This window comes from Luteimonas sp. S4-F44 (assembly GCF_022637415.1).
In the GTDB taxonomy this organism is placed as follows: domain Bacteria; phylum Pseudomonadota; class Gammaproteobacteria; order Xanthomonadales; family Xanthomonadaceae; genus Luteimonas.
Genome location: NZ_CP093340.1, coordinates 2,947,569 through 3,002,961 on the forward strand (window position 1 = coordinate 2,947,569; position 55,393 = coordinate 3,002,961).

Sequence of the window (55,393 nt, forward strand, 5' to 3'; positions counted from 1 at the left end):
ACAGGGAACCGAGACGCGCGCCGTAGCTCGTCGCCAACAGCGCCGCGGTCTCGCGGGTTCGGCGCATGGCCTCGGCCTTAAGCTCACCGCGCAGCGCGGCTTCACCGGAGAACGTCGGCTCGATACCGCCCAATTGCACGTCTTCACCGGCAGGCAGCTTCGCGAGAAACGCGCGCGTATCCTCGGCGTTTGGAAACGTCACCCGCAATACGCGTGTCGCGCGGATACCGCGATATACACGCCTTTGCGATTCGTAGTCGTGCTCGGGCTGCACCGAGAACGTGCTGGCGTCGATCGATTCGGCGATCGCCCCGCCCGATTTCAGCACGGTCAGCAGGGCGCCCAGATTCGCCTGCACACGCTCGCGCGCGACTTCGGGCTGCATGTCCAGTGCACTGAGCGTGATCGAGACCGTGAAACGGTCCGGCACCACGTCCCGGGTCGCATCCCCCTTGACCAGCAGGTGCGGCAGCGACGGCAGTGCGTTGACCTGCGCCGTCGCCAACGGCGCGCACAACGCCAACAGCAGAGCCGCACATCCGCTTCCCCAAGCCCTTGTCATGGTCGTCTCCTTAGATCCTCGTCGGAAACCCGCTAAGCGGGTCACAGCCCCTTCGCCGCCTGCGCCACCGCGCGGAACAACGCGCGGCCCTTGTTCATCGTCTCGGCCCATTCCATGTCAGGGTCGGAGTCGTACACGATGCCCGCCCCCGCCTGCACGTACAGACGACCGTCCTGGATCACCGCGGTACGGATCGCGATCGCGGTGTCGGCATCGCCGTGCCAGCCGATGTAGCCGACCGCGCCCGAGTAGACGTTGCGCTTGACCGGTTCGAGGCTGCGGACGATCTCCAGCGCGCGCACCTTCGGCGCGCCGCTGACCGTGCCGGCCGGAAACGTCGCGCGCAGCACGTCGGCGTAGCTCAGCCCGGCCTTCAGTCGACCGGTGACCTCGCTGACGATATGCATGACGTGGCTGTAGCGCTCGATGACGAAGCGCTCTCCGACCTCGACCGTGCCCGGTGCCGAGACGTGCCCGACGTCGTTGCGGCCCAGGTCGATCAGCATCAGGTGCTCGGCGCGCTCCTTGGGGTCGGCAAGCAGTTCGGCCTCCAGCGCCTGGTCCTGCGCCGGGGTCGCCCCGCGCGGGCGCGTCCCGGCGATCGGGCGCACGGTGACCGCATCGCCCTGCAGGCGCACCAGGATCTCCGGCGACGAGCCCACGACCTGGGTCCCGCCGACATCGAGGAAGTACATATACGGCGATGGGTTGAGCGCGCGCAGCGCTCGGTAGACGTCCACCGGGCGTGCCTGGAACGGCACCGACATGCGTTGCGACAGCACGACCTGGAAGGCGTCGCCGGCGGCGATGTAATCCTTGACCCGGGCCACCGCGTCGATGAAGCCCTCGCGGGTGAAGCCGGACACGAAGTCCGACTCGTCCAACGCCGCCGGCTGCAGGGTTTCTGGATACCCCGCCCCGCCCTGGCGCAGCCGGTGGCTGAGCGCGTCGAGCCGACGGTTGGCGCGCGCCCAGGCCTGGGGCTCGCGCGGGTCGGCATGCACGATCAGGTACAACCGGCCCTTGAGGTTGTCGAACACCGCGACCTCGGTGCTGAGCATCAGCAGGATGTCGGGCGTGCCCAGTTCGTCACGCACATCGGCGCGCGCCGCATCGCGCAGGCGCGGCTCGATGTACTCGATGCATTCGAAGCCGAACCAGCCGACCAGGCCGCCGGCGAAGCCCGGCAGGCCGTCGACCCGCGGGACCGAGTGCGCGGCGCGCAGACGCTCGACCTCGGCGAACGGATCGGCGACCTCCCGCGTCTCGATTGTCTCGCCGTGCTCGCGAACAGTCAGCGTATGGCCGTGGAAGGCGTATACCCGTTCGGCCGGTAGTCCGATGATCGAATGTCGACCGAAGCGCTCGCCGCCCTCGACCGATTCGAACAGGTAGGTGTGTGGACCGTCGGCCAGTTTGAGGTAGACCGACAGCGGCGTGTCGAGGTCGGACAGCACCTCGCGCACCACCGGAATGCGTGTGTGGCCGTCAGCGGCGTACTGCTGGAACTGGGACTGCGAGATCACGCGGCATTTCCTCGGGCAACGGGCGGGCGGACACGGCGGCAGAACGCCGCCATCGCCGGTCGATGCCGAGGATCCACAGGTGCGGGGCAGCGGGAACGCGCATCCCGCTACTCTAGCGAGTCGCTCCCGTCGACGCGACTGTCCCGGCGCCGCGCAACGGGCAGTCCTCGGGCAAGTGCATGCGGATCCGGCCGGCGACGCATTCGACCGCGAAGCGCCGCGAGGCATGCGGTTCGCCATCGAGGTTGAGCGTGAGCGGCGCGTCCGCTTCGACGACCAGCCGCGGCAGCCGGCGACGGACCGCCACCTGATCGAGCGCGGCGACCTTGCCCTCGACCAGCGCGGTGCGCAGCGTCGTGACGACTTCGCCCTCGAGTTCGGGCACGATCGTCAGATCGATCATGCCGTCGTCGATCCAGGCATCGGGACACAGCGCCTGCCCGCCGCCGGCCTGACGGCCGTTGCCGATGCCCAGCGCGACCAACCCGCCAGCCCAGACGAACTCGGGACCGTGCACGCGCACCTGGATCGGCTCGATCCGGCCCATCCGCGACAGCCCGGTCACGAAGTAGGCCAACCCGCCGAGCACGCGCTTGAGGGCGTCGCGCGTCTCCACCGTCACCTGGGTGCCGAAGCCCCCCGAGGCCAGATTCGCGCACCACAGCACGGCGTCGTCGGCAGCCACGCGCAGCACGTCGACCGGGTGCGGGGGCTGCTCGGCGACCAGGGCGAGGGCGTCGTGCGGGACGATGGGAAGTTGCGCCGCGGTCGCGAAGTCGTTGGCGGTGCCCAGCGGCAATACGCCCAGCGACGGCAGCGCATCGGCCGCTTCCGGGCGCGCGGCGAGCGCGGAAACCACCGCATTGACCGTGCCATCGCCGCCGCCGGCGATCAGCGTCTGGACGCCGTCGGCCAACGCTTCGTCGACGAAGCGCGCGGCGTCGCCCGCCTCCCAGGTCACCCGGACCGCCAGCGCGACGCCGCGACCGCGCATCGCCGCGACCGCCTCGCGCACCGCCTCCACCCCCGCCGATTTGCCGTTGAGGATCAGACACCAGGACGGAGCAGGCATGGGGTACGGGACGAGGGAGAGGGAGAGGGGGCGCAGCGTAGCGGAGTGCGCGGCGCGCGCTGTTAAACGCCCCTCACGCTGTCCGCTCGCGCGCCGTCATGACGCTGTCATTGAACGCCCGGAGCATGGGAGGCCATAGCAGGGACGACGGGCGGAGGCAGGATCAGCCTCCAATCTTCCGGAAGGCCGCATCGCGAGATGCGGCCTTCTTCTGTGGTGACGGCGATGAACCGCGCCTACAGCAGCGGCTGCGCGGCGACGATCACGCCATCGGCGTCCGCGGCGAGCCACTCACCCGCCAGAAGGGTCACGCCACCAAAGGTCACCGGCACATCGCGCAGGCCCTGATTCTGGCGGTCGGTCTTCAGCGGCACGGTCCCCAGCGCCTTGACGCCGAGGTCCATGCCGGCGATCACCGCGCTGTCGCGGATCGCGCCATGCACGATCACGCCGGCCCAGCCGTTGGCGACCGCCTGCGCGGCCAGCAGGTCGCCGAGCATCGAGCGGCGGGTCGAACCGCCGCCGTCGATCACCAACACGCGCCCCTCGCCCGGTTCGGCGACCGCCTCTTTCACCCGCGAGTTGTCTTCCAGCGCGCGCACCGTGCTGATGCGGCCTGCGAACGCGCGGCGCCCACCGAAATCCCGCAGCGGGAGATCGAGCACGCGCACCGCGTCGGGGTGCGCGTCACACAGGTCGCAGGTGGAGATCACGTCGCTCACGCGCGCACCGTAGTCGCGCGTGCGATCTGCGCGCGCATCGCCTCGACCACCGCGCGGTAGTCGGATTGGCCGAAGATCGCCGAGCCGGCGACGAAGGTGTCGGCACCGGCCGCAGCGATCTGGCCGATGTTGTCGGGCTTGACGCCGCCGTCGATCTCCAGCCGGATCGGCTTGCCGGTGGCATCGATGCGCTTGCGCACGCGGCGCAGCTTGTCGAGCGTCGAGGGGATGAACGCCTGGCCGCCGAAACCCGGATTGACCGACATCAGCAGCACCATGTCCAGGTCCTCAAGCACGTAGTCGAGCACCTCGACCGGCGTCGCCGGATTCAACACCAGGCCGGCCTGGCAGCCCTCGGCGCGGATCAGTTGGATCGTGCGGTGCACATGGCGGCTGGCCTCGGGATGGAAGCTGATCAGCGTCGCGCCGGCGCGGGCGAAGTCCGGCACGATGCGGTCGACCGGCTCGACCATCAGGTGTACGTCGATCGGCGCGGTCACGCCGTGCTTACGCAGCGCCTCGCACACCAGCGGCCCGATCGTCAGATTCGGCACGTAATGGTTGTCCATCACGTCAAAGTGCACCCAGTCGGCACCGGCAGCGAGCACGGCGTCGACCTCCTCGCCGAGTCGGGCGAAGTTGGCGGACAGGATCGAGGGCGCGATGACGGCGGGCTGCATGGATGGCTCCGGGGCGGCGGGAGGACGCGGCGGGGGCCGCAAGCCGCCATTCTACGCGGCGGCGCACGCCCGACTGCTCGCCGGGCACCGGCGTCCGGACTCGAGGGCCGCGCCTAAGGACGGCGCGGTCGCTGCGCTCACCGACGCTGCGCGTGCGCCGCGCGCCTCAGCGCCGGGGGCGCTTGCGACCGTCGCGGCCGCGGCGCAGCCGGTCGTAGGCGGCATTGAGCTCAGCGGCACGCGACTCGGCCTGGGCGCGCAACTCCGGCGCCGCGCCGGCCACGCGATCGGGATGGTACTGCGAGATCAGCCGGCGATAGGCCTGATCGATCTCAGTCTGGGTCGCGTCCGGGGACAGGCCGAACACCCCATAGTCCTTCTGCTGGCGCGGCGCCAGCCAGCCCGCATCGAACGCATGCCCGATCACCAGCCCGATCACGCCGCCCGCCGGGTGGCGCAGCAGCAGCCATCCGGCGATGAAGCCCAGCAGTTTTCCGTACCAGCGTTGCATGGCCGGCAGTGTAGCGGTTCGCCGCCGCGCGGGCGGTTGCGAGCCCCTCCTGCACCGCGACCGCGTTCGCACTACACTTGCCGACCGTTTTGCGACGCAACCCGGACCACCCTGTGTCGACGACCCTGCTCGAAGCGAACCTGCCCGGCCTCCACCTGCGCCACCGCGGCAAGGTCCGCGACGTGTTCGAGCTCGGCGAGGAGCGGCTGCTGATCGTCGCCACCGACCGCCTGAGCGCGTTCGACGTCGTGCTGCCCGACCCGATTCCCGGCAAGGGCGAGATGCTGTGCCAGATCAGCAATTTCTGGTTCGAGCAGACCGCCGCGCTGATGCCCAACCACCTGACCGGCGTGGACGTGGCCAGCGTGCTGCCCGCGGGGGTTGATCCGGCGCTCTATGCGCAGCGCGCGGTCGTGACGAAGAAGCTCAAGCCGGTGCCGGTCGAGGCGATCGCCCGCGGCTACCTGATCGGCAGCGGCTGGAAGGACTACCAGCGCACCGGTCGGGTCAGCGGCATCGCGTTGCCGGGGGACCTGCGCCAGGCTGAACAGCTGCCGCAGCCGATCTTCACCCCGTCGACGAAGGCCGCGGTCGGCGACCACGACGAGAACATCGACTTCGACACGATGGTGCGCCACATCGGTGCCGATCTCGCCGAACAGGTCCGCGACGCGACGCTGCGCCTGTACGCGCATGCCGCCACGCATGCGGCCGAGCGCGGCATCATCCTGGCCGACACCAAGTTCGAGTTCGGTACTGACGCCGACGGCCGCCTGTACGTGATGGACGAGATGCTCACCCCGGACTCGTCGCGCTACTGGCCGGCGGACGAGTACCAGGTCGGCACCAGCCCGCCGAGTTACGACAAGCAGATCGTGCGCGATTATCTGGAAACGCTGGACTGGAACAAGACCGCGCCGGGGCCGCGCCTGCCGGCCGAAGTCATCGCGCGCACCCGTGCACGCTACGCCGAGGCCCTGCATCGACTGGCGGGCATCGCCGTCGACTGACGGCGCGCTATGCTGGATGTTCCCAAAGGGGATCGGAGATCATGCGTACCGATGTCCTGGCGGCCGGCTGGCTGCTCTCGCTCTGTGCCTCAGCGGCAACGGCTGCTGGCCCGGTTACATCTTCGTCGCCACCACCCGATTCCAACTGCAGCCACGTCACCGACGCTGTCGCGCGGCTGGCGTGCTACGACCGAGCCTTCCCTCCGGCCTTCGGCGCCGTCCCGGCGGAGGCTATGCGCGTCGAGACGTTCGGTCTCCCGCCGCCACCTCGCGACGGTGACTCGACGTCGGAACGCATTGAGGCGCGCGTGGTGGCGGTGGACTACCTCGGGAACCGAAGAACGGTCGCCCTAGACAACGGTCAAGTCTGGGCATTGACCGAGGCGACCGCACGCGGCCCGCTGACACCGGGGGAAGCAGTGTCGATCCGAAAGGGCGCGATGGGCGGTTTCATGCTGTACACCCCAGCCGGCGTCTCGCTGCGCGCCCGCCGGTTGCGTTGACGTCGAAGGACAGAATCGCACCGCCGCTGAGCTCGGTGCAGGCAGCCCGGCCCAGGCTTTCTGCAGCGAAAGCCTTGGATCAGGCGCTCGCGCCGACCCCAACCGCCCCGACCGCGGGCACGAAGAAGTGCACCTGCGCCGAATTCTTACGTCGCGAGAATATCTAGCGATTGCTGGGCCAACGCGATCCGTATCCCAACGCCGCGCTGCAGCGCGGCCATCCGCTCCAAGGCCTAGCGCTGGCATCATCACCGCAGCGCATCGGGCGCTCCTTGCCCCGCACCGCCCGTGCTGCTTTCCATTCGATATCTGGCACCGGCGTCCGCCGATTTCCACCCACGCCCCGCACATGACCATAGGGCCGTTTTGCAGTCGACACCCCGCGCAGCAGGCAGGACCGAGGGTCGACGGCGGACACCCGCCCGCCGCCGACCCCGGCATTTAGAAGCGGAAGCTCAGGCTGGTGAAGAAGAAACGTCCCGCCTGGTCGTAGCCGCCCAGCGAATTGCCATTCAGCACCAAGGTACCGCCGACCAGCGGCGGCTCCTTGTCGAACACGTTGTTGACGCCCACCGTCCACGTCGCAACGTCCCACAGTTCCACCGACCCGCTCAGATCGATGTAATTGTAGCTACCCAGCCCATTGCCGCGATTGACCAGGATCTCATCGGTCGTTCCCGACGTGCCGTCGTTGTTGACATAGTCCAACCCACCCACATAGCGCCAGCGCAGCCCTACTCCGTAGCGATCGAACGCATACCTGGCGCTTGCCACATGGCGCCACTCGGGCGCATTGCAGGCCTCGTTGACGCGACCAGCACAGTCGTAGGCCGTGGACGCGTCCTCGGCGACCGGCTGCTTGGTCTGCTCCAGTAGGTAGGTACCGACCAGCGAGGTGGTCAGTCGTCCGGGGCCGATCGGCCAGGCGTAGGAAGCCGTGAGATCGATGCCGCTGAAGTCGAAGCTACCGAAATTGCCCAGAGTATCGACGACCAGTCCCGAGCTTTCGGGATCGCTACCCAACCACAGATCACCGGTCCTCGGATCGCGACGGACGAGCCCGCACATCTCGGCCTGACCGCGCGCGCACAGGTCCAAAATGACCGAAGGCCCAATGCTTGTGATGGCGTCTTTGAGCTCGATCCGATAGTAGTCGAGGCTCAAGTTCAAACCCTCGATAGGCGCTGCAGCAAACCCGATTGTCCACGTATCCGCGGTTTCCGGATCAAGATTGAGATTACCGCCTCCAAGAAGGTTGTACTGGCCTGCGGGATTGTCTGGCACGAAGCCATACTGACTCGGCGCCACTCCGGTCAACGCGCACTGCTCGGCGTTCCAGGTGGGCGCCGATCCCGCGCAGGGATCTGAACCGCCCCACAGACCGATACTCTGGTTCTCGTAGAGTTCGGTAATGCCGGCAGCCCGGATCGCCCGGTTCCAGCCCGTGCGCAACAGGAAGCGACCATCGGCAAACTTCGCGCCCAGGCCGGCCTTCCAAGTGTTCACGCCACCGGATGTGCTGTAGTCGGAGTAGCGATAGCCCAACTCCAGATCGAGACCGTCGAGCGAACCGGTATCCGATAGCAAAGGCACCGCGCTTTCTAGAAAGAACTCGTCGACAGTCAGATCGCCAGCCACCGCTGTGGTGGGCCCTCCGAGGCCGGTGAAATTATTGGTGGCCATATTGGAATCGGGGGTGCGTTCATAAGTCTCCTGCCGGCGCTCGTAGCCCAGCACCAAGCTGATCGGCTGGTTCGCCCACGGCAGGCCGACCCCGAGATCGCCGGACGCGTAGGCGTTGAACACCTTCATTGAGGTCACGTAGTTGACGATGCCAACGCCCTGAAGCGCTTTCGCCGCCTCTTCGGTCACCGCGTCCTGCCACACGTTGTAGAACGTGCAACCGCTGAACGATCCGGGTGGGCAGCCGAGCAAAGCGGACCGTACGCGATCGGTGACGAAGTCGTTGATGCTTTCGTCCTTCACCGAGCTTCGGTTGTAGGTAAACGATGCATCGTAGGTCCAGTCTTCGTTGATCGCGCCGCCCAGGCCAGCCGTGATGCGATAACTCGTCGTTTCCTGGTTGGTCGCGCGTGGACCACCTTCCACGTTGCGCTTGTTGACCAGCACAGTGATTGCATCGTCGGTGATGCCCAGATCACTGCACAACGTGCCGATGATCGCATTATCGCAAGCAACGTCGACATCTGTGTTGAACGTGCCGCTCGGCGCAATCTGGGTGGCGCTTCGACGGTTGACGAACATCGCTTCCAAGTATGGCTGTACGTGTTCGTTGACCTCGTACTTGATACGCGTACCGGCCGTATATCGTGTATCCGGACGCTGGTAGTAATTCACCGGCGCGTAGTTGTAGAGCGCCCCGAATCCGGGTTGCCAGGCACTACCCGGACCTAGGTGGGCCTGAATGTTGCCTCCAGGAAGCGATGGCGCGAGCACTGTAAAGTTCGCTGGATCGGCGCCGCTCGACCCGCCGCAGGCGGTACCGGAATCGTTCAGAGCGCAGGAGGAGTAATCTCGATCGCCCTGTAACAGTGCCTTGTTCTCACGCCACGTCGCCCAGGCGATCGCATGACCGCCTTCGCCGAAGCGCCCGCCGATCGACAGGTCGATGTTCTGCGAGATACCGTCGAAGCCGGAGCCTCCGGTTGGATAGTCGTACCCCACCTCATCCATGAGGCCACGCATGTAGTGGTTTTCGTTCTTGTGCTGGAACGCCGAGTACCCCACATTGACGTTGACCCCCTCGAAATCGTCGTCCAGCACGAAGTTGACCACGCCTGCAACTGCGTCCGATCCGTAAACTGCCGATGCACCTCCCGAAAGGACATCGACGCGACGCACAAGGGCCGAGGGAATGATGCTCAGATCCGGCGTCTCTCCCAGCCCTTTTGGAATACGGCGTCCGTTCACCAGCGACAGCGTGCGCTGGGCACCGAGATCGCGCAATGACGCGGTCGCGTACCCCTGAGATGGGTTGTTCTGGAAGTTATCGAAGCCGCTCGTAAACCCCAATTGCGGGTACTGATTGACGAGATCTTCGACTTTGGTCGCGCCGGTGTAGCGGAACTCCTCGCCCTGGATCTCGGCAACCGGGCTGGCGGCCGTCATCGTCTGACTACGGATGCGCGTACCGGTCACAATCACCGCGTCCAACGTGGCGGGCGAGGTGGCTGGCGCGGATGTGGTGTCTTGAGCGGCCGCTGATATGCTGGTTGCACAGCACACTGCAGTTGCGAGCGCTACCGAAAGACGGTGGCGCCGCGCGGAAATGGCGCGATTCGACATCTCGTTTTTCCCCATTCGAGTGATACGTGGTCGGACGATGGAGCCCCCCTCCCTGCGTCCCTTGACAGGCCCTTCGCGATTGGCGGCTGAACGCCACCGATGTCGAAACTACCATCAATTTTTCTCGAATAAGACAATCGCCTTGCGCAACCTGGCGAATTATGACGCATCGCACAATAATTGAACCGACCGCGCCCGGACGTGGTCAGAGCTCGTGACGAGAAGAGAGCCTGAAGTTCATTGCGATGCCGAGGCCCTTCAGCGGTTGGCGGGCATCGCCGTCGACTGAAGGTGCATCGGCGCGCGCTGCATGACTGGCGCGGCGCCCGATGAGGAACGCGATCAGGGGGCCGTGCCCGCCTCCAGCCTTGGCCGACGCACACCGTCATGCCATCGGGCCGACGCGACGCGACCGACCCGACGGGACCGACGCGCACGCCGGCCCCGCCTTTGGCTCAGAAGTCGGTGACGAAGGCCACCAGGCCGCTGATCACGGCGGTATAGCTGATCGCGAGCATCGCCACCAGCAGCAAGACGGCCCACAGCCGCGCCGGCCAACCGCGTCCACCGCGCCAGGTCTCGCGCAGGTTCCATGCCGACGTGGCGAGCCCGGCGGCGATCGCGATGGCCGACAGCGCGCTCAGCGCCAGGATCCAACCGTTCAGGCCGTCGTTGATCCGGAAGTAGTCGGCCATGAACCAGGCGATCAAGCCGATCCAGCCCGCCCAGCTCAGCAGCACCAGCCAGCTCGCGGCGCGGCTGGCCCGGTACGCGCGCACGGTGCGCGGCGGCCACGGCAGCGCGAGGCGATAGCGGCGCCGCACCAGGGCGCTCACCGGCCAGGCCAATGCACTGAGCAACAGCACCGCGAACGACACGCCCAGTACCGGCACCAGCCACGCGGCCGAGCGATAGCCCTCGACGCGCTGGAACAGCATGAACGGCGAGATCGCATCGACAGAGAATGCGGTGACCTCGCCCGCCTCGACCACCGCGGCCAGCCGCTGCTTGCCATCCAGCGTGCGCCAGACGAACGGTGCCAGCGGATAGAAGCGGTTCGGCTGACCGTCGGTGCCGGGGAACACCGGGAACCCGACCGAACCGTCGCCGTAGTCCACGAGCTGCACTTGTTGGAGCTGCATCAGACGCATGAAGCCCGATTCGCTGCGGCGCGAATTCAAGTAATGGCCCGCGGCGAGCAGACGGGCCTGCGCCTTCGCCGTCTCGATGTCGACCTGGGCCGTCTGCGGCGGCTGCGAGGGGAAGTAACGGTCGGCGAAGCCTTCGAGCAGTTCGCTGCGGATCGCGCCGGTCGCGCCGTCGGCACCGGTGCTGTTGACCGACACGAAGACACCGACGCCCTGATCGCGGAACAGATACAGATACGAATGGAAGAAGATCGTGTCGCCGCCGTGACCGATCACCCGCTGTCCATTGATGTCGATTTCGTAAAAGCCCAGCGCCATGGTCCGCAGCGGCGGGACGAAGCGGGTCTGCGGCGTGTACATCTGCGCCGCGGTCGCGGCCTTGAGCAGCGGGGAGTCGCGGCCGGCCGCGGTCTCCAGGTGCGCGATCATGAAGCGCGCCATGTCGCTGCCGGTGGCCGCCAGGGCGCCGGCCGGCGACGACGGCACGACTTCGTAACCGCCGGGCTCGTCCGAGGCCAACTTGTAGCCGCGCGACATCAGCCCGGCCAGCTCGGCAGGCAGTGGTTGGCGGAAGCTCGAGCGGGTCATCCGCAACGGCTGCAGGACATGCCGCTCGATGTAATCGTCGAACGACTCGCCACTGACCCGCGAGACGATGTAGCCCGCCAGGCTGGTCGCGTAGTTCGAGTACGCCGGCACCGTGCCGGGCTCGAAGATCTGCCCGGGCACCCAGGACTTGAGGTAGTCGTCGAGCTCGGTCTTGCCGGCGCGCGCCTGCGCCTCGGTGGTCATCAGATTCTTGACCCGCTCCTCCAGCCCGGAGGTGTGGGTCATCAGATGGCGCAGCGTGATCGGCATGCCGCGTGCCGGCACCCGGAAATCGAGGTAGTTGTTGATGTCGGCATCCAGATCCAGGCGCCCGGCCTCGACCTGTTGCATTACTGCCGTCCAGGTCAGCAATTTGGAGACCGAGCCCGGGCGGAACAGCGTGGCATCAGGATCCACGGGCTGGCGCTTGGCGACATCGGCGTAGCCGTAACCGCGCTTGGCGATGATCTCGCCATCCTTGACCACGGTGACCACACCCCCGGCGATGTTGCCGCGCGCCAGCGCATAGGGCATGAAGCCGTCGAGCCAGGCCGTCACGTCGGTTCCGGTCAGGACATGGGCCCCGTCGGCGGCCGGGGGTGTTTCGACAGTCGCCGGCAGCTCGGCGGCCGCCGGGGCCGCGGGCGCGGGCCCCGTCTGGGCGAACGTGGAGGTGCACAGCAGCAAACAGGCCAGCAACGATCGCACACGCAACGAACTGGGCATCGGAAGCACCTCGACGGGACGGACGCAGGGATCAACCCGATGACTGTCTCGCCCCGAATCGGACAAGTCAAGCCTGATCGGAGAATATTTTCGCTTCTGACGCACACACCCATTCACAAGAAAATGGCGTACGCAGCAGATCGACCCGGAGGACCGGCATCGGAGGCGCTGCAGTCTGCGAAGATGGGCACGCACCACAGCACCCGGGAGCCCGCATGGACACGACACACGACGGCGAGAGCGTGCGCCCGATCGAGCGCTGGTTCGCGCATTACTCGGCCGATCATCGCAACGCAGCCAACCAGCGGATCCATGTCGTCGCCGTCCCGGCGATCCTGTGGAGTGTGGTGGCCCTGCTGTGGTGCCTGCCGCCGGGCCCGTTCTTCCGGCACGGCGCCTGGGCCGCACTGGCGATGTTCGGCGCCTGGCTGTTCTACCAGCGCGCGTCGCGCCCACTGGGCCTGGGCATGCTCACCCTCTTCATCGCGATGGCCGCGGCCACAGCCTGGTTGCATCGCACACTCGGCACGCCAGGGCTGCTGGCGCTGGGCGCGGCCGTGTTCGTGGTGGCATGGATCGCCCAGTTCATCGGCCACAGCCGGTTGTTCGAAGCCCGCAAGCCGAGCTTCCTGACCGACCTGCGCTATCTGCTGATCGGGCCGGCGTGGGTGTTGGCCAAGTTGTATCGGCGACTCGGCTGGCGGTACTGAGGACTGCTCAGTCCGGGAACATCGACGCGTCAGGCAGGAACGGCCGCGGCGCGTAGCCAAACGCGGCCCGCGCCGGGGCGGGGTCGAACACCAGATCCTCGCGCATCCGCGCCACCGCCCCGACCGGCAATCCCTGCAACTGGCCGGCGCGATGTGCCAGCCGCAACGCCAGCCCGAACAACGGCGCAGGCAGCACGAGCAGCCGCGGCCGCGGCGTCAGCACCGCCAGCGTGCGCGCGACCATGTCGCGGTAGCGCAGCGTCTCGCCGCCGGGCAACGCGTAGGCCTGGCCGGCGGCAGCCGGCGCATCGACCGCGGCCAGCGCCGCGGCCGCGAGGTCGTCGGCGTGCACCGGCTGACGCAGGCCACGCGCATCGGTGGGCAGCACGAACAGGCCACGACGGCGCGCAAGCGCGACCACGCGCGCCAGGTTGTGCGCGCTGCCGGGCCCGTAGATCAGCGTCGGCCGCAACAACGTCGCCGCCGCGCCACGATCGCCGGTGGCCGCGAACAGACGCGCCCCCGCCTCGCGCAGACGTGCGGCCAGCGCGCGTTCGTCGGGGTCGGCCGCGGCCTGTTTGGTCGCGTCGCTGGTCGATCCGAATGCCACCACGCGCGGGCTCTCGGGCCCTGTGGCCGCGTACCAGATCGAGAAGTGGTCCAGCGGTCCGCAACTGAAGACAGCATCGAAGCGGCCGGTCAACGCCGGCATCGCCTGGAAGCCGCCCCGGTGCCAGCGCAGACCCGGCTGCGGCGGACGGGCCTCGCGTGAGACCGCGTCGATCGACCAGCCGGCGGCGAGCAGGCGCGCCACCAGCGCGCGGCCGATCGCGCCACTGCCGCCCAACACCAGTGCATGCCTGTTCATGTCCGCCCGCCCAGGACGGGCAGCCGGCACCAGGAAGACGCGAACGGCACGGAGCATGCTGACATCCTCACAGCATAGCCGGCAAAATCCACGAACTGTTCGCGCGCTTCGGTTAGACTGATCGGCCCTTGCGCGCTCGCCGGCTCTCTGGCCGACCGCCTCCACAAGGAGTCCGATGCTCGAACTGTTGTTGGCCCTGCCCTTCGTGCTGGCGCTCGTCGTCGCCCTCTCGGCGCACGCGTCGCGTCGCACTACCGCCTGGCTCGCCGGCCTTGTGCCGTTGCTGGGACTGGCGGTATTGGCGGCAGCGGCCGGCGACGTGTTCGACGGCACGATCCTTCGCACCGGCTACGAATGGATTCCCGAGGCCGGGCTCGATTTCAGCCTGCGCATGGATGGCCTGGCTTGGACCTTCGCATTGATGGTGCTGGGCATCGGCGGGCTGGTGGTGCTCTACGGCGCCTACTACCTGTCGCCGAAGGACAGCTCGCGCCGGTTCTTCACCTATTTGCTGCTGTTCATGGGCGCGATGCTGGGCATGGTCCTGGCCGGCAACCTGCTGCTGCTGGCGGTGTTCTGGGAACTGACCTCGATCAGCTCGTTCCTGCTCATCGGGTTCTGGTCGCATCGCCAGGACGCCCGCCAGGGCGCGCGCATGGCCCTGACGATCACCGGCATGGGCGGTCTTGCGCTGCTGGGCGGCGTGCTGCTGATCGGGCGTATCGTCGGCAGCTACGACCTCGATGCGGTGCTCGCGGCCGGCGACACGATCCGCGCCAGCCACCTCTACCCCGCGGCGCTGGCCCTGGTGCTGCTGGGCGTGTTCACCAAGAGTGCGCAGTTCCCATTCCATTTCTGGCTGCCGCAGGCGATGGCTGCGCCCACGCCGGTCTCGGCCTATCTGCACTCGGCGACGATGGTCAAAGCGGGCGTGTTCCTGCTCGCGCGGCTGCACCCGGCGCTGGCGGGCACCGACCTGTTCTTCTATGTCGTCACCGGTGTCGGTGCGACGACATTGCTGGTCGGCGCCTGGTTCGCGATCTTCCAGCACGATATTAAGGGGCTGCTGGCCTACTCGACGATCTCGCACCTGGGCCTGATCACGCTGCTGTTCGGCCTGTCGACCGACATGGCCGTGGTCGCCGGCCTGTTCCACATCCTCAACCACGCCATGTTCAAGGCCTCGCTGTTCATGGCGGCGGGCATCATCGACCACGAGGCCGGGACCCGCGACATGCGCCGGCTCGGCAACCTCCGGCGCCTGATGCCGATGACCAGCGCCCTGGCGATCATCGCCTCGCTGGCGATGGCGGGTATTCCGCTGCTCAATGGCTTCCTGTCCAAGGAGATGTTCTTCGCCGAGGCGCTGGAGATCGGCGGGCACGGCACGGTGCGGCTGGTCATCAGCGTCGCCGCGCTGCTGGCAGGCGTGTTCGGCATCGCCTACAGCCTGCGCTTCGTGCACGACACGTTCTTCGGCAACGGGCCGCGCGCACTGGATGTGGTACCACACGAGCCGCCGCGCTGGATGCGCATCCCGGTCGGTGTGCTCGCGGTCTTGTGCCTGGTGATCGGCATCGCGCCCGCGTTGACGGTGCAGCCGCTGCTGCGCACGATGGTCGCCGGCACGCTCGGCGATGCCGCGCCCGCGTTCAGTCTCGCGGTCTGGCACGGGGTGAACCTGCCGCTGCTGATGAGCGTGGCCAGCCTGGTGCTGGGCGTGACGCTGTACTTCGGCCTGCGCCGGTTGCTCGACTTCCACGCGGTGGTCACCCGGTCGATTGGCCGGCACGTGTTCCACGTCAACATCGAACGCCTGTTCTCGCTGGCGCGCGCCTTCACCGCACGCGTGGCCAACGGCCGCCTGCAGCGCAGCTTGCTGGGCCTGCTGCTGGTCGCGTTGCTGCTCGCCGGCTGGCCGCTCATCGGCGAGATCGGCGCGATCCTGGCCGCCGCACCGCGCTCGCAGACCATGCCGGCGATCGGCTGGATCCTGTGGACGCTGCTGGTGGCCGCATCGATCGGCACGGTCATCGTGCACGGCAAGCGGCTGACCGCGCTGATCGTGATCGGTGGTGTCGGCCTGACCGTGAGCCTGATGTTCGTCTACCTGTCGGCGCCGGATCTGGCACTGACCCAGCTGCTGGTGGAGATGGTCACCATCGCGCTGATGATGATGGCGCTCAATTACCTGCCCAAGCAGTCGAAGGTCGCGCGTACGCCGCTGCGCAAGGTCCGCGACGTCGCGATCTCGCTGATCGCCGGCGGCGGACTGGCAACGCTGGCCTACGCGATGATGATGGCGCCAGTGGACACGATCTCCGGCGAACTGCTGGTGCGCTCGCTGCCCGAGGCCTACGGACGCAACGTTGTCAACGTGATCCTGGTCGACTTCCGCGGCTTCGACACCTTCGGCGAGATCACCGTGTTCGGCACCGCGGCGCTGGTGGTGCACGCGCTGCTGCGCTGGGCGCGGCTGCAGCCCGACGAAGTGATGCCCGGCCCGCCTGTGCAACTGCCGATCGCGGCCGACCTCACTCAGTTGCTGTTCCCGCTGGCGCTCACGGTCTCGATCTACCTGTTCCTGCGAGGGCACAACGCCCCGGGCGGCGGCTTCATCGCCGGCCTGGTGTTCGCGGTGCCGGTGCTGGTGAAGTATGTCCTGCAGGGCGCGCGCGCGGTCGAGGCGACGTTCGGCTTCGACTACCTGCGCGGCATCGGCATCGGCCTGCTGCTGGCCGTCATCGGCGGCGTCGGCTCGTGGTGGTTCGGCCTTCCGTTCCTGACCAGCGGCCACATCGACCTGAACCTGCCCGTCGTGGGCCTGCTGCCGCTGGCCAGCGCCCTCGTCTTCGACACCGGCGTCTACGTAGTGGTGTTCGCCGGCACGCTGCTGATGCTCTCCACGATGGGCACGGTCAAGCAGCGCCAGGCCAGCGAGGAGGCGCCCTGATGGAATTCGCGATCGCCAGCGCCATCGGCGTGCTTGCCGCCTCGGGTGTGTACCTGCTGCTGCGCGCACGCACCTTCGACGTCATCCTCGGACTGACATTGCTCTCGTATGCCACCAACCTGCTGATCTTCTCGTCAGGCCGCATCGTGGTCGGCAAGCCCCCGATCCTGGGCGACGGCATTCCAGAAACGCTGGCCAGCTACACCGATCCGCTGCCGCAAGCGCTGGTGCTGACCGCCATCGTGATCGCCTTCGCAATGACCGCGGTGACCGTGGTCATCGCGATGCGCGAGCATTCGGACCTGCGCACCGACCATGTTGACGGCGAAGAACCCGACGATGAGCAGCGCGGGGGCGGGCGATGAACCACATCGCGATCGCGCCGATCCTGGTACCGCTGATCACCGGCGCCTTGCTGCTGCTGTTGGAGCGCCGGCATCGCGCCTCGACGCTGCGGCTGTGGGCGTGGATGGGCATGGCGGTGCTGCTGGCGGTCAGCGTCGCGTTGCTGCTGCAGGTCCAGCGCGAGGAGATGCTGGTCTATCTGCTCGGCGACTGGCCTGCTCGGCTGGGCATCGCGCTGATGGTCGATCGCCTCTCGGCGATGATGGTGATGACCACCACGCTGCTCGCGATCCCGTGCCTGCTCTATGCCTGCGCCGGCTGGGACAAGCGCGCACTGCACTTCCATGCCTTGTTCCAGGTCCAGCTCGCGGGCCTCAACGGCTCGTTCCTGACCGGCGACCTGTTCAACCTGTTCGTGTTCTTCGAGGTGATGCTGATCGCCTCCTACGGTCTGCTGCTGAGCGGCGCGCGCGGCGCGCGGATCAAGGCCGGCATGCACTACGTGGTGTTCAACATCGCGGCATCGACGGTGTTTTTGCTCGCGCTCGGACTGCTCTACGGCCTGCTGGGCACATTGAACATGGCCGAGCTGGCGGTGCGTGTGGCGCAGGTGCCGCCCGAGACCGCGCCGCTGGTTCGGGCCGGTGCCGGCTTGCTGCTGTTGGTGTTCTGCGCCAAAGCCGCGCTGTTGCCGTTGTACCTGTGGCTGCCGGAAGCCTACGCACGGGCACCGGCAGCGGTGGCGGCACTGTTCACCATCATGACCAAGGTCGGCCTCTACGCGATCCTGCGTGTTTTCACCCTGGTGTTCGGCGCCGACGCCGGCCTGCTGGCCGACCTCGCCTGGCCGTGGCTGCTGCCGGCCGGCGCAGCGACGATGGTGCTGGCCGCTCTCGGCGTGGTCGGCGCGCCGCGACTGCGCATCGGCGTGGCGTATCTGGTGCTGTTGTCGGCGGGCATGCTGTTCGTCGCGTTCGCGCTCGCCAACCGTGGCGCGATCTCCGCCGGGCTGTATTACCTGCCCCACAGCGTGTTCGTGACCGCGGCGCTGTTCCTGCTGGCCGACATCATCCAGCGCCACCGCGGCAGCACCGGTGATTACCTGATGCCGATCGCCTCGATGCCTGGCAAGACGGTGCCGGCGCTGCTGTTCCTGATCGCGGCGATCTCGGTCACCGGCCTGCCGCCGCTGTCAGGCTTCATCGGCAAGCTGCAACTACTCAACTCGGTTCCCGAGTCGGTTATCGGCTGGGTCTGGGCCGCGATCCTGGTCAGCAGCCTGATGGCGATCATCGGCCTGTCGCGCAGCGGCACGCGGCTGTTCTGGCGCGTCGATCCGGTTCCCGAGGGCACAGCGCCGATGCCGCTGCGCCGCTCGGAGATCGCCGCGACCATGCTGCTGCTCGGCTACGGTGTAGCGATGACGATCTTCGCCGGGCCGCTGCTGCGTTACACCGACGCGACCGCCGCACAACTGCTCGATACCGGCGCGACGGTCGAGCGCGTCGGCGGGACCACGCCGTTGATCCGGGAGCCCTCACGATGAAGCGCCGTCTGCTGCCGTCGATCCCGCAGAGCCTGACGGTCTTCGCGTTCTGGCTGTTGATGGCCGAGGACTTCAGCCCGGCCAACATCGTCATGGCACTGCTGCTGGCCTGGCTGATGCCGCTGCTGGCCTCGCGGATGGAACGCGAGTTCGCCCAACTGGGCCGGCTGCGCGGCGTCTGGGCGCTCGGCGCGCGCGTGCTATGGGACATTGTAGTCGCCAACATGACCGTCGCCCGGCAGGTGCTCGGCCCCCGCGACAAGCTCAACTCCCAGTTTGTCTGGTTGCCGCTGGATCTCACCAACATCCACGGCATCTCCGCGCTGACAAGCCTGATCACGCTGACGCCCGGAACCGTGTCCGCGGAACTGTCGGAAGACCGCCGGTTTCTGTTGATCCACTGCCTGAGTACCGACGATCCCGACGCGCTGGTCGCCGAGATCAAGGATCGCTACGAGGCCCCGCTGCGGGAGATCTTCCCATGAACGGCAATCCCCTGATCGAACTGGCCATCATTGCCGGGATGCACCTGGTCGGCATCGCCATGCTGTTGTCGACGTGGCGATTGCTGCGCGGTCCCACTGCGCCCGACCGCATCCTCGCGCTCGACACGCTCTACGTCAGCTCGATCGCCCAGCTCATTCTGTTCGGCATGCTGATGGACACCGAGATCTACTTCGAGGCGGCACTGATCATCGCGATGCTCGGCTTCGTCGGTACCGTGGTGCTGAGCAAGTACGTGATCCGCCGGGACGTCGTCGAATGAACATCGTCCTCGACCTCGTCATCGCGCTGTTGCTGCTGGTGGGGTGCTTCTTCACCTTGCTCGGCGCGATCGCGCTGCTCAAGCTGCGCGACTTCTTCCAGCGTGTCCACGGCCCGGCCAAGGCCAGCACGCTGGGCGTGGGCTGCATTCTGTTCGCCTCGATCCTCTACCACTCGGTCAACGAGAGCGGCGTGCATCCGCGCGAACTGCTGATCACCGTGTTTCTGTTCCTGACCGCTCCGATCAGCGCGCACTTGATGTCGCGCGCCGCGCTGTCGCTGATGGACAACCGGCCTCCGCACCCCAAGCGTACGCCCGATGCGAGCCAGCGCGTGGTCGACGACGACGATCCGGCCCCGCCCGAGCGCGACTGACCCAGGCCAGCCGCGCCTTTCGGGCGTGAGACGACGCGCCGTCAGCCGCAGCCTTCGACGTAGTCGATCTGCGGCGGCACGCCGATGCGCCATTCGGTGACCTTGCCGGCCGCATCGGTCTCGAACACCAGAGCCTTGTCGCCTTCGGCGACACGCAGCGTTTGCGCACCCGCCACGTACTTGTGCGGCGAGGCTTCGACGCGCCCGCCGTAGAGACGCTCGATCTCGGCCCGGTCCATGCCGACCTTGCCACCGCCCGGCGCGGTGTAGCCCTCGTTGCGGACGTCGATCCGGACGAAGCGATCGCCCTCCATCATGAAACCGAGCCGGTAGTCGGTGGTGCCGATCGGCTGTGGCTTGAGGATGTAACAGCCGCCCGGCTCCGAGGGCGCCGCGTCGCCGAGGTCGTTGCCCCAGGACATGCGCACCTCCTCTTCAGTGCTGCCGAAGGCAGCCGGTCCGAAGCCGTCGAATGTGATCACGCCATCGACCACCTGCGGGATGTTCGTGCCCGGCGCCTGCGCGGGGGCCGGCGGCGTGTCGGTGCCGTCGGCCGGCATCGGCGGCGAGCCCGCGGGCGCGGGGTCGGCGACCTGCGGCGTGCGGCCATCGGCGTCGGCGCCCGAGGTCGGCGCGGACGAGCGGTCGCCGCAGGCCGACAATGCGAGCGCAAGCAAGGCGACGGCAGGCAGGGTCTGCTTCATGGGCAACTCCACGGACAATGACCGCACCAGCGTCGGCGAGCCCATGTGAATAAGCTGCGAACTGGGCGACCAACCGCGGCCGACGCACACCGGCGCGACCGAGCGGTGCCGCCGCGCTTGCCGCCCTGCATCGACCGCTGTTGCAGGCAGGCTGTCCTGCGCTAACGCGGCGGGACGAACCGGCGCTCCAGGCCCGCCCAGACGGTCTGGTAGTCCGCCTGCCGATGCGGGGCCTCGAGCGCCTGCATCGTCGGCCGCAGGACCCCACGGGTCTCGAACATGAAGGCCATCGTCTCGGCGATCACGTCGGGTTTGGAGAGGTCGGCGGCGCTGGCCTTGTCGAACGTGGCCGCATCCGGCCCGTGACCGCTCATGCAGTTGTGCAGCGAACAGGCACCGGGCGAGAAGCCATCGGCCTTGGCGTCGTACTGGCCGTGCACCAGTCCCATGAACTCGCTGGCGACGTTGCGATGGAACCACGGCGGCCGGAACGTATGCTGGGCCACCAGCCAACGCGGCGGGAAGATCGCGAAGTCGAGATTGGCCGTGCCGGGGGTGTCGCTGGGCGAGGTGAGCACGGTGAAGATGCTCGGGTCCGGGTGGTCGAAGCTGATCGAGCCGATCGTGTTGAACCGGCGCAGGTCGTACTTGTACGGCGCGTAGTTGCCATGCCAGCCGACGACGTCGAGCGGCGAATGCCCGATCGGCGCCTGCCACAGATGCCCCTGGAACTTTGCGATCAGCGAGAAGTCACCTTCGATGTCTTCGTAGCGCGCGACCGGGGTCAGGAAGTCGCGCGGATTGGCCAGGCCGTTGGCGCCGATCGGGCCGAGGTCGGGCAGCCGCAGCGCGCGCCCCTGGTTCTCGCACACGTAGCCGCGGCTCGCCCCGTCGGGCAGTTCGACGCGAAAGCGGATGCCGCGCGGAATCACCGCGATTTCCTGCGGCTCGACTTCCAGCGTGCCGAGCTCGGTCGCCACGACCAGGCGCCCCAGCTGCGGCACCAGCAACAACTCGCCGTCGGCACTGTAGAAGAAGCGGTCGGCCATCGACGTATTGGCCGCGTAGACGTGGATGCCCACGCCGTCGTAGGCCCCGGCGCCGCCACTGCCGCCCATCGAGAACAGGCCATCGACGAAATCGACCGGCGTCTCGGGCAATGGGATCGGGCTCCAGCGCAGTTGCTCGGGCGTCACCGGGCCGCGATCGAACCCGTCGTGGAAGCGCGGCTGCGCAAACGGCACGAAGCGCCCGTGCAGCACCGCCGGGCGGATGCGATACAGCCAACTACGGCGGTTCTCGCCGCGCGGCGCGGTGAACGCGGTGCCCGACAGTTGCTCTGCGTAGAGCCCGTGCGCGACGCGCTGCGGCGAATTTTGGCCGACCGGCAACGTGCCCGGCTCGGCCTGGGTCGCGAACTCGTTGCCGAATCCGGACATGTACTCGAGCACCGGGCGCGCCTGCGCCGCGGCCTGCGGCATCGGGATGATTGTGTCGTCGATCGTTGCGTTCATCGCGTCACCTCGAGGATCGTTGCCATCGCCGCCACACGGTCGTCACGCGCGCCGCACGCCGGGCGCCATGTCACAGCACGCCGCGCTTCATCTGGTCGCGCTCGATGCTTTCGAACAGCGCCTGGAAGTTGCCCTCGCCGAAGCCCTCGTTGCCCTTGCGCTGGATGATCTCGAAGAAGATCGGGCCGAACGCATTCTCGGTGAAGATCTGCAGCAGCTTGCGCTGCTTGGTCTCCGGATCGGCATCGATCAGGATCTTGTTCCGGCGCAACCGCGGCACGTCCTCGCCATGGTTGGGAATGCGCTGGTCGATCACGTCGAAATAGGTCTCGGGCGTATCGAGGAAGGTGATGCCATGCTCGCGCATCTTCTCGATCGAGCTGTAGATGTCGTCGGTGAAGCAGGCGATGTGCTGGATACCCTCGCCCTTGTAGGCATCGAGGTACTCGTTGATCTGCGACTTGGGGTCACTGGACTCGTTGAGCGGAATGCGCACGATGCCATCAGGCGCGGTCATCGCCTTGGACACCAGGCCGGTCTTGCTGCCCTTGATGTCGAAGTAACGGATCTCGCGGAAGTTGAACAGCTTCTCGTAGTAATCCGACCACTTCTGCATGTTGCCGAAGTAGAGGTTGTGCGTGAGATGGTCGATGAAGGTCAGGCCGAACCCGACCGGGTTCTGGTCGGCGCCCTCGACCGGCACGTAGTCGTCGCCGTAGATCGAACCCGCATCGCCGTAGCGATCAACCAGATAGAGCATGCAGTCACCGATGCCCTTGACCACCGGCGCATCGACCGCCTTGGTGGATTCGCGCGCGCCGATCGCCTCGCCGCCGTTCTCCAACACACGTCCGTAGACCTCGTCGGCCGGCCGCTTGAACCGGATCGCGAACCCGCAGGCCGAGGGACCGTGAGCCTTGGCGAAATCGGCGGCGAACGAGTCGGGGTCGGCGTTGAGCAGGAAGTTCACCCCGCCCTGGCGGTACACGGTGATCGGCCGCGACTTGTGCCGGAGCACCGCCGAAAAGCCCATGTTGCGGAAGTACGCATGCATGGCATCGGCCTGGCCTGCCGGCGCTGCGAACTCGACGAATTCGAAGCCGTCGATGCCCATCGGATTCTCGAACGTGGTGACGTTCATGCCCAGATTGGGGCCGGTGTGTGCGGGGGCGCTCATGGGATACTCCGTGGCGTGACGAGGGCTTGGATGCCCGTTTATAGTTTCAACTGCAACCACTTGCAAGGCGCACCGCACCATGACGCAGTCGGTATCCCCTGTCGCTGAAGACGGGCAGGTCCCCCAGGCTCCTGAACACGCCACGCTCGACCTGGAGACGTTCCTGCCCTATCGGCTCAGTGTGCTGACCAATCACATCAGCCGGGGACTGGCGGACATCTATTCCGAGCGGTTCGGGATCGGCGTGACCGAGTGGCGGGTCATCGCGGTGCTCGGCCGCGACCGCGGGCTGTCGGCGAACGAAGTGGCCGAACGCACCGCGATGGATAAGGTCGCCGTCAGCCGCGCAGTCGCCCGGCTGCTGGAGCGCGCGTTGCTGCTGCGCGGCATGCACGACAGCGACCGCCGACGCTCGGTGCTCGCGCTCAGCCCTGCCGGCGAAGCGGTCTACGACGTCGTGGCCCCGCTGGCGCTGGACTACCAACAGCGGGTGATGGCCCCGCTCGATGCCGACGAGCGCGCGACACTGCTCCGGCTGATGGACAAGCTCGAAGCGTCGCTGGCCGGCTGATCTCCGGCTGCACAGACGACAACGGCGGCCCGAAGGCCGCCGTTGTCCGATCCGATTCGACCGGCTTACTTCACGCCGTGCATCAAGCGGTTGACCAGCGGCGCGATCACGAACAGCAGCACACCGGCGCCGGCCAGCGCCCAGAAGCCGAACGTGTAACCGGCCTGCGCCGAGGCGGCGGTCATGCCGCTTTCGCCACTGACCTGACCGGCGAAGATGCCCGCCAGGTTGTTGCCGATCGCGATCGACAGGAACCAGCAACCCATCGCCATGCCGGCCACGCGCGTGGGCGCGAGCTTGGTCGTCATCGACAGACCGATCGGCGACAGGCACAGCTCGCCGATCGACTGGATCATATACACCGCGAACAGCGTCCAGAACGGGATCTTGCCGTTGCCATCGACCATGCTGTTGAGCGCGATCATCAACAGCAGGAACGCCAGGCCGTTGAAAATCAGGCCCAGACCGAACTTGCGCGGGATCGACGGATTGGCCCGGCCCATCTTGACCCACATCCAGGCCATGAGCGGTGCGAAGGTGATGATGGCGATCGAGTTCACCGACTGGAACCACTCCAGCGGGAAGGTCCAGCTGCCGAATTCACGGTCGACGATGCGGTCGGCGAGGAAGGTGAACGAGCTGCCGGCCTGCTCGAAGAACATCCAGAACAGCACGTTGAACACGAAGATGATTAGCATCGCGATCACCTTGTCGCGCGCCATCTTGCCCTCGCGGATGCCCTCGACCAGCAGCATCACCGCCGGCACCACGAACAGCGCCATCAGGATCGCCTGCAGTGCGCTCGCATCGATGGTGAGCAGGAAATAGAACAGCGGGATCCCGATGGCGGCGCCGAGTACGGCCACCAGACCCACGCGTGCGAGGCCTTGCTGGCCCGGTGCCGGCAGCCCGATGCCCTTGAGCTGGCTGCGGCCGGCCCAGAACCACACCAGGCTGATCACCATGCCGATGCCGGCGGCGATGAACACCCACTGGTAATGCGGGTCGGTGTCGGTGCCGAACACCTTGCGCGCCAGCCAGCCGGTGACCACCGGGGCGATCATCGCGCCGATGTTGATGCCCATGTAGAAGATCGTGAACCCGGCATCGCGGCGCGCGTCGCCCTGCATGTACAGCTTGCCGACCATGGTCGAGATGATCGGCTTGAACATGCCGTTGCCGACGATGATCGTCGCCAGGCCCAGCTTGAACAGCGGCTCGTTCGGCGAAGCCAGCATGAACAGGCCCAGCGCCATGAACATCGCGCCCAGCAGGATCGAACGCTGGAAGCCGATCAGCTTGTCGGCGACGTAGCCGCCGAAGATCGCGCCCGCATACACCAGCGCCAGGTACGCGCCGTACATCTCGCTCGCCGGCCGCTCGCCGGCTGCATCGCCGCCGTGGAACTGCGCGACGATGTACAGCACCATCGCCCAGCGGATGCCGTAGAACGCGAAGCGCTCCCAGAACTCCGACATGAAGAGCATCCACAGCGGGCGTGGATGGCCGAGTAGCTGGGGGAACTCGGGCGGATTGGCGGGCGGCGGCGGTACAGCCGCGACTTTGGGCTCGACGACGTCGGCGCTCATGGAGATCCTTGCATAAGGGAAGCTGGGACGACCCGGCCGATCGCGACCGCCGGGGAGCGGCGAGAATCCCAGCCCGGAGCCCGGGCGTCAACGTGGCGTCAACGCCCGTCCTTTCCCTTGCGCGCCGCGCCCCCTGTTCAGCCAGCGGGATCGATGTCGCTCGCGCCCGGCGACGTTGACCACGTTCACCCGGTCGAGGACTTGCGTCCCTGCTGACCCGCCACACGAGATGCGCGGCGTGTCAGTCCCCGAACCACGGATTCCGCGTCGGCGCAATGCGCGGTTCCGGTGGCAGCGGGATGTCGTGGCGGAGTGGGACGAATCGAGACGCATCCCGCTGTGTCCGTCTCATCGCCTTGGGCGAGGCCCTGAGCGAGTCATACGCGCTTGGGCGCAAGCGCACTCGTCAGCTCAGCTATTGGATGTTGGCTTGTGGTTGGAAAGGAGATTAAGCACGTCTTTGGGTGGACTTCTGAATGCCGGCAGGCCGTTGGCACCCACCACATTCTCCGTCAAGGAATGCTTGACGTTTGGCGTGCCGCCGCGACAGGAGTCGAAACATGCCGATTCTTCGGCCGCGCATTGCGCTGGGCTGGTGCTGCTCTGCAGACAACTCTGGTATTCGGCACGACAGAACGCCATGCAGGATGCTTTGGCATCAGTGGGGAGACATGCCGCTGCAGCAGAGGCGACGGTGAATACCGCGACGAAACTCGTTGTGCACTTCATCCTGAAATCTCCTTTTCGGGAACCATTCCCGCTTGCGTTCTAGCACTGCCCCCATGCCCGGAAATCGATCAGCGTCACGGTTTGGCCGCACTCGTCAGTGGCGCCTTGCAGCCAGAGCGCATGCAGTTACCAGAACCGGATACGCCGGTTCCCTGGCAGGGCGAGCCGATCGGTGGGCGCCGGATGAAACGCCGCGTACCACGCATCCATGTTCCTCACGGTCAGCGCGCGTTCCCGGCCGGGCGCGTGGGCATCGGACTGCAGCATGGTGCGCATGAACGGCTCACGTAGGCGGTGCGCCAGGCCTGGAAGAAGCGCTGATCGGCGGTCATGCCGTCACGGGTCGGGCGCGCGCGCGCGGGCAGACGCCGGAATGCGGCGTAGGCCACCTCGAGGCCCGCGAGGTGGGCGATGGTCTCCCCGGTCATCAGCGTACCGTTGACATGGAGGCCGGGTAGCCCCGCCCCTGTTCAGCCAGCGGGATAGTCGTAGCTCGCGCCCAGCCCCAGCGGGATACCCAGCGCCCAGAACGCCAGCAGGAACGATGTCCACAGCACCGACAGCGCGATCGAGTACGGAATCATGATCGACACCAGCGTGCCGATGCCGGCCGCGGTCACGTAGCGCTGGCAGAACACCACGATCAGCGGGAAGTACGGCATCAGCGGGGTCAGAATCGTCGTCATCGAATCGCCGACCCGGTACGCCGCCTGGGTCAGGTCCGGCGACACGCCCAGCTGCATCATCAGCGGCACCATGATCGGTGCCAGCAGCGCCCACTTGGCCGAAGCCGAACCGATGAACAGGTTGACCACGCCGGTCATCAGGATCAGGCCGATGATGGTCAGCCACATCGGCAGCCCCAGCGCCTTGAGGAAGTCCGCGCCCTCCACCGCCATCAGCGTGCCCAGGCCCGAGCCGTTGAACGCGGCCAGGAACTGCGCGATGAAGAACGCGATGACGATGTAGTACCCCATGCCGCTCATCGACTTGGTCATCGCCGCGATGACATCGCGGTGCGAACGGACCGTGCCGGCGACGGCGCCGTAGACCACGCCCGGCAGCAGGAACAGCACGAAGATCAGCGCGACGATCGACTGCATCACCGGCGCAGCCGCGACCAGCAGCGGATGGCTGCCCTCGGGCACGGCGTCTGCCGGCGCGCGCCACGGCGAGGTCTCGGGCATCAGCGTCAGCGCGAACAGCAGGGACGCGACGAGCATCGCGACCACGGCCCAGGTCAGGCCACGCTTCTCGGCCGCGCGCAGCGGGTCCATCTTCGGCAGGTTGGCCGGGTCGCCGTCGACGACCGTGCGCGCCAGCCTCGGCTCGACGATGCGGTCGGTGACGAACCAGCCGATCGCGATGATCAGCAGGCTCGAGGCGGTGGTGAAGATCCAGTTGTTGAGCGGGTTGATCGTCAGCGCCGGGTCCAGAATGCGTCCGGCCTCCTGGGTGAAACCGGCCAGCAACGGGTCCAGCGACGAGGGCACCAGCAGCGTGGCCGAGAATCCCCCCGACACGCCGCAGAATGCGGCAGCGATTCCGGCGAGCGGGTGGCGCCCGGCGGCGTAGAAGATCACCCCACCCAGCGGGATCACCAGCACGTAGCCGGCATCGACCGCGACGTGGCTCAGCACCGCGACCGCGACCAGTGCCGGCGTCAGCAGCATCTTCGGCGTCACCGACAGCACGCTGCGCAATGCAGCATTGATGAAGCCAGTATGTTCGGCCACGCCCAGCCCCAGCATCGCGACCAGCACCACGCCCAGCGGCGCGAAGCCCAGGAATACCCGCACCATGTTGGCCATGAACGCGGTCAGCGACTCACCCGAGAGCTGGTTGACGATCTGGATCGGCGTGCCGCTGCGTGGATCGATCGCGGCGAAATCCACGCCCGACAGCGCCCAGGACAGCGCCCACACCGCGAGCATCAACAGTAGGAACAACATCGCAGGATCCGGCAGCCGGTTGCCGGTGCGTTCGATCGCGTCGAGAAGACGGGCGACAATGCCGCGCGGTGCGCCGGTGTCGGACGTAGGCTGGCTCATGCGATGGAGTCCCCTGCAAAGCGTGCGATCGCGCATCCTAGCAGCACGTTGCAGCCTCACGCCGGCAGGCGGCCCGCATCTGCCGCCGTCCTTTCCGCGGCGCCCGGCCGTCGCATCGGCCGAACGCGCGGACTGCGCTGCGAGATCAGCGCACGATGCTGGCGCGCACGCTGACCCGCTCGAATGCGCGTTCGCCGACCACGCGCAGGTACCAGCGCCCCGCGGCAGGCGCGGCCACCTGGATCAGTTCGTTGTTGCCCGGACGGCGCGACTGCACGTCGAAATCCTCCGGCGTCGGCATCGCGTCATGTGACGCGTACAGCGACACATCGCCGCTGCCGCCCGAAGTCAGCACCCGCAGCGTGCGCGCGCCTTCGGGCACATCGATGCGGAAGAGCTGCGACGTGCCCGCCGCGCCCGACACGCCCTGGACCGGCACGCCATCGGTCAACGGCAGCGCCGGATCGGCGAGCACCTCGGTCGATGCGCTGGCGCTGTTGTCGCCCTCGTCCGGATCGTGGGTCTGCGAGGTCGCGGCGACCGTCAGCACCAGCGTCCGGCCGACCGCCGAGGCCGGCGCGGTCGCCGACAGCGCGAACGCCGCTTCGCCGGCAGCCGTCAGCGTCTCGTGGTTGCATGACAGCGTCGTCGTGCCGCCGCCGACGACCGGCGCCTCGCAATCCCAACCCGCCGGTGCGGTGACCACCAGGTCCGCGAGTTCGGCGTCGATGACCGCACCGACGCCGGGGAACTGCGCGGCATCGGGCCCGGCGTTGCGCACCACCGCCGAGAACGCAAGCGGTGCGCCCTCGACGACCTCGGCATTCGCCGCCTCGGCCTCGATGCCCAGGTCGGCCAGCGTCGCCGGCTGCAGCCGCAGCAGCAGCACTGTGGGGTCATGGTCGGACAACCGGGTCGGCGTGGTCGCATCGTTGCGCGCGACCTCGGGGAAATCGGCGTTGATGCGCGCATGGCTGATGTCGAGCCCGGCGACCAGCGGCGAATCGACGACGGCCTGGTTCACCAGCACGTGGTCGAGCGACTGCGCCTGGTAGTCGAAGACGAAGGAGTAGCGCGCCGCGTCGGCCGCCTCCAGCGTCATGTTCAACAGCGACGGCGCCACCAGTACCGCGCCGTCGCCGTCGACCGCGGTCTGCGCATCCGGCGATGGCAGACCGGTCGTTGTGCCCATCGCATCGACGTAGCCGTCGTTGAACTCGAAGGCATTGAAGTCGCCCAGCACGACGATGTGCCGGCCGGCATCGGCCCGCTGCATGTCGTCGATCAGCGTGGCCAGGAACTCGGCCTGCCGCTGGCGCTTGGCGCGCACGCGGGCGCCGCCGCTGATCCAGCCGTTGCTGCCGCCGTCGTCGGCCTCGATGCCGTTGAGCGAGCGCTGGTGGACGACGATCGCGGTGAACGGGAAGCGGCGGCCGTCGGCGAAATGCGCGACCGCATCAAGCACCAGCGGCGGCCGGTCGTTGAGCACACTGGTCGAGCCGTTCGGATTGACCAGCACCGCGTCGGCGCCTTGCTGCACGACCGCGCGTACCTCGATCCGGGCGATGCCCGGCGCGACAGCGCCGGTCCGCACCAGAAACCCGACATCGATGCCGCCGACGTCGAAGCCTTCCTGCAGATAGGCGACGTAGCCTGGATCGGGCCGGCCCGCGGCCACCGCATCGGCATTGATCCGCGCGGCCAGCTGCTGCAGCACGCCGAGATTCTCGACCTCGGTCACGCCGACGACATCGGGCGCGTGCAGAAAGGCGCGGATACCGATCGACGCCTTGGCCAGCCGTCGCTCCAGCGCCGCGGCGGTCAGCGTCGGGCCGCTGTTACCGTCGTTGGTGGTGTCGAAGAAGCGCTGCAGGTTGTAGGTCGCCAGGCTCACATGGTCGGGGCCTGGCAGCGCCGCCGGACGCACCTGCCCGGCACCGCTGCAGTCGGTCTCGAGCGCGCCCTCGGGGTAGATCGTGTAGCGGCGGAACGTGTAGTCGAGCGGGCCGGTCAGCGAGCCGCCGACGATGCGGCAGCCCGCGGCGAGATCGGCTGTCGGCGCACCGATCGTGGCGCTGTTGACCACGATCGTCTCGGGATTGAAATCCCAGCGCGGGATCGCCGGCGCACTGCTGCCCAAGGGATCGGGATCGGGTACCTGGATACCCGGCTCGCGGAACGGGCGCGGAGTGCCGGTCACCACGACCGCGAACCGGCCGTTGCCGGTCGCAGTCGCGGCGCGCTCGTCGACGTTGCCGCCGGTCGGCGCCACGACGGTGAAGCTCGGCGCGGTCACGCGCATCCCCTCCAGCGGCTCGAGCTGGTCGAGACCGCCGTCGGCGCGTGGCAGGTCGACGGTCAGCACGACCGGCGCCGGCAGCGCGTGGCCGCTGGACAACGCGACGACCGAGGCGTCGGTGATCTCGGTCAACGGCAGCTGGTGCGGGTCGGCGGCCGGCACGTACTCGATGACGGTGCCCTGCACCAGCACTTTGTTGCCGACGGCGGCATCGGCGGGCGGCACGCTGCCGGTGAACACGAACACGCCTTCGGAGGTCATCGGATCGCCATCGTCCTCGCCATCGGGCGTCTGGATGAAGAAGCCGTTGTTCTTGCGGCCGGTGACGATGCCGGTGGTGGCAACGGGCTGGTTCTCGACCGGCGAGCGTGCGCCTGCGCCCTGGATGCGGTGGATCGGCAGCGTCAGCACGTCGTCGTTGACGATCAGCCCGGTGCCGCGCGCTTTAGCGACGAGCGCACCCTCGACGTCGGCCAGGTCCACGTGGAAATCCTCATCGGGCTCGACGGTCTGATCGCCGACCACGTCGACGTGGATCGTCAGCTCGCGCTGGCCCGGCGCGAAGCGACCGGTCCCGGACTTGGCGATGTAATCCTGGTCGGCCACGGTCGCGCTGCCATCGGCGGTTGCGTACGCGAAGTCCACCCCGTCCGGGCCCGCCGGCTGGTTGAGGCTGACGGTGAAGAAGAACGGCGTCGTGCCGCTGTCGCCCTCGGCGCCGCGGGTATCGCCGATGCTCAGGTACAGCGCACCACCCCCGCCGCAGATGTTGGGCACCGAGGCCGCGTTGCGCGGCGCCGGCACGGCGGCCGAGAAGTCGGCGGCGTTGTCGTCGCTGTCGGTGCAGCCACCGCCGGCACGCACGGCGGCCAGCGCATTGCCCAGCGTCGGGGCCGGCCCCGTGCCCTCGAAGAAATTGGCGCCACCGAAGCCGACAAGGTCGAGGATCAGCGCCTGCTGCGCGGGTGTGCAGGGCGTGCTGCCGCCGTTGCAGCCCAGCCCGGTCGCGATGTCGGCCAGCACCACCTTGCCCGCGCTGCCCGACATGTTGATCGTGCCGCTCGCATCGGGCGCCGGCAGCTGGTCGCCGTTCGCGCCGCCCGCCAGTGCGACCAGGAAGTAGCCCCCGGCAGGGAGGTCGACGCCCGGCAGCACCACGATCTGGTTGGCACCAGCGCCGAAGTGGCCGTTGCCGGTCGCGCTCGCGTACTGCACCGATTTGCCGGCGAGCGAAGCGGGCTGTGCGCCGGCGTTGAACAGCTCGACATAGTCGGCCTGATACGGGGCACCGGCGTTGCCGCCTCCGCCGTAGACCTGGCTGATCACCACCTGGGCCTGCGCGCCGGTGGCGGCGCACGACAGCAACAGCGCCGACAGCAGCCGGCGGACGGTCTCGTTCATGCGTCGGTTCCCTGACATCCCCGGGCGAAGGCGCCCCACCCCGATGGTGGACTGCCTGGGTGTCGGTTGCATGACGCTGTGCGGCATGGCCACCGTCAGGGCCGGCGGCGCGTCCTGCGCTACGCTGTGCCGATGACCATCGACCGCAACCAGCGTCCGCTCGAGGACGGCATCCACCGCGACCTGTCCGGGCGCCTGACCTATGCCGGCTACCTGCGCCTGGACCTGCTGCTCGCCGCCCAGCAGCCGCTGTCCGAGCCGCCGCACCACGACGAGATGCTGTTTGTGGTGCAGCACCAGGTCTCGGAGCTGTGGCTGAAACTGATGATCCATGAATTGTCGGCGGCCATCGCGCACCTGCGCCGCGACGAGGTCTGGCGCTGTCGCAAGGTACTGGCGCGCTGCAAGCAGGTGCTGCGGCAGCTGACCGAGCAGTGGTCGGTGCTCGAGACGATGACGCCGGCCGAGTACATGGAGTTCCGCGATGTGCTGGGCCCCTCGTCCGGGTTCCAGTCGCTGCAGTACCGCACGGTCGAGTTCCTGCTCGGCAACAAGAACGCCGCGATGCTCGAGGTGTTCGCGCACGATCCCGACGGCCAGGCCGGATTGCGCGCGGTGCTGGAGCAGCCTGGCCTGTACGACGAATTCCTGCGCTATCTCGCACGCTGGGGCCACCCGGTCGCCTCGGCCCACGTGGCGCGCGACTGGACGCAGCCGCATGTGTTCGATGCGGACCTGGTGCCCGTGCTGCGCACGATCTACGAGGACACCGACCGCTGGTGGCGCGAGTACTCGCTGTGCGAGGACCTGGTCGACCTGGAGAGCCAGTTCCAGTCGTGGCGCTTCCGCCACATGCGCACGGTGATGCGGATCATCGGCTTCAAGCGCGGCACCGGCGGCTCGAGCGGCGTGGGCTTTCTGCGCCAGGCGCTGGAACTGAGCTTTTTCCCGGAGCTGTTCGAGGTCCGCACCCACCTCGGCCAGCCGACGCCGTCCCTGCCCGACTGAGGCGCCGGCAGGTCCGATGTCCGCGTCCGGCAACGCGCTGCCGCTCTGGCTCCAGGCCGTGGCCTGGGCCGCCGCGATCGCGGTGCTGCTGCGGCAGGTCGGCGCGCTGCGCGCGCATGTCCGCGCGACCTCGTCCGAGACGCTGCGCGTGCTGCTGGTCGCGACCCTCGCGCTGGCAGCGATGCGCTGGTTCAACACCGCCGCGCTGCAGGGCGTGATGCTGCACTTCCTGGGCGCGACCATCGCGACCTTGCTGTTCGGCGCCGGCGTCGCCTGCTGGGTGATGGCGGCCGTCAGCCTGACCGGCGTGCTGCTGGGCGCGGCGTGGCAGGGCTGGGCCGCCGACTTCCTGGTCACCGGCGCATTGCCGGTCGCGGTCACGGCCCTGGCCTCGCGCTTGGCGCGGCGCTGGGCACCGCGCAATATCGTCGTCTACGTGATGCTCAACGCGTTCGCGGCCGCCGCACTGGCGATGGCGGCGGCGATGCTCACCAAGGCCGCCGTGACCGCTTGGCTCGGCGGCCGGACGGTCGAGGCCTATCTGACCGCGACGCCGCTGCTGATGTTCGCCGAGGCGTTCTTCTCCGGCACGGTCATGGCCCTGATCGTGGTCTACCGCCCGCACTGGTGCACGAGCTTCGACGACCGCGCCTACCTCTGGCCGCAGGCGCCGATGTGAGCTCGCGCGCAGTCGTGACGCAGCCGCGGTCGTGACGCGATGCGCAACCGGCCTTGAACACCGCACCGGTATCATGGCGCGATCGTCCCTGACCGGTTGGCATTGATGACCGTCGTCGCGAAGTTCGAGATCGAAGACCTGCACGGCCTCGGCCGGGACGGCACGCCGCTCGCGCCTTTGCGCGAGGTCTTCGCCAATCCCGCCTCAGGGCCGCTGCTGTTGGTGCAGAGGCTGTTCGCGCGGGCCTTCGACAGCAAGGCGATCGCCCTGCAGCGCACAGGCGCGCCGGGCCCCGATGCCGCGTGTCTCGGCGCCCGCCGCGCCGGGACCGGTGGCGAGGCCGCGGGCGTCCTCGACGCGATGCGCGACGACCTCGCGCGGCCGCACTGACGTGGACGCAGGGACACCGCCGCTCGCCGGCCGCCGCGCGCTCGTCGCCGGTGGCAGCCGCGGCATCGGGCTCGCGATCGCGCAGGCCTTGGCCGGCGCCGGCGCCGCGGTGTCGATCTGCGCACGCGGCGCGACATCGCTCGACGCCGCGGTCGCCACGATCGGCCGCTCCGGCGGACGCGTGCACCGACATGCCTGCGATCTCGCCGACGCCGCGCAGATCGAGGCCTGGGTCGCGGCCGGCGCCGATGCGCTGGGCGGGATCGACATCGTCGTCAACAACGCCTCCGCGCTGTCGCACGCCACGGGCGATACCGCTTGGCACGCCGGCTTCGACGTCGACCTGATGGCGGCGGTGCGCTGCAACCGGGCCGCACTGCCCCACCTGCGCCGCAGCGCCGCGCCGTCGATCCTCAACGTCGGCTCGATCAATGCGCTGCGCCCGACGCCGCGCGCGGCCGCGTACTCGGCGCTCAAGGCCGCGCTGCACCACTACACCCTGAGTCTGGCGGCCGAGCTCGCCCGCGAGCGCATCCGGGTCAATGCGCTCGCGCCAGGTTCGATCCTCTTCGAAGACGGGCTGTGGGCACGGCGTGCGGAATCGGAGCCGGCGCTGTACGCGCAGGTGCGCGACGCGATCCCATTCGGCGGTTTCGGACGCCCGGAACACGTCGCCGCGGCGGCGCTGTTCCTGTGCTCCGACCAGGCCGCCTGGATCACCGGCCAAGTGCTGGCGGTCGACGGCGGGCAGTCGCTGGGCGTATGACGCCGCCACGGCGCTGCCCGGCGCCCGGCCGCCTTCGAAGCGCGCCCGCATGCCGCGCCGCACCCGCCTGCCCCCCTGCTCGACCTCGACATTGAGGACCACGCCGGCGTCTGGCCGCAGGCGCCGATATCGTCGGATCAAGCCCTTCCGCCTGTGCACGACGCGCCCTCCGGCGCCCGCCCTGGCTGACAGCGGCGCTCGCCCCTCAGGAGCGTCGCCCCTTGGGTGGTCGACGCGCGCGGCATGGCATGGCCGCCTCCGCACTGCCACCTGGGGGCGCCCCCAGCACCGCCTTCACATGGCGCACACTACAGTGCGCTCCCCATTCATCATGAACAGGAATCGCAAGATGGCGATGTTGACCGCGACGATCGCAGGCGGACTGATGGGCTTCGGCCTGATCAACTTCATGGCCCACAAGGCCAAGAGCGCGAACCATCCGTGGGACGTGCGCGAGTTCACTGCGGAAGGTGACGTGCTGGGCCGGGTCGACGCCTGGGCCGCGGCCAACGGCTACAAGCTGCGCAGCGACGACGGCCGCCGCCGCGTCTATCAGAAGGGCATCAACATCCTGACCGCACCGATGCGCCTGGACGTTGAGCGCGACGGCAACCGCTACACCACCCGCAGCTACGTCCACGTCGACGGTCTGCTGCTCAAGGGCGACCTCGCGCTGTCCTACCCGGGCGTGACGGCCAAGCTGCCGCGTGCCAACGCCCTCAAGGCGCAGAACCAGTTGTTGGCCGAACTGGGCCAGCCGCCGTTGGCCTGACCCGGTCTTTCCGGCCCCCATCGGCGATGCCGGCGGGGGCAGCCTGGGCACACGGTCAGCGCGCGATGCGATCCAGCCACGCACACAGGCCCTGCGCATTGAGGGCGATGTCGCCGCCGAGCACCTCGCGCACGCGCGCCGGCGCGTCGACGATGCCGTGGGCCACGGCCCGCTCGGTATAAAGCCGCACCAAGCCATCGACGATCACGGCCTGGCGGTCGTCGCGTCCATCGGCCGCCTGCGCGATGGCGACCATCGCATCGATCACCGTATGCAGGTTGCTGCCGAGTCGCATGCACTCGGTGACCTCGCCGTAGTGCGCAATCCGGATCGAGGCGGGTGCGCGCGCCAGCAGGCGATCGATGGAGGCGTGCATCTGCTGCGGATCGAACTGCACCGGCGAGGTCGTCGGCACAATGAAAGCGCCCGCCTCGGTATCGAGCTCGCGATAGGAAATGCCGAAGGTGTCGCCCGCAAACCAACTGCGGGTGGCCGCGTCCCAGACGCTGTAGTGGTGGCGCGCATGGCCGGGCGTGTCGACACAGACCAGCGCCCTGCCGGCCAGATCGACGACATGGCCGTCGTCGGCGATCACCACGCGCGCCTCGGGCACCGGCAGAATGCCGGCGTGGTCGCGCGCGAAGTCCGCTTCGCCGTACACCGCCTTCGCACCGGCGATCAACCGCGTCGGGTCGATCATGTGCGGCGCGCCGCGCGGATGCACGACCAGCCGCGCGTTGGGCAGCGCGCGCATCAACGGGCCCGCGCCGCCGGCGTGGTCGAGATGTACGTGGGTGACCATGATCCAGTCGACCGATGCGCGGTCCACGCCGGCCGCATCGATCGCGGCGAGCACACGTGGGGCGCAGGTCGCGGTCCCGCAGTCGATCAGCGCGGCGCGCCCCCCACAGCGCACCAGATAGGCCGCGCACAACGCAGGCCGCACATAGCCCGTATCGATGATGGTGATCCCGCCACTGTTGTCACGCATCGCGTCGCTCCCAGGTCCGCTCCCGGCAGTCTAGGCGTGCGCCGGAAGACGCGCATGGGCCTTTGGTCGTAGGCGCAGCTTGGCCTCAGTCGCGCGGCCGCAGGAGCGACAGACGCAGCACGAACGCGGCGCCCAGCACTGCCAGGAATACCCCGTAGCCGACCGCGGTCGCCAGGATCTGCTGCCACATATGGCCATGCACCGGATCGGCGCTCGTCTGCGCCCAGTAGATCGAAACCAGGAAGGCGACGACCGACACCGCCAGGCTGACCAGATCGTAGAGCACGCGGCGCACGCCACGCGGACGCCGCGGATAGACCCAGAAAAGCACGCCGAGGATCGCAAACCACGGCAGAAACAGCAGCAGTGTCAGATTGAACTCGACGAGCGGGTTCATGATGCCGCCTTCTCCGCCTCCGCCGCGGCAATCGCATCCAGCGCGGCCTGCACGTCGGTCAGCGCGACGCCCTCGCCAAGCTCGGCCGGCGCCTGCGCCGGTGCCAGCTCGCCGCGACGCAGGCGCGCAATGCTCTGCCCCGCCTCGCGCGGCGCGTCGAAGCCGTGGCTCTGCAGCAACACCCGGTCGCCGTCCACAAGCTTGAAATAGAACCGGCCGTCGGCCTCGCGGTACTGCTTGAACTGCGGCGGCTCGCTGCGGATCGCCGCCGCACCGGCGGCGGCCGGCACCGCCACGCGGCCCAGATCGCGCAGGCCGACCGCATCGCGCAGTTGCGCCAGCAGCGGCGTCGCATAGCGCTCGCGCAACCGGCGCCCGCCATCGCGCAGGATGTCCTCGATGTCCGACGGCCTCGCGACCAACGCCTCGTAGCGCTCGCGCATCGGCGCGATCTCGCGCTCCATCACATCGAGCGCCTGTTGCTTGGCCTCGCCCCAACCGATGCCGTCGGCGAAGGCCTGCGCGAATGCGGCCGTCTGCTCGGGCGTGGCGAACGCCTGATAGAGCTGGAACAACGCCGAGCCCTCGGTATCCTTCGGCTCACCCGGTGCACGCGAGTCGGTGAGAATCGAGAACACCAGTTTCTTGAGCTGGGCAGGCGGCGCGAACAGCGGAATGGTGTTGTCGTAGCTCTTGCTCATCTTGCGCCCGTCCAGACCGGGCAGCGTGGCGACGTCGTCGTCGATCACCGCTTCGGGCAGCGTGAACCACTCGCGCCCGTACAGATGATTGAAGCGCTGCGCGAAGTCGCGCGCCATCTCGATGTGCTGGATCTGGTCGCGCCCCACCGGCACGCGGTCGGCGTTGAAGATCAGGATGTCGGCGGCCATCAGCACCGGATAGAGATAGAGCCCGGCGGTCACCGACGCATCCTCGTCCAGCGCCTGGGCCCGATTCCGGTCCACGGCGGCCTTGTAGGCATGCGCCCGGTTGAGCAGGCCCTTGCCGGCCACACAGGTCAACAACCACATCAGTTCGGTGGTCTCGGGCACATCGCTCTGGCGATAGAACCAGACCTTCGCCGGGTCCAGACCGGCGGCCAGCCACGTGGCCGAGACTTCCAGGGTCGAGCGCTGCACCCGGGCCGGGTCCTGCGTATTGACTAGACTGTGGAGGTCGGCGAGGAAGTAGAAACTCTCGGTGCCCGGCGCCTTGCTGGCGGCGACCGCCGGGCGCACGGCGCCGACGTAGTTGCCGACGTGCGGCGTGCCGGAGGGCTTGATGCCGGTGAGGACGCGCAGGGGACGTTGTGACATGACAGCAGCGACAGACCAGGGATGCCCCAGTCTACCCGTTCGACTGCAGCCGATCCCGGTGCTGGCACCGCCAGCCCTGCGGGTCGAAGTGCTGGCCGGGCCCCCGGCCCGACTGGACCGGACACGAAAACGGGCCGGCGAACCGACCCGTCGTTGCGCATGGAATCTCGATGAAGCGGATCAGTCGAGGGTCTTCTCGAACTCGCGCACTTCCTTTTCGGCGCGGTCACGCTCCCAGCCGTACTTCTCCTGCAGTTTGCCGGCCAGATACTTGCTGTCGCCGGCGGCGACATCGAACACGTCGTCCGTCAGGTCGCCCCACTTGGCCTGCGCCTTGCCCTTGAGCTGGGTCCACTTGCCGGAAATGATGTCTTTATTCATCGTCGTTTCGTCCTGTCATGAGGTCGGAAGGTCCGCGGAGGCGATGCGGATGCAATCGCGGCGGGCTTGGGGACATCCTCGCGCAGCGCACATCAAGTGGCGGTCAAAGGATCATGATGTCGGCCGTCACATCGCTGAGCGTTTCACTCAGCATCGGGATGGCGCCGGTCGGGCCACGCCAAAACGCCCAAGAAAAAGCCGGCGTTCGCCGGCTTTTTCGGATTGCATGCGCGGAGCGTGGATCAGGGGCGACGCGTGGTGCCACCCGTGTCGTTCGCACCGTCTTCCATCTTCTCGCCGACCTTCTGGACGTCCTGGCCAGCGCCGCGGACGGTGTTACAGGCGCTCAGCGAGCCAACGGTGAACAGGGCGAGCAGCAGAAGTGCAGTCAAACGCTTCATGGGATTCTCCAGGGAGGTTTCGCGGGCGATTGCGCGACAAGGCAACCGTTGGGCGGACTATAGGAGCCCGCAGTGTGAATGCCGCGTGCAACGCGCCGGCATCTCCCGCCGCATCAGCCCGCGTCGGCGCCCTCAGTCCCGCATCAGCGTCGATTTTCCGAACAGGCTTTCGACCAGGTCCACCGCCAGCTCCGCGGTGGCGTTGCCATGGTCGAGCGCGGTGTTGACCTCCACCACGTCCAGCGACCCCAGCCGCCCGGTGTCGGCAATCATCTCCATCACCAACTGCGCCTCGCGATAGTTGATGCCGCCCGGGACCGGGGTGCCGGTGCCTGGGGCGATGGTCGGGTCGAGCACGTCGACGTCGAAGCTCACATGCAGGTGGGTGTCGGCATCGACACCCTCGAGCGCCTGTTCGACCACGCGCCGCATGCCGACCTCATCGATATAGCGCATGTCGTAGATATCCAGGCCGTGCGCCTTGACCAGGCGCTTCTCGTCCGGATCGACCGAACGGATGCCGATCTGACGGAACTGGTCGACGCGCGTGGCCGGCGTTTCGCCGCCGAGCCCGGTCAGCACGTCGGGCCCGATGCCGCACAGGCAGGCGACCGGCATCCCGTGCACGTTGCCCGACGGGGTGATCTGCGAGGTATTGAAATCGGTGTGCGCATCGAGCCACAGCACGCGCAGCGTCTTGCCGACGGCCCGGCAGTGGCGCGCAACCGCCGCGATCGAGCCGATCGCCAGGCAGTGGTCGCCGCCAAGCATGATCGGCATGCGCCCGCGCGCGAGCTCCGCCGACGAGGCCTCGAGCACCGCCTGGTTCCAGGCCACGACCTCATCGAGATGCCGATAGCCACCCTGCGGACCCTGCCACGGATTCCGAGGCCCCTTGAGGTCGCCCAGGTCGACGACGTCGATCCGGCGCGCGAGCAGAGCCTCGGCCAGACCGGCCACGCGCAGACCCTCGGGCCCCATCGAGGCCCCGCGACGCCCTGCGCCCACATCCGTGGGCACACCGAAGATCGAGACCGGCGGGTACGCGTGCTGCATGGCTTCTCCTGGGCGACTGGCGAAACGCAGGCCGCGGGCGGACGGGGCCACGCGCGGACGACGGACACCGTGCGGCCATGGGGAGGCGCCTGGGCGGCGCGGGTCGCGGAAACGGCGTCTGGATGGTGCCGGCACCCGGGTTCGAAACCCATGGGGGCCGGTTGAAATCGTTTGGAACTTCTAGCAAAGCCGGACGCGTGCCACGAAACTTCCATGGGCGCGCCACTGGCAAGGAACGCAGTCTATCAGCCGAGGCGCCATGCTCGAACCTGCCCACCCGATCACCAAGGAAGGATCATGTACAGAAGCGCGGGACTGGCCCTCCTCTTTGCCGCAGCGGCAATGGCACAAGCGCACCCGGGGGGCCTCAACGCAGAGGGCTGCCACCACAACCGGAAGACCGGCGACTATCACTGCCACATGGCGCCATCGGTACCGCCGGCGCCGCGGCAGCCCCTCGCTCCATCCACGTTCGTGCCAGCCACGGGATGGTCATATCGCAACTGCACAGAGGCCCGAGAGGCAGGCGCGGCACCCGTCCGACGCGGAGAGCCAGGCTATGGGCCGCACTTGGACAGGGATGGGGACGGGATTGGCTGCGAATAGCCAGTATTGCCGTCCACACTCCCGTTCTGCCGCGTCACCGATCTACGCTGGGCGCGCTTTTCAGCAACACCGAGTGCGCGAAGAGGAGTTGAGAACTGACGGGGAGCGCCGCGCCAGCGTCGCGCGGGTCGCAGCCCATGCGACCACGGCCGGGATGATGCCCGGCATGCCTTCCAGATCAACAGCCAAAGCCGCCCTCCTACGCTCTCGCGAGCCGCATGTGATCCCGCCTGCCGGCCTGGCCGAAATGCCGTCGCTCGGCGATTCCATCTTCAACGACCGCGGCTGGCGGAATCCGCTGTGCGGCGAGTACGTCGATCGGTCTCGGTGGGAGGCGTACAGGATCGGGCCGGAGTCGTCGCGCGTGCTATCGAGCGTGCGACTGGTGGAAGACGGCGTGTTCGAGGTCACCAGCGGCGAGGGGTTCGCCCGCGTTTCGGACCCGCAAGCCGCGTTCGAGCTCGCCGCCGGCTGGGCGATCGCAAAGCTGCAGGATTGACGCGGAGGCGCTACGCAAGCGCGGTCGGCAATACCATCCAAGCGCCCGCGACCAGCGCCAACACGACGCCCGCGCCAGCGACCAGAACCACGCTGCAGCCCATGGCACGACCGAGCTTCGCTTGCCGGCCGGACCTGGTGGTGGGGATGCCAGTCATTCGCGCGAAGTCGCGCTTGGCCTTCGTCACACCCAAGACCTTGTTCCACGAGACGATACTTTTCTTGCGTCTAGCCATTGCGCTTCCCTCCGCTTTAGATCCTTTCTGATCTGACTTTGCGCGCTCGATGTGACCTTCCCCAATCAGCGCGTGGGGCAGCTATACGCCGCCTGCAGCGCCGCGTCGACACCGGCCCCGACTTCTGCCTCCTGCAGCTTGCGCGGCGCGTGTGCCGCGTACACCACAAAGCCCTCGATCACCTCGCGGTGCGATGCACCGACCGGGAAGCAGTACGGGTTGCCTGGCGCGACGAACTTGTTGTCGATCACCGCCTGCACGTAGGCAAAGCAGTAGGCGCCGCGCGCTGCCTCGGCGGCAGGTGGCTCGTCGCCAGGGATCCATGGCTGCAGGCCGTCGCGGCACCATGTGGCAAGCTCGCCGACCGTGCGCGGGGGCTGGTCGACACCGGAGGCCGAAGCCGCTGGCGCGAGCAGCGCGATCACAACCGCGGCCACGCCGGCCGCGATGCCTCCCTGCTTCATCGTCATCCCCTGGACGCAGTCGACCCGATTCTATCCAGACCGAGGCGTTCGTGGTCCCCGCCTCCCGGGATGACCTGGAATCCGTAGATGGTGCCGGCACCCGGGTTCGAACTGGGGACCTACCGCTTACAAGGCGGTTGCTCTACCAACTGAGCTATGCCGGCATGGGGCGGCGAGGCCGCGCGGGGATTCTAACCTGCATCCTGGGTGGTGGCGCAGTGGCCGGGTTCGGCCCGGGGCGCGCCGGTGCGCGTGCGCAGCGCGGCATCGGCGGTCGCCGCATCGACCAGCGCGTCGAGCCAGAGCTGCACCTGGCCGCCGATCGGCTCGGCCTGGACGGTAAAGCCGGCGACGCGCAGGGTCTCGACGCGCGCCCGCGCGGGCGCTTCGCTGTCGAAGCGCCCCAGCGCGATGCCGTACGCGTCGTTGCCGTCGGCGATCACGTACTGATCCTCGATCCCGGCCGCGCGCAGCCGTGCGGCCATCGCATCGGCCGCGGCGCGGTCGCGCTGCGGCGGCAGCCAGACGCGCCATCCGCGCGGCGCGACAGCGACCTCGCGCGCGGACACGCGGACGCCGTCGCCGGCCAGACGCTGGCGCGCGGCATCGCGTGCAGCCGCATCGGCGAACGGGCCGAGTGCGACGCAGCGCGGCTCTACCACCGCGTCGCCATCGCTGTCGCCGTCGAGCGCTGCGGTCTCCTCGCTCTCGAAGGCCTCGGCCAGCGGCATCGGCGCCGGTGGCGCGGCCTGCGGCGGGAGCAAGGTCAGCGTGGGCGCGGTCTCCGCGGGGAGAGGCGGCGATTCGGCCGGCGTGTCGCGCAGTGCCCACCAGGCGGCGACACCGAGATTGAGGATCACCAGCAGCAGGGCGATCGCGCGCAGTAGCATGGGAGTCTCCTAGGCGCCGGTCCTGCTCGGCCTCGCACGGTACCAGCGCGCCAGGCCGGCCAGGACCAGATCGGGCCGCATCTGCGCCTGCGGCAGATGCGACTGCAGGTCCGCCGCGCCGCCGCCGTGCAGCAGCAGATCGGGCGTGCCGCCGATCCGCGTCGCGGTCTGGGCGAGGCTGCGCTCGACCAGCGCCACGGCGGCGCCTTCGCAACCCGAGGCCAACGCGTCGTCCGTGTCGCTCGCGAACTCGACATAGCGTCCGCCTGTGGCCGGCAGTTGCGCGACCCGGCGTTGCAAGGCCTCGCGCATCAGCGTCGGCGATGGCGCGATGCGGCCCCCCAGGTGCCGACCGTCGGCATCGAGCAGGTCGATCGTCAGCGCAGTGCCCACGCCGACCACCACCACGGGCGCTGCGGCCTGCGCGCGCGCCGCCAACAAAGAGAGGAACCGGTCCACGCCCAGTCGTGTCGGGTCGGCATAGGCGATGGTCAAGCCATCGAGCGCCGGCAGCGTGCGCGCCAGTTCGACCTGCGCGCCACGTGCGGCCAGCGCGTCGAGCAGCACCGCCCGCAAGGCCGGCGACGCGACACTGGCCACCACCGCGGTCTCGATCTTCGGCGGCAGGCGCTCGATCCATGTCGGATCCAGCCCGCCGGCAGCATGCGCCGTCCCGGCGACCGGTCCGATGTCCGCACCGTCGAGCGGCGCGTACTTGAGCCGGGTGTTGCCCAGGTCGAACAGCCAGACCGTCATGTCGCGTCCCCGTTGCGCACGCTGACTTCGCCTGCGTGGTAGGTCCTGACGCCGTCGTCGAACCGGACGCGCAGCGCGCCGTCATCGGCGATGCCGTCGGCCATGCCCTCGAGCACGCCGGTCCCGGTCTGCACCCGGACCGCGCGGCCGGCCAGCGCGTCGACCGCTGCGAATGCAGGCAGGAACGGCGCCAGGCCATCGCGATCGAAGCGCGCCAGCGCCGGAATCCAGGCACCGATCACCGCAGCGGCAACCACATCGCGCGACGGCAGTGCGGGCACGAGTGTCGCCAGGTCGATCCAGGGCTGGTCGATCCGGGCAGCGTCGGCGGCGGGCATCCGGACATTGATGCCGATGCCCAGCACCGCGCGCACCGGCCCGGCGTGCTCGCCGCCGCCTTCGACCAGCACGCCGCCGAGCTTGCGCAGCCCGGCGCTGTCCGACACCACCAGGTCGTTCGGCCACTTGAGTCGCACGTCGCCGACACCGAGCCCGTGCAGCGCCTCCACCGCGGCGACGCCGGCCACCAGGCTCAGCCCGCCCAGGCGCGCGAGCCCGCCTTCGAAGCTACGCTGCAGCGACAGGTAGATGTGCGCGGCCAGCGGCGAGCACCAGGTCCGGCCCCGGCGCCCGCGCCCGCCGGTCTGGCGCTCGGCCAGCAGCGCCTCGACAGCCACGCCCGGCATGGGTCGGCGCAGCAGTTCGGCGTTGGTCGAATCCAGGGTCCAGGCCACGTCGAGCCGATCCAGGCCCGCGCGCGCCTCGGCCGGCAATGCCGCGATGATCGCGTCACGGTCGAGCAGCGACACCGGGTGGGCCAGCACATAGCCCTGCCCGCGCCGAGCCTCGATCGGCACGCCGGCCTCGCGCAGCAGGCCGATCCGCTTCCAGACCGCCGCGCGCGTCTGTCCCGACGCGCGCGCCAGCGCATCGCCCGACACCGGGCCTGCGATCAGCCGCGCCAGCAAGGCGCGCTCGGCGTTGGGCGTGGTCATGCGGTGGTCGCGGGCGGATGGGCGGCGGAGACAGGCATGCCGGCAATTATCGGCGAGGGCGCCGCTGCTGTCGTGCGCTGCTGCGACGCAACGTCGCGGACGCGCGACCTGCGCTATAGTCGGCCGATATCCGTGTCCGCCTGGCTGCCGGGGTCTTCGATGTCGATACGAGCGATGTTCTGCGCGCTGTTGCTCGCCGCCTGCCTGCCGGCAGCGGCCCGCGAAGCGCGCGTCCCCGGCCCCTCGGACGTTCCGCCCTGCGCAGCCGCGCCTGCGGCCTCCGCGCCCGAGGCGGCCGGCGGCGATGCCGTCCGGCGTCCGCCGCCGGCCAGCGCGTCGAAGACCCGGCCGGCGACCTCCGGCGGCATCGAGAGCGACGGCCCGCTGCGCGGCCCACGCTGGCATAGCTTCCTGCCCGGCATGTTCCGCTGAGGCGACGGCACCGGTCGTGCGTTCGCTGATCCGGCGCCTGTTCCCGGACGCCCCGCCCCCCGTCCCCGATGCGGACTGGGCGGCCATCCGCCACCACTTGCCCTGGGTCCACGCGCTTGATGACACGCGCGCGGCGCGGCTGCGCACGCTCGCAGCGCGCTTTCTGCACCGCAAGACCATCACCCCGGTCGCCGGCCTGGTGCTGGACGAGCGCGGGCGGCTGTTGCTCGCAACGCTGTGCTGCCTGCCGCTGCTCGAGTTCGGCGACGAGGGGCTGCACGGCTGGTCGCAACTGATCGTGTACCCCGACGCATTCCGGGTGAACCGCAGCCACGTCGACGCCGCCGGCGTGATGCACGAGTGGGACGACGAGTTGATCGGCGAAGCCTGGGAGAGCGGGCCGCTGGTGCTGTCTTGGGCCGACATCCAGAGCGACATCGCCGAGCCCGACGGCGGCTTCTGCGTGGCCGTGCACGAGATGGCGCACAAGCTCGATGCGCTCGACGGCGTGCTCGACGGCACCCCGCCGCTGCCGCGTCCGTGGCAGCGCGCCTGGGCCCAGGACTTCCAGCGCGCGTTCGATGGCTTCGTCGCCCGCGTCGATGCCGGGCACGACACCGCGCTCGACCCGTACGCGGCCGAGGCGCCCGAGGAATTCTTCGCGGTCTGCAGCGAATACCACTTCAGCGCGCCGACGTTGCTGCGCGACGCGCTGCCCGAGGTCGCCGCGCACCTCGAACGCTTCTACGGCCGGTCTCCGCTGGCGTAGGCGACGGCGCCGCTTTGGCCAAACGCCGCCGCCGGGACCACTCAGAAGCCCGGCGGCAGCCGTACCGAGAAGCAGGCCCCGCCCAACTCTTCCGAACGCCCCACATGCAGTTCGCCGCGGTAGCTGTGCACGATGTCCTGCACGATCGACAGGCCGATGCCGTGGCCCTGCACGCGTTCGTCGCCGCGCACGCCGCGCTGGAGCACCGTTGCCACGCGATCGGGTGGGATGCCCGGGCCATCGTCCTCGACCACCAGCACCAAGCCCGGCCGCCGGTTGGGCGCGGTGTCGCCCGAGCGCACCGTCAGCAGCACGCGCGAACGCGCCCACTTGAAGGCGTTCTCGAGCAGGTTGCCGAGCAGTTCCTGCAGATCGCCGGGCTCGCCGTGGAAGCGCGCCGCCGCGTCGATCTCGAACTCGCAGACCGCGCCCTTGGCGGCGTAGATCTTCTCCAGCCCGCGCACGATCTGCTCGGCATGCGGTTCGATCTCGATCGCGGCCGAGAACAGCTGGTGGCCGCTGGAGGCCGCACGCGCGAGTTGGTAGGTCACTAGGTCGGTCATGCGCTGCAACTGGGTCTCGACCTCCTCCCGCAGTTCGGCCTCGCCGGTGCCGGCGTCGAGCCGCGAGCGCAGCACCGCCAGCGGCGTCTTGAGGCTGTGCGCCAGGTCGGACATCGTGTTGCGCTGACGTGCGAGGTGCTCGCGCTCGCTTTCGATCAGTGCGTTGATGCTTTCGGTCAGCGGCAGTAGCTCGCGCGGATGCTGCATGCCCATGCGGTCGGCCTGGCCGCGCTGCACGCGCACCAGTTCGTGTTCGACCCGCCGCAACGGCCATAGGCTCCAGCGCACGATCAGCGCCTGCAGCAGCAGCAGGATCATGCCCGCGATGCCGAGGTTCACCCACAGCGCGGCCCGGAACACCCGTACCTGGCGCGGCACAATGCCGGCATCCTCCATCACATAGATGGTGTAGGCGAACTCGTCGTCTGTGCGCATCTCTTCGGGCGACCACAACAGGCCCAGGCCGTAGCGATAGACCTCACCCGGCGAGCCGTCGCTGCGCACGATCGGCAGCGGGCCTTCGAACTTCTCCTCGCGCGCGCCGAGCATGGTCGCCTCGGGCAACTGCGGGCCCGACGCCGAACGCGAGGCCCAGGTGCCGCTGGGCAGCACCACCTCGGCATACAGACCACTGCCCGGGCGCAGAAAGCGGTCGTCGGGCGGCGACTCGGACGGCAGGTAGATCTCACCGCCGCGCAGGAACTCGATATCGCCGGCGTAGGCGTAGACGTAGTTGCGCAGGCGCTCGCGCTGGCCTTCGCTGGCGACGTCGATGAACGCCCGATCGAGCGCATAGCCGGCCAATGCCAGGAACGCGAGCAGACCGATACTGGCCGCCAGCAACTGGCGCGCCTGCAACGAGCGCGGACGCCACCGTGAGGGGCGCCGCACCTTGGTCTTGGGGCGTCGGGACTCAGCAGGCATGACGGATCACAGGCGTGCGTTGCCGCCCGGATGCGTGGCGGCAACGGGCCGGATGGCGCGCTCGCCGGCCGTGCGGCTCACCCCTCGCCGTTGCGCGGAATCGCGAACCGGTAGCCACGGCCGCGCACGGTCTCGATCGGCTTGAGCGCGCCGTCGGGATCGAGCTTCTTGCGCAGGCGGCCGATGAACACCTCAAGCACATTGGAATCGCGATCGAAGTCCTGCTGGTAGATGTGCTCGGTCAGGTCGGCCTTCGACACCAACTCGCCGGCATGCATCATCAAGTACTCAAGCACCTTGTACTCGTAACTCGTCAGATCGACGTTCTTGCCGTCGACGCTGACTGTCTGCGCGGCCAGATCCAGCGTGACCGTGCCGCATTCGAGCGTCGGCTTGCTCCAGCCCGCGGCGCGGCGGACCAGTGCATTGATGCGCGCGAGCAGTTCCTCGACGTGGAACGGCTTGACCAAGTAGTCGTCCGCGCCCTGCTTGAGGCCGTCGACCTTGTCCTGCCAGCTCGAGCGCGCGGTGAGGATCAGCACCGGAAACTGCTTGCCCTCCTCGCGCAGCGCCTTGATCAGCTCCATCCCCGACATCTTCGGCAGCCCCAGGTCGATGATGCCCACGTCGAACGGCACTTCGCGGCCCATGTACAGGCCCTCTTCGCCGTCCTGGGCGGCGTCGACGGCGAAGCCTTCGCGCTTCAGCCGGGCGGCAAGGGTCTCACGCAGGGGAGCTTCGTCTTCGACGAGCAGGATTCGCATGGGGTCAACTCCGGTCGAACGGCCGGACCGGCCGTGAATTGGGGCGAGAATGCAGGATCAATCGTCGTCGCCGCGTGCACGGGGCGTACGCCCACGCTGCTGCTGCGGATCGTCGACGTACACCCGGACCCGGCCGCTGTCGTCCATCACCTTGATGCGATTGACGTCGCGACCATCGGCATGCATCCGCTCTACGCTGAGCACCCGGCCCCGCGTCGTGCGTTCGATCCGACGGACCGAATCGGACATGGAATCCTGGGCGCCCCGCGGGCCCACGTTCTGCCGCCCCCAGGATGCCCGAATATCGGGCCCGCTGCGGGCGTCACCCAGTGGCGGACCCTCTTGCGCTCGCACGGTCACGGCCGCGCCCGAGGCGCAGAACGCTACGGCGAGCAGGATCAAGCAAGAGGGTCTGGACGACGGGGCAGGCACAGCCGCTCCTTGAGCGTGGGTCGGCGAATTAATGCAAGGCATGGTCGGGCGAAGGCAGTGAATCCGTCCTTAACTTTTCGTTGACAAGGCTGTCTGTGTTCAGCTTCGAAGGGGGTCCGATCATGTCCGGATTCGCCCCAGGGCGCAATGTCGGCCACTCGGCCCCACGCCGACGGATCATGCCGGCACCGCAGTCGCCTCGATCGCCTGCTCGACTAGCGCCCAGCCGGCCCTCGGTCGATGGGCGCCCTCGCTGAGGATCTGCCGGAAGCGGCGCCCACCCGGCTGCCCGTGGAACAGACCCAGCACATGACGCACGACGTGCTTGAGCGCTACGCCTTCGGCCAACTGCGCCTCGATCCAGGGGCGCAAGGCCCGCAACAACGCCTCGCGCGGCCGTTCCGCCCGCCCCCGCAACGCGGCGTCCAAGCGATGCAGCAGGTAGGGATCGTGGTACGCGGCGCGGCCCAGCATCACCCCGTCGACATGCGCCAACTGGTCGTGCGCCGCCTCCAGCGTCGCGATGCCGCCGTTGACCACGACCGGCAGCGCCGGACGCTCGCGCTTGAGCCGCCAGGCCCAGTCGTAGCGCAGCGGCGGGATGTCGCGGTTCTCCTTCGGCGACAGCCCCTGCAGCCAGGCATTGCGCGCATGCACCACCACCATCGACGCACCGGCGGCGACCACGCCATCGACGAACGCGGCAAACGCGCCGTAATCGTCGTCGTCATCGACCCCAAGCCGGCATTTCACCGTGACCGGCACCGGGCTGGCGGCGACCATCGCCGCGATGCAGTCGGCGACCAGCGCCGGCTCGCGCATCAGGCAGGCGCCGAAGCGCCCAGCCTGCACCCGATCCGAGGGGCAGCCGCAGTTGAGATTGATCTCGTCGAACCCATGCTCGGCGGCGATCGCCGACGCCTGCGCCAGCAAGGTCGGCTCGCTGCCACCCAGTTGCAGCGCCAACGGCGCCTGCTCAGGCGTGGCCGCCAGCAACCGCGCGCGGTCGCCGTGGATCACCGCATTGGCGTGCACCATCTCGGTGTACAGGCGCGCGCCGGGCGCGAGGATACGGTGGAACTGCCGGCAATGAACGTCGGTCCAGTCCATCATCGGGGCGACCGAGAGCCGCAGGGCATCGGGTTCGAAAGCGTGCATCCGGATCTTCCGTGGGGGCTGCGACATGCCGGCCATGCCGCCGGCGCGGGCGTCGCGCGAGGCCCGACGCGTCGCGCGGGCCATGCAGGGCCGGTCATTGTGCGCCCCCGCGCCTGGCGCCTCAAACGCCGTGTCTCGAATGATCAGGGCAGCATCGGCGCAGGGGCGCCGAGGCGCTGTGGATGCAGGCACGTTGCGTGCTGCACGGCGATCGCGCCGCAGGCGCGCTTGAGGGTCCGTTCGATCGTGTTCGTGTCCCTGTTCACCGCGCCGCTGGTCGTGTGGAGCCGGGGCACGGCGTTGCTGTGGCACGACACGCGTCGCACCAGCGATGCGCTGGCCTGGGTCGCCGGGCGAGGTTGTGAAGCAGGCATGGCTACGATGTGACGCCAGGGACGACCGTTCGCCATCCCCAATCGCAGGCGACGCGCACTGCGATGCGATGAATGCGTGTGTGGGCGCGCGCTGTCCGTCAAGACTACGCAGACATCGCGCACGTGGATCGATCGTGTCCTGTCTGTCGATCTATGTTGTGTGCCTCGTCACTGCGGCACGCCGCACACCGATGGCACGGGCGCAGGCGTGGTCGAGAACGTCAGTCGGCGCGTACGTTCGCGCTTGGTCCGCGGCGTGCCGGGGTCGCCGTCGACACCGGCACCACCTGCACTTCGGCCTGCGTCGGCGACAGGTCGCTCGCGCCGACCTGCGAGCCCTCCACCAACTGCGTGCCGTGCTCGCTCGATTGGCTGACGATGCGCACCAGCTCGCTCGACCCGTCCGGCCAGACCACGCGGAACGTGGCCCCTGGCGGCAACGTCCGGAACGGAGTCGCGCTCTGCGCGCGATACAACGCGGCGACTTGCGCGGCGCCAAGGCGGCGCTGTTCGGGCGGCGCCTCGATGGTGGTCTCGGCGACCCGGGCCAAGCCCCCGTAATGGTCGCCGATCGCATCGACCACCACCCCAGCGACCGCGACCGAATAGCCGAAGAAGACCGCGGCCCAGAACCAGAACCGTACCCTGCGCGAAAACGCCCGCTGCTTCATTTCGTCACCATCCCGACCTGCTGGTCGCGTCGTAGTTCAGCTGTCATCTCTTCGATCTGTTCGGCGTCCTGCGGCGGCGACGCCTCCCGGACGAACGCCGAGAAATCCTGGCTCTCATCCTGGGCGCAGATGCCACCCTCGGCGCAGTACCGGGTCATCAGCGCCCCGTCGCCGCTGCAGTCCAGGCCCAGGCTGCAGGCCGCGTTGTGCCAGGCGGTCTCCGCGTTCTGGGAGCCGGCCACGCGCCCGGCCAGCGCCGGATCCCCGGCCGCCGCCTCGCCCATCGCCGGGGCCAGCGCGGTATAGGCGTCCGGGTCAGCCGATTCGAGCACGCGGTCGACCAGCCCGCGACGATAATCCTCGTCGTCGGCGAGCGGCGCGCCCATCGACAGCAACGCCGCCTCGGCCGGCAGGCTGCCGGCCAGCGCCGCCTCGCGCCGCTGCTCGACCAGTTGCACGAAACTCGGTGCGTCGTCGGCGACGAAGCGCCCGCAGCGGCGCTCGATCCGAGCCCGCGCCTCGCGCAGCGGCCGCGCAGCCGGCAGGGGCAGGCTGGCGAGCAGCAAGGTGTCGCGTGCGTAGTCGACCGGCGCCCGGGCGTAGCCGGCGCAATACTCATGGATCCGGCTGACCAGCCAGCGCGCTTCGGCGTCGCCGGTCTCGGCCAGCGGCCGCAATCGCTGGACGAGCGCGAACAGATCCTGCGACCGCTCGAAGGCCTGCCGGCGCGAGACCGGGACTGTCGCGGCTGGGCCCTGCGATGCGACATGGCGGGTCACCCGACCCAAGCGCGGGCGGGTCTTGGTCGCCGCCCCGGGCGCCAGCGCCGCCACCGCCCCCTCGCCAGAGGGCGCTGCGTCGCGGCTCCGGTTCGCTGCGGCCGGCGCGTCGGCACGCGAGAACGCCAGCCCCAGAACCACGGCGGCGACGAGCGCGAGGACGGCGGCGACTCTCAGATGCAAGGCGGGCTTCCGGCGGGTCCGGGCAGGAGCGGTGTCGCCCACGCCGAGCCATCGGCCTGAGCGGCGAACCGCCGGCGGGCAAAAAACCGGACGGGGCGGCGATTGTAGCCCATCGTGCCGGGCCTCCCGATCCAGCTGGCGGGCGCAGTATGTGACTGCCGTCACGCCATCACGCACCCCGCCCGACCACGCTGCCACCCGCAATCCGGACGCTGGCGCGGGCGTCACCGCGCGCAATGCGGACGGCGACCGCGCCGCCGCGCCGCCGCGCCGCCGGCCGAGAGCATCGAGCAGGGCCTGGTGTCGGCGCCGGTCGGCGACCCCGCACCGCCTCCGCCCGACCCGCTGCCGGCCAACTGGGAGACGCCGCGGCCTTTACGCGCCGGGACGTGGAGCCGAAGATGCCGGCCCCACGTCGCGGAAATTCACCATGCCTCACCTCGAACTGAGCCTGCGCTGCAGCGAAGCGGAGCAGCCACGCTATGCGCGCGCGCTCGAAGACGTGGGGGCCCTGGCGGTGACGATGCTCGACGCCGACGCCGACACCTCCAACGAGCAGGCGATCCTGGAGCCGGGCGTCGGCGAGACGCCGTTGTGGAACTCCGTGGTGCTGACAGCACTGTTCGAGGTCGACACCGACGCGCTGGCGCTGTTGGCCGCGCTCGAGTCCTTCGACGGCGGGCTCGACTGGACCCGGGCAGGCTTTGCCAAGGTCGAGGACCAGGACTGGGAGCGCGCCTGGATGGACCAGTACGTGCCGCTGCGCTTCGGCGCACGCACCTGGATCGTGCCGTGGAACAGCGAGGTGCCCGAGGAGGCGGGCGACGATGCGGCGATCGTCCGCCTCGATCCGGGCCTGGCCTTCGGCTCGGGCACCCATCCCACGACCTCGCTGTGTCTGCAGTGGCTCGATGGATTGGCCGCCGAGGGCGCACTCGATGGCCGCACCGTGCTCGACTATGGATGCGGCAGCGGCATCCTCGCGCTCGCCGCGCTCAAGCTCGGCGCCGCCCAGGCGATCGGCGTCGACAACGATCCGCAGGCGCTCCAGGCCTCGGGCGACAACGCCGCGCGCAACGGCGTGGACGCGGCGCTGACGGTGTTTCTGCCCGGCGACGCGCCGCAGGCGAGCTATCCGGTGGTGGTCGCCAACATCCTGGCCACCGCGCTCGATGCGCTGGCCGAGACGCTGGCCGAGCGCGTCGCCCCGGGCGGGCGGATCGCGCTGTCGGGCATTCTCGACGGCCAGGAGGAAGCGCTGCTGCGCCGCTATCGCCCCTGGTTCGAGCAGTTGGCGGTCGCGCGCGAAGGCGATTGGGTGCGCATCGACGGCGTGCGGCGCTGAGTCCGCATCCGCGCAAGCCCATGCTTCAATAGCCGGATGTTCATCCATTGCCGGCACTGCGGCGACCTGGTCGCCACCGACCGGGCGACCGGCCTGCCACCGGCGCGCTGCCCGCGTTGCGCCGGCGCCCTGCATGCCCCGGCGCCGCCCGAGCCGCCGGTCTCGGTGGCCAACCTGCTCAGACCACGCCTCGAGCCCGCAGCGCCGCCGTCGGTCACGGCCGCCGCGCCGCCGCCTGCGCGCCCGGCCGGGCCGACGCGCCAGGCGCCCGCCCCTCCCCTGGACGACACGCCGCGGGCCATCCCGAGTTTCGCCCGTTCGCCTGCCGCCGCTGCGCCGGCGCGCGCGCGCCGATGGCTGTGGGCCGCGGTTGTCGGACTGGCGATGCTGCTGGTCCTGCAGGGTCTGCTCGCCGAGCGCGCGCGGCTGGCCGCCCACCCGGCCTGGCGCCCCGCGCTGGAGAGCCTGTGCGGCGTGCTGCCCTGCGCGCTGCCACCCTGGCGCGAGCCTGCGGCGCTGGTGCTCCTCGCACGCGATGTCCGTGCCGAGCCCGAGGATCCGACCCGGCTGCAGGTCACCGCGACCTTCCGTAACGACGCGCGCTGGCCGCAGGCGTGGCCGCGTCTGCGACTGGTGCTCTCGGACATTGACGGCCACGCGATCGGCAGCCGCGTATTCACGGCCCAGGAGTATCTGGGCGGCGCGCCGCCAGCGCCGACGCTCGCGCCCGGCGCCACTGCGCACGTTGGCCTGACAGTCGCCGAACCTGAGCCCGGCGCGGTGTCGTTCGCGTTCGAACTGCTGTAGCCAGGCGTGTACCGCCGGTCGGCGCGTTGTCCGCTCGCCGCGCCGCGCGATAGACTCACCCGGCCGCCCTGCCCACGCTGCGTAACGCCACGCGCCGTCGGCACTTATTCGCTCGAGAGCCGCCGTGAACGCAGACCGATCCGACAGCAGCATGCGCGAGGCGCCGCGGACCCCGCTGCGCGAGCATGTCGCCACGTCGATCCAGCGCTATCTGGGCGACCTCAACGGCAACGACACCGACAACCTCTACGAGGTCGCGCTGCGCGAGCTGGAGATTCCGCTGTTCGCCGAAGTGCTCAACTTCTGCGATGGCAACCAGAGCCGGGCGGCCGCAATGCTGGGCATCCATCGCGCGACACTGCGCAAGAAGCTGCGCGAGTACGGCCTGACGCAGTAACGCGCGCCGGCCGGGTCGCCCGGCCGGCGGCCGCTATAATCGCGGGCTCTTTCCGCTCCGCAGCCTCCCCATGACCGTCTCCGCTTCGTCCGGCGCGCCCGTGCAGATCCGCCGCGCCCTGCTGTCCGTTTCCGACAAGACCGGCCTGCTCGACCTGGCCCGCGCGCTGGCCGCGCGCGACGTCGAACTGCTGTCGACCGGCGGCACCGCGAAGGCGCTGCGCGAGGCGGGACTGGCGGTGCGCGACGTCAGCGACGTCACCGGCTTTCCCGAGATCATGGACGGACGCGTCAAGACCCTGCACCCCAAGGTCCATGGTGGCCTGCTGGGACGCCGCGGTACCGATGACGCGGTGATGGCCGAGCACGGCATCGAGGCGATCGACCTGCTGGTGCTCAACCTCTATCCGTTCGAGCGCGTGGCCTTTGCTGCGGATGCGAAGTTCGACGACATCGTCGAGAACATCGACATCGGCGGACCGGCAATGCTGCGCGCGGCCGCGAAGAACTTCGCGCACGTCGCGGTCGCAACCGACCCGGCGCAGTACGCCGCGCTGATCCAGGAGCTCGACGCCCACGACGGCGCGCTGTCGGCCGCGACCCGGTTCGCGCTGTCGGTCGCCGCGTTCAACCGCGTCGCCCAGTACGACGCACGTATCAGCGACGTGCTGTCGGCGATCGCCGAGCCGTCGGATGCCGGCGCGGCGCAGCGCGCGCCCTTCGGCGGCCAGAGCAACGGCAACTTCGTCAAGGTCATGGACCTGCGCTACGGCGAGAACCCGCACCAACAGGCCGCGTTCTACCGCGATCTGTATCCGGTGCCCGGCACGCTGGCGACCTTCACCCAATTGCAGGGCAAGGAACTGTCGTACAACAACATCGCCGACGCCGATGCCGCGTGGGAATGCGTGCGTCAGTTCGATGCACCGGCCTGCGTGATCGTCAAGCACGCCAATCCCTGCGGCGTCGCCGTCGGCGCGGCCTGCGGCGATGCCTACGAACTGGCCTACGCCACCGATCCGACCTCGGCCTTTGGCGGCATCATTGCGTTCAACCGCAAGCTCGATGCCGCGACGGCGAAGGTCATCCTCGATCGCCAGTTTGTCGAGGTGCTGATCGCGCCCGACTTCGATCCCGCCGCGCTCGACTACGCGACCAAGAAGGCCAACGTGCGCGTGCTGCGCATTCCGCACGGCGATGGCCGCAACAACACCGACGTCAAGCGCGTGGGCTCGGGCCTGCT

At 68.9% G+C, this 55,393-nt stretch carries 57 protein-coding genes and 1 tRNA gene (2 of these 58 only partly in view); 24 read left to right on the forward strand and 34 right to left on the reverse strand.

Annotated elements, in window-relative coordinates:
• The 6 genes from MNO14_RS13365 to MNO14_RS13390 form a co-directional block, all read right to left on the reverse strand.
• A protein-coding gene (locus tag MNO14_RS13365; RefSeq protein ID WP_241944202.1) for an SIMPL domain-containing protein crosses the window boundary here: on the reverse strand, nt 1-562 show its 5' portion. It extends 218 nt beyond the left edge of the window; 562 of the gene's 780 nt are visible here — the first part of the coding sequence; it begins with the start codon at nt 560-562; its stop codon lies beyond the left edge, outside the window.
• A 41-nt stretch (nt 563-603) separates the two neighbouring features.
• Complete coding sequence (gene trpE, locus MNO14_RS13370; protein ID WP_241944203.1) at nt 604-2,088, reverse strand: anthranilate synthase component I; 1,485 nt, start codon at nt 2,086-2,088, stop codon at nt 604-606.
• A gap of 112 nt (nt 2,089-2,200) precedes the next feature.
• Entirely contained in the window at nt 2,201-3,160 is a 960-nt protein-coding gene (yegS, locus tag MNO14_RS13375; RefSeq protein WP_241944204.1) for a lipid kinase YegS, read from the reverse strand.
• Nucleotides 3,161-3,396: 236 nt separating this feature from the next.
• A complete protein-coding gene (gene rraA, locus MNO14_RS13380; protein WP_241946346.1) occupies nt 3,397-3,873 on the reverse strand; it encodes a ribonuclease E activity regulator RraA in 477 nt (158 codons plus the stop codon).
• Nucleotides 3,874-3,878: 5 nt separating this feature from the next.
• On the reverse strand, nt 3,879-4,562 hold the full coding sequence (gene rpe / locus MNO14_RS13385; RefSeq protein WP_241944205.1) for a ribulose-phosphate 3-epimerase: 684 nt from the start codon (nt 4,560-4,562) through the stop codon (nt 3,879-3,881).
• A gap of 166 nt (nt 4,563-4,728) precedes the next feature.
• Nucleotides 4,729-5,073, reverse strand: coding sequence for a J domain-containing protein (locus MNO14_RS13390; RefSeq protein WP_241944206.1), 345 nt, complete (start codon nt 5,071-5,073; stop codon nt 4,729-4,731).
• Between the two features lie 113 nt (nt 5,074-5,186).
• Here MNO14_RS13390 and MNO14_RS13395 point away from each other — a divergent pair, with 113 nt between their 5' ends.
• Together MNO14_RS13395 and MNO14_RS13400 are read left to right on the forward strand one after the other, a co-directional pair.
• Nucleotides 5,187-6,083, forward strand: a complete 897-nt coding sequence (locus tag MNO14_RS13395; RefSeq protein ID WP_241944207.1) for a phosphoribosylaminoimidazolesuccinocarboxamide synthase — start codon at nt 5,187-5,189, stop codon at nt 6,081-6,083.
• Between the two features lie 41 nt (nt 6,084-6,124).
• Nucleotides 6,125-6,586, forward strand: coding sequence for a TOBE domain-containing protein (locus MNO14_RS13400; protein WP_241944208.1), 462 nt, complete (start codon nt 6,125-6,127; stop codon nt 6,584-6,586).
• Nucleotides 6,587-7,027: 441 nt separating this feature from the next.
• Here the strand turns inward: MNO14_RS13400 and MNO14_RS13405 are convergent, their stop codons facing one another.
• Together MNO14_RS13405 and MNO14_RS13410 are read right to left on the reverse strand one after the other, a co-directional pair.
• Entirely contained in the window at nt 7,028-9,892 is a 2,865-nt protein-coding gene (locus MNO14_RS13405; protein WP_343226398.1) for a TonB-dependent receptor plug domain-containing protein, read from the reverse strand.
• Nucleotides 9,893-10,347: 455 nt separating this feature from the next.
• On the reverse strand, nt 10,348-12,354 hold the full coding sequence (locus tag MNO14_RS13410; RefSeq protein WP_241944209.1) for a serine hydrolase domain-containing protein: 2,007 nt from the start codon (nt 12,352-12,354) through the stop codon (nt 10,348-10,350).
• A gap of 215 nt (nt 12,355-12,569) precedes the next feature.
• Between MNO14_RS13410 and MNO14_RS13415 the strand changes: the two genes are divergently transcribed.
• Entirely contained in the window at nt 12,570-13,064 is a 495-nt protein-coding gene (locus MNO14_RS13415; protein ID WP_241944210.1) for an Mpo1-like protein, read from the forward strand.
• A 7-nt stretch (nt 13,065-13,071) separates the two neighbouring features.
• On the opposite strand, the gene MNO14_RS13420 is transcribed toward MNO14_RS13415, so the two are convergent.
• Nucleotides 13,072-13,932 carry an NAD-dependent epimerase/dehydratase family protein gene (locus MNO14_RS13420; RefSeq protein WP_241944211.1) on the reverse strand — a complete coding sequence of 287 codons (861 nt, stop codon included), beginning with the start codon at nt 13,930-13,932 and terminating at the stop codon, nt 13,072-13,074.
• A gap of 175 nt (nt 13,933-14,107) precedes the next feature.
• Between MNO14_RS13420 and MNO14_RS13425 the strand changes: the two genes are divergently transcribed.
• The 6 genes from MNO14_RS13425 to MNO14_RS13450 are packed head-to-tail and all read left to right on the forward strand — an operon-like array spanning nt 14,108 to nt 19,916.
• Entirely contained in the window at nt 14,108-16,885 is a 2,778-nt protein-coding gene (locus MNO14_RS13425) for a monovalent cation/H+ antiporter subunit A (RefSeq protein ID WP_241944212.1), read from the forward strand.
• Nucleotides 16,885-17,250: a Na+/H+ antiporter subunit C gene (locus MNO14_RS13430; protein ID WP_241944213.1), complete on the forward strand. Its 366-nt coding sequence runs from the start codon at nt 16,885-16,887 to the stop codon at nt 17,248-17,250. The genes MNO14_RS13425 and MNO14_RS13430 overlap by 1 nt, the downstream gene beginning before the upstream one ends.
• A complete protein-coding gene (locus tag MNO14_RS13435) occupies nt 17,247-18,776 on the forward strand; it encodes a monovalent cation/H+ antiporter subunit D (RefSeq protein WP_241944214.1) in 1,530 nt (509 codons plus the stop codon). Before MNO14_RS13430 ends, MNO14_RS13435 begins: the two co-directional genes overlap by 4 nt.
• Nucleotides 18,773-19,261, forward strand: a complete 489-nt coding sequence (locus MNO14_RS13440; RefSeq protein ID WP_241944215.1) for a Na+/H+ antiporter subunit E — start codon at nt 18,773-18,775, stop codon at nt 19,259-19,261. Before MNO14_RS13435 ends, MNO14_RS13440 begins: the two co-directional genes overlap by 4 nt.
• On the forward strand, nt 19,258-19,542 hold the full coding sequence (locus MNO14_RS13445; protein WP_183427699.1) for a K+/H+ antiporter subunit F: 285 nt from the start codon (nt 19,258-19,260) through the stop codon (nt 19,540-19,542). Before MNO14_RS13440 ends, MNO14_RS13445 begins: the two co-directional genes overlap by 4 nt.
• Nucleotides 19,539-19,916 (forward strand): Na+/H+ antiporter subunit G, encoded by a 378-nt coding sequence (locus MNO14_RS13450; RefSeq protein ID WP_241944216.1) that lies wholly within the window; start codon nt 19,539-19,541, stop codon nt 19,914-19,916. The genes MNO14_RS13445 and MNO14_RS13450 overlap by 4 nt, the downstream gene beginning before the upstream one ends.
• Before the next feature lie 41 nt (nt 19,917-19,957).
• Here the strand turns inward: MNO14_RS13450 and MNO14_RS13455 are convergent, their stop codons facing one another.
• From MNO14_RS13455 to hppD, 3 genes are all read right to left on the reverse strand, one after another.
• Nucleotides 19,958-20,620, reverse strand: a complete 663-nt coding sequence (locus tag MNO14_RS13455) for a lectin (protein WP_241944217.1) — start codon at nt 20,618-20,620, stop codon at nt 19,958-19,960.
• Nucleotides 20,621-20,781: 161 nt separating this feature from the next.
• On the reverse strand, nt 20,782-22,059 hold the full coding sequence (hmgA, locus tag MNO14_RS13460) for a homogentisate 1,2-dioxygenase (protein WP_241946347.1): 1,278 nt from the start codon (nt 22,057-22,059) through the stop codon (nt 20,782-20,784).
• A gap of 145 nt (nt 22,060-22,204) precedes the next feature.
• Nucleotides 22,205-23,311: a 4-hydroxyphenylpyruvate dioxygenase gene (gene hppD / locus MNO14_RS13465; RefSeq protein WP_241944218.1), complete on the reverse strand. Its 1,107-nt coding sequence runs from the start codon at nt 23,309-23,311 to the stop codon at nt 22,205-22,207.
• Between the two features lie 79 nt (nt 23,312-23,390).
• Here hppD and MNO14_RS13470 point away from each other — a divergent pair, with 79 nt between their 5' ends.
• A complete protein-coding gene (locus tag MNO14_RS13470) occupies nt 23,391-23,882 on the forward strand; it encodes a MarR family winged helix-turn-helix transcriptional regulator (RefSeq protein WP_241944219.1) in 492 nt (163 codons plus the stop codon).
• A gap of 65 nt (nt 23,883-23,947) precedes the next feature.
• Here the strand turns inward: MNO14_RS13470 and MNO14_RS13475 are convergent, their stop codons facing one another.
• The 4 genes from MNO14_RS13475 to MNO14_RS13490 form a co-directional block, all read right to left on the reverse strand.
• A complete protein-coding gene (locus MNO14_RS13475) occupies nt 23,948-25,471 on the reverse strand; it encodes an oligopeptide:H+ symporter (RefSeq protein ID WP_241944220.1) in 1,524 nt (507 codons plus the stop codon).
• Between the two features lie 950 nt (nt 25,472-26,421).
• On the reverse strand, nt 26,422-26,628 hold the full coding sequence (locus MNO14_RS13480) for a hypothetical protein (protein ID WP_241944221.1): 207 nt from the start codon (nt 26,626-26,628) through the stop codon (nt 26,422-26,424).
• 42 nt (nt 26,629-26,670) lie between these two features.
• A complete protein-coding gene (locus MNO14_RS13485; protein WP_241944222.1) occupies nt 26,671-28,251 on the reverse strand; it encodes an AbgT family transporter in 1,581 nt (526 codons plus the stop codon).
• A gap of 145 nt (nt 28,252-28,396) precedes the next feature.
• Nucleotides 28,397-31,951: a pre-peptidase C-terminal domain-containing protein gene (locus MNO14_RS13490; protein WP_241944223.1), complete on the reverse strand. Its 3,555-nt coding sequence runs from the start codon at nt 31,949-31,951 to the stop codon at nt 28,397-28,399.
• A 132-nt stretch (nt 31,952-32,083) separates the two neighbouring features.
• Here MNO14_RS13490 and MNO14_RS13495 point away from each other — a divergent pair, with 132 nt between their 5' ends.
• The 5 genes from MNO14_RS13495 (at nt 32,084) to MNO14_RS13515 (ending at nt 35,566) form a co-directional block, all read left to right on the forward strand.
• A complete protein-coding gene (locus MNO14_RS13495) occupies nt 32,084-32,959 on the forward strand; it encodes a tryptophan 2,3-dioxygenase family protein (protein ID WP_241944224.1) in 876 nt (291 codons plus the stop codon).
• A 16-nt stretch (nt 32,960-32,975) separates the two neighbouring features.
• Nucleotides 32,976-33,638, forward strand: a complete 663-nt coding sequence (locus MNO14_RS13500; RefSeq protein ID WP_241944225.1) for an energy-coupling factor ABC transporter permease — start codon at nt 32,976-32,978, stop codon at nt 33,636-33,638.
• Nucleotides 33,639-33,743: 105 nt separating this feature from the next.
• Nucleotides 33,744-34,028: a hypothetical protein gene (locus MNO14_RS13505; protein WP_241944226.1), complete on the forward strand. Its 285-nt coding sequence runs from the start codon at nt 33,744-33,746 to the stop codon at nt 34,026-34,028.
• Nucleotide 34,029: 1 nt separating this feature from the next.
• Nucleotides 34,030-34,794, forward strand: a complete 765-nt coding sequence (locus tag MNO14_RS13510; protein ID WP_241944227.1) for an SDR family oxidoreductase — start codon at nt 34,030-34,032, stop codon at nt 34,792-34,794.
• Nucleotides 34,795-35,143: 349 nt separating this feature from the next.
• Entirely contained in the window at nt 35,144-35,566 is a 423-nt protein-coding gene (locus MNO14_RS13515) for a hypothetical protein (protein ID WP_241944228.1), read from the forward strand.
• Between the two features lie 55 nt (nt 35,567-35,621).
• Here MNO14_RS13515 and MNO14_RS13520 read toward each other — a convergent pair whose 3' ends face one another.
• From MNO14_RS13520 to rocF, 6 genes are all read right to left on the reverse strand, one after another.
• Nucleotides 35,622-36,557 carry an MBL fold metallo-hydrolase gene (locus MNO14_RS13520; RefSeq protein WP_241944229.1) on the reverse strand — a complete coding sequence of 312 codons (936 nt, stop codon included), beginning with the start codon at nt 36,555-36,557 and terminating at the stop codon, nt 35,622-35,624.
• 85 nt (nt 36,558-36,642) lie between these two features.
• Complete coding sequence (locus tag MNO14_RS13525; RefSeq protein WP_241944230.1) at nt 36,643-36,954, reverse strand: hypothetical protein; 312 nt, start codon at nt 36,952-36,954, stop codon at nt 36,643-36,645.
• Entirely contained in the window at nt 36,951-38,270 is a 1,320-nt protein-coding gene (locus MNO14_RS13530; RefSeq protein ID WP_241944231.1) for a tryptophan--tRNA ligase, read from the reverse strand. The genes MNO14_RS13525 and MNO14_RS13530 overlap by 4 nt, the downstream gene beginning before the upstream one ends.
• Before the next feature lie 180 nt (nt 38,271-38,450).
• A complete protein-coding gene (locus MNO14_RS13535) occupies nt 38,451-38,651 on the reverse strand; it encodes a CsbD family protein (RefSeq protein WP_183427715.1) in 201 nt (66 codons plus the stop codon).
• Between the two features lie 242 nt (nt 38,652-38,893).
• Entirely contained in the window at nt 38,894-39,052 is a 159-nt protein-coding gene (locus tag MNO14_RS13540; protein WP_241944232.1) for an entericidin A/B family lipoprotein, read from the reverse strand.
• Nucleotides 39,053-39,184: 132 nt separating this feature from the next.
• Nucleotides 39,185-40,108 (reverse strand): arginase, encoded by a 924-nt coding sequence (gene rocF, locus MNO14_RS13545; RefSeq protein ID WP_241944233.1) that lies wholly within the window; start codon nt 40,106-40,108, stop codon nt 39,185-39,187.
• A gap of 420 nt (nt 40,109-40,528) precedes the next feature.
• On the opposite strand from rocF, the gene MNO14_RS16700 reads away from it, so the two are divergent.
• Both MNO14_RS16700 and MNO14_RS13550 read left to right on the forward strand, forming a co-directional pair.
• Nucleotides 40,529-40,714 carry an excalibur calcium-binding domain-containing protein gene (locus MNO14_RS16700; RefSeq protein ID WP_343226424.1) on the forward strand — a complete coding sequence of 62 codons (186 nt, stop codon included), beginning with the start codon at nt 40,529-40,531 and terminating at the stop codon, nt 40,712-40,714.
• Between the two features lie 73 nt (nt 40,715-40,787).
• Nucleotides 40,788-41,213 carry a hypothetical protein gene (locus tag MNO14_RS13550; RefSeq protein ID WP_241944234.1) on the forward strand — a complete coding sequence of 142 codons (426 nt, stop codon included), beginning with the start codon at nt 40,788-40,790 and terminating at the stop codon, nt 41,211-41,213.
• A 10-nt stretch (nt 41,214-41,223) separates the two neighbouring features.
• Here MNO14_RS13550 and MNO14_RS13555 read toward each other — a convergent pair whose 3' ends face one another.
• From MNO14_RS13555 to birA, 6 genes are all read right to left on the reverse strand, one after another.
• A complete protein-coding gene (locus tag MNO14_RS13555) occupies nt 41,224-41,448 on the reverse strand; it encodes a hypothetical protein (RefSeq protein WP_241944235.1) in 225 nt (74 codons plus the stop codon).
• 65 nt (nt 41,449-41,513) lie between these two features.
• A complete protein-coding gene (locus MNO14_RS13560) occupies nt 41,514-41,912 on the reverse strand; it encodes a Rap1a/Tai family immunity protein (protein ID WP_241944236.1) in 399 nt (132 codons plus the stop codon).
• 88 nt (nt 41,913-42,000) lie between these two features.
• Nucleotides 42,001-42,076, reverse strand: a tRNA-Thr gene (locus tag MNO14_RS13565).
• 27 nt (nt 42,077-42,103) lie between these two features.
• On the reverse strand, nt 42,104-42,802 hold the full coding sequence (locus MNO14_RS13570) for an SPOR domain-containing protein (RefSeq protein ID WP_241944237.1): 699 nt from the start codon (nt 42,800-42,802) through the stop codon (nt 42,104-42,106).
• A gap of 9 nt (nt 42,803-42,811) precedes the next feature.
• Nucleotides 42,812-43,558, reverse strand: coding sequence for a type III pantothenate kinase (locus MNO14_RS13575; protein ID WP_241944238.1), 747 nt, complete (start codon nt 43,556-43,558; stop codon nt 42,812-42,814).
• A complete protein-coding gene (gene birA / locus MNO14_RS13580; protein ID WP_241944239.1) occupies nt 43,555-44,553 on the reverse strand; it encodes a bifunctional biotin--[acetyl-CoA-carboxylase] ligase/biotin operon repressor BirA in 999 nt (332 codons plus the stop codon). The genes MNO14_RS13575 and birA overlap by 4 nt, the downstream gene beginning before the upstream one ends.
• Nucleotides 44,554-44,712: 159 nt before the next feature.
• Between birA and MNO14_RS13585 the strand changes: the two genes are divergently transcribed.
• Together MNO14_RS13585 and MNO14_RS13590 are read left to right on the forward strand one after the other, a co-directional pair.
• Entirely contained in the window at nt 44,713-44,985 is a 273-nt protein-coding gene (locus MNO14_RS13585) for a hypothetical protein (protein ID WP_241944240.1), read from the forward strand.
• 25 nt (nt 44,986-45,010) lie between these two features.
• Nucleotides 45,011-45,754: a M90 family metallopeptidase gene (locus MNO14_RS13590; protein ID WP_241946348.1), complete on the forward strand. Its 744-nt coding sequence runs from the start codon at nt 45,011-45,013 to the stop codon at nt 45,752-45,754.
• 41 nt (nt 45,755-45,795) lie between these two features.
• Here the strand turns inward: MNO14_RS13590 and MNO14_RS13595 are convergent, their stop codons facing one another.
• From MNO14_RS13595 to dusA, 4 genes are all read right to left on the reverse strand, one after another.
• On the reverse strand, nt 45,796-47,241 hold the full coding sequence (locus MNO14_RS13595) for a sensor histidine kinase (RefSeq protein ID WP_241944241.1): 1,446 nt from the start codon (nt 47,239-47,241) through the stop codon (nt 45,796-45,798).
• 77 nt (nt 47,242-47,318) lie between these two features.
• A complete protein-coding gene (locus MNO14_RS13600) occupies nt 47,319-48,005 on the reverse strand; it encodes a response regulator transcription factor (RefSeq protein WP_232115533.1) in 687 nt (228 codons plus the stop codon).
• Nucleotides 48,006-48,062: 57 nt separating this feature from the next.
• Nucleotides 48,063-48,254, reverse strand: a complete 192-nt coding sequence (locus tag MNO14_RS13605; protein WP_241944242.1) for a hypothetical protein — start codon at nt 48,252-48,254, stop codon at nt 48,063-48,065.
• A gap of 360 nt (nt 48,255-48,614) precedes the next feature.
• Nucleotides 48,615-49,595, reverse strand: coding sequence for a tRNA dihydrouridine(20/20a) synthase DusA (dusA, locus tag MNO14_RS13610; RefSeq protein WP_241944243.1), 981 nt, complete (start codon nt 49,593-49,595; stop codon nt 48,615-48,617).
• 228 nt (nt 49,596-49,823) lie between these two features.
• Here dusA and MNO14_RS13615 point away from each other — a divergent pair, with 228 nt between their 5' ends.
• Complete coding sequence (locus MNO14_RS13615; RefSeq protein ID WP_241944244.1) at nt 49,824-49,982, forward strand: hypothetical protein; 159 nt, start codon at nt 49,824-49,826, stop codon at nt 49,980-49,982.
• 208 nt (nt 49,983-50,190) lie between these two features.
• Here the strand turns inward: MNO14_RS13615 and MNO14_RS13620 are convergent, their stop codons facing one another.
• Both MNO14_RS13620 and MNO14_RS13625 read right to left on the reverse strand, forming a co-directional pair.
• Nucleotides 50,191-50,640: a hypothetical protein gene (locus tag MNO14_RS13620; protein ID WP_241944245.1), complete on the reverse strand. Its 450-nt coding sequence runs from the start codon at nt 50,638-50,640 to the stop codon at nt 50,191-50,193.
• Nucleotides 50,637-51,602, reverse strand: coding sequence for a hypothetical protein (locus MNO14_RS13625; RefSeq protein ID WP_241944246.1), 966 nt, complete (start codon nt 51,600-51,602; stop codon nt 50,637-50,639). Before MNO14_RS13625 ends, MNO14_RS13620 begins: the two co-directional genes overlap by 4 nt.
• 430 nt (nt 51,603-52,032) lie before the next feature.
• Between MNO14_RS13625 and prmA the strand changes: the two genes are divergently transcribed.
• The 4 genes from prmA to purH form a co-directional block, all read left to right on the forward strand.
• On the forward strand, nt 52,033-52,947 hold the full coding sequence (gene prmA, locus MNO14_RS13630; RefSeq protein ID WP_241944247.1) for a 50S ribosomal protein L11 methyltransferase: 915 nt from the start codon (nt 52,033-52,035) through the stop codon (nt 52,945-52,947).
• A gap of 36 nt (nt 52,948-52,983) precedes the next feature.
• The gene (locus MNO14_RS13635) at nt 52,984-53,754 is read left to right on the forward strand and encodes a DUF3426 domain-containing protein (protein ID WP_241944248.1); all 771 of its coding nucleotides are present in this window, start codon (nt 52,984-52,986) and stop codon (nt 53,752-53,754) included.
• Between the two features lie 124 nt (nt 53,755-53,878).
• Complete coding sequence (fis, locus tag MNO14_RS13640; protein WP_183427738.1) at nt 53,879-54,151, forward strand: DNA-binding transcriptional regulator Fis; 273 nt, start codon at nt 53,879-53,881, stop codon at nt 54,149-54,151.
• 70 nt (nt 54,152-54,221) lie between these two features.
• On the forward strand, nt 54,222-55,393 hold the 5' portion of the coding sequence (purH, locus tag MNO14_RS13645) for a bifunctional phosphoribosylaminoimidazolecarboxamide formyltransferase/IMP cyclohydrolase (protein ID WP_241944249.1). 430 nt of this gene lie beyond the right edge of the window; the window shows 1,172 of its 1,602 coding nt (coding positions 1-1,172); the start codon lies at nt 54,222-54,224; the stop codon falls past the right edge of the window.

Excerpts from the sequence above, each read along its gene's own strand:
- prmA (WP_241944247.1), top strand. The coding sequence starts at position 52,033 with ATGCCTCACCTCGAACTGAGCCTGCGCTGCAGCGAAGCGGAGCAGCCA.
- MNO14_RS13500 (WP_241944225.1), top strand. The coding sequence starts at position 32,976 with ATGTCCGCGTCCGGCAACGCGCTGCCGCTCTGGCTCCAGGCCGTGGCC.
- MNO14_RS13635 (WP_241944248.1), top strand. The coding sequence starts at position 52,984 with ATGTTCATCCATTGCCGGCACTGCGGCGACCTGGTCGCCACCGACCGG.
- MNO14_RS13515 (WP_241944228.1), top strand. The coding sequence starts at position 35,144 with ATGGCGATGTTGACCGCGACGATCGCAGGCGGACTGATGGGCTTCGGC.
- MNO14_RS13595 (WP_241944241.1), bottom strand. The coding sequence starts at position 47,241 with ATGCCTGCTGAGTCCCGACGCCCCAAGACCAAGGTGCGGCGCCCCTCA.
- MNO14_RS13605 (WP_241944242.1), bottom strand. The coding sequence starts at position 48,254 with ATGTCCGATTCGGTCCGTCGGATCGAACGCACGACGCGGGGCCGGGTG.
- MNO14_RS13575 (WP_241944238.1), bottom strand. The coding sequence starts at position 43,558 with ATGACGGTCTGGCTGTTCGACCTGGGCAACACCCGGCTCAAGTACGCG.
- MNO14_RS13530 (WP_241944231.1), bottom strand. The coding sequence starts at position 38,270 with ATGTCACAACGTCCCCTGCGCGTCCTCACCGGCATCAAGCCCTCCGGC.
- MNO14_RS13415 (WP_241944210.1), top strand. The coding sequence starts at position 12,570 with ATGGACACGACACACGACGGCGAGAGCGTGCGCCCGATCGAGCGCTGG.
- MNO14_RS16700 (WP_343226424.1), top strand. The coding sequence starts at position 40,529 with ATGGCGCCATCGGTACCGCCGGCGCCGCGGCAGCCCCTCGCTCCATCC.
- hppD (WP_241944218.1), bottom strand. The coding sequence starts at position 23,311 with ATGAGCGCCCCCGCACACACCGGCCCCAATCTGGGCATGAACGTCACC.
- MNO14_RS13425 (WP_241944212.1), top strand. The coding sequence starts at position 14,108 with ATGCTCGAACTGTTGTTGGCCCTGCCCTTCGTGCTGGCGCTCGTCGTC.
- MNO14_RS13450 (WP_241944216.1), top strand. The coding sequence starts at position 19,539 with ATGAACATCGTCCTCGACCTCGTCATCGCGCTGTTGCTGCTGGTGGGG.
- hmgA (WP_241946347.1), bottom strand. The coding sequence starts at position 22,059 with ATGTCCGGATTCGGCAACGAGTTCGCGACCCAGGCCGAGCCGGGCACG.
- MNO14_RS13440 (WP_241944215.1), top strand. The coding sequence starts at position 18,773 with ATGAAGCGCCGTCTGCTGCCGTCGATCCCGCAGAGCCTGACGGTCTTC.
- MNO14_RS13555 (WP_241944235.1), bottom strand. The coding sequence starts at position 41,448 with ATGGCTAGACGCAAGAAAAGTATCGTCTCGTGGAACAAGGTCTTGGGT.
- dusA (WP_241944243.1), bottom strand. The coding sequence starts at position 49,595 with ATGCACGCTTTCGAACCCGATGCCCTGCGGCTCTCGGTCGCCCCGATG.
- rocF (WP_241944233.1), bottom strand. The coding sequence starts at position 40,108 with ATGCAGCACGCGTACCCGCCGGTCTCGATCTTCGGTGTGCCCACGGAT.
- MNO14_RS13390 (WP_241944206.1), bottom strand. The coding sequence starts at position 5,073 with ATGCAACGCTGGTACGGAAAACTGCTGGGCTTCATCGCCGGATGGCTG.
- MNO14_RS13480 (WP_241944221.1), bottom strand. The coding sequence starts at position 26,628 with ATGACCGGGGAGACCATCGCCCACCTCGCGGGCCTCGAGGTGGCCTAC.
- MNO14_RS13520 (WP_241944229.1), bottom strand. The coding sequence starts at position 36,557 with ATGCGTGACAACAGTGGCGGGATCACCATCATCGATACGGGCTATGTG.
- MNO14_RS13525 (WP_241944230.1), bottom strand. The coding sequence starts at position 36,954 with ATGAACCCGCTCGTCGAGTTCAATCTGACACTGCTGCTGTTTCTGCCG.
- MNO14_RS13540 (WP_241944232.1), bottom strand. The coding sequence starts at position 39,052 with ATGAAGCGTTTGACTGCACTTCTGCTGCTCGCCCTGTTCACCGTTGGC.
- MNO14_RS13585 (WP_241944240.1), top strand. The coding sequence starts at position 44,713 with ATGTCGATACGAGCGATGTTCTGCGCGCTGTTGCTCGCCGCCTGCCTG.
- MNO14_RS13410 (WP_241944209.1), bottom strand. The coding sequence starts at position 12,354 with ATGCCCAGTTCGTTGCGTGTGCGATCGTTGCTGGCCTGTTTGCTGCTG.
- MNO14_RS13455 (WP_241944217.1), bottom strand. The coding sequence starts at position 20,620 with ATGAAGCAGACCCTGCCTGCCGTCGCCTTGCTTGCGCTCGCATTGTCG.
- MNO14_RS13435 (WP_241944214.1), top strand. The coding sequence starts at position 17,247 with ATGAACCACATCGCGATCGCGCCGATCCTGGTACCGCTGATCACCGGC.
- MNO14_RS13505 (WP_241944226.1), top strand. The coding sequence starts at position 33,744 with ATGACCGTCGTCGCGAAGTTCGAGATCGAAGACCTGCACGGCCTCGGC.
- MNO14_RS13485 (WP_241944222.1), bottom strand. The coding sequence starts at position 28,251 with ATGAGCCAGCCTACGTCCGACACCGGCGCACCGCGCGGCATTGTCGCC.
- MNO14_RS13560 (WP_241944236.1), bottom strand. The coding sequence starts at position 41,912 with ATGAAGCAGGGAGGCATCGCGGCCGGCGTGGCCGCGGTTGTGATCGCG.
- MNO14_RS13445 (WP_183427699.1), top strand. The coding sequence starts at position 19,258 with ATGAACGGCAATCCCCTGATCGAACTGGCCATCATTGCCGGGATGCAC.
- rpe (WP_241944205.1), bottom strand. The coding sequence starts at position 4,562 with ATGCAGCCCGCCGTCATCGCGCCCTCGATCCTGTCCGCCAACTTCGCC.
- MNO14_RS13495 (WP_241944224.1), top strand. The coding sequence starts at position 32,084 with ATGACCATCGACCGCAACCAGCGTCCGCTCGAGGACGGCATCCACCGC.
- MNO14_RS13470 (WP_241944219.1), top strand. The coding sequence starts at position 23,391 with ATGACGCAGTCGGTATCCCCTGTCGCTGAAGACGGGCAGGTCCCCCAG.
- MNO14_RS13600 (WP_232115533.1), bottom strand. The coding sequence starts at position 48,005 with ATGCGAATCCTGCTCGTCGAAGACGAAGCTCCCCTGCGTGAGACCCTT.
- birA (WP_241944239.1), bottom strand. The coding sequence starts at position 44,553 with ATGACCACGCCCAACGCCGAGCGCGCCTTGCTGGCGCGGCTGATCGCA.
- MNO14_RS13475 (WP_241944220.1), bottom strand. The coding sequence starts at position 25,471 with ATGAGCGCCGACGTCGTCGAGCCCAAAGTCGCGGCTGTACCGCCGCCG.
- MNO14_RS13620 (WP_241944245.1), bottom strand. The coding sequence starts at position 50,640 with ATGAAGCAGCGGGCGTTTTCGCGCAGGGTACGGTTCTGGTTCTGGGCC.
- yegS (WP_241944204.1), bottom strand. The coding sequence starts at position 3,160 with ATGCCTGCTCCGTCCTGGTGTCTGATCCTCAACGGCAAATCGGCGGGG.
- MNO14_RS13405 (WP_343226398.1), bottom strand. The coding sequence starts at position 9,892 with ATGTCGAATCGCGCCATTTCCGCGCGGCGCCACCGTCTTTCGGTAGCG.
- MNO14_RS13490 (WP_241944223.1), bottom strand. The coding sequence starts at position 31,951 with ATGAACGAGACCGTCCGCCGGCTGCTGTCGGCGCTGTTGCTGTCGTGC.
- MNO14_RS13420 (WP_241944211.1), bottom strand. The coding sequence starts at position 13,932 with ATGAACAGGCATGCACTGGTGTTGGGCGGCAGTGGCGCGATCGGCCGC.
- MNO14_RS13430 (WP_241944213.1), top strand. The coding sequence starts at position 16,885 with ATGGAATTCGCGATCGCCAGCGCCATCGGCGTGCTTGCCGCCTCGGGT.
- MNO14_RS13570 (WP_241944237.1), bottom strand. The coding sequence starts at position 42,802 with ATGCTACTGCGCGCGATCGCCCTGCTGCTGGTGATCCTCAATCTCGGT.
- MNO14_RS13400 (WP_241944208.1), top strand. The coding sequence starts at position 6,125 with ATGCGTACCGATGTCCTGGCGGCCGGCTGGCTGCTCTCGCTCTGTGCC.
- MNO14_RS13535 (WP_183427715.1), bottom strand. The coding sequence starts at position 38,651 with ATGAATAAAGACATCATTTCCGGCAAGTGGACCCAGCTCAAGGGCAAG.